This is a genomic window from Streptomyces sp. 3MP-14, assembly GCF_006334905.2.
Lineage (GTDB): Bacteria > Actinomycetota > Actinomycetes > Streptomycetales > Streptomycetaceae > Streptomyces > Streptomyces triticirhizae.
On sequence record NZ_VDLZ02000019.1, the window covers coordinates 57,672 to 113,894 of the forward strand.

Sequence of the window (56,223 nt, forward strand, 5' to 3'; positions counted from 1 at the left end):
CAGCGGGTCGCGGCGATCAAGGGATCGGCCGTGATGGCGCGGCTGTTGGCGCGGGTGGCGCGCGGCGTCACCGAGGACGCCGAGGCGCCCAGGACGCTGCGGGTGGTGGCCTTCGGCCGCCGGGTCGAGCTGGACGCGGACGAGTTGGCGCGGGTGCGCCGCCAGGTGGCCGGCGGCTCGGCGCCCGTCAACCTGCTGCGCCCGCGCGCCCGCCGGCTGCTGCTGGAGGCGCTGTGGCACCGTTCGGGCGCCGCCGCCCGTTACCAGGACCCGGAGTTGGCGGCCGAGGCGCGGGACGCGTTCTTCGAGGACATCGGCGAGGAGGACGTCTTCCAGGAGTTCCTGGCCGCCTTCTGGCCCGAGCGCACCCCGCTCCAGGCGCTGTTGGCCATGGCCGACGAGCAGCGCCTGGCCCGTTGGGCGCGCCGGCTGCTGCGGCCGCGCGAGGTGCGGCAGTTGGCCCGTTCGCTGCGCCGCGTCACGCCGGACGGCCGTGGGCTGTCCGCCCACGACGTGGCGCTCCTCGACGAGTTGCGCGCGCTGCTGGGCACCCCGCCGAGACCGGCGCCGGCCCGGCGCGGCAGCGGCGGCCTGGACGAGCTGGACGCGCTGGGCGGCGTCGCCGAGTTGACGACCTACGCGGAACGGCTGGAGCGCCGCGCGGACCGGGGCGAGCGCTCGCAGCGGGACGAGGAGCGGTTCGACTACACCCATGTGATCGTGGACGAGGCCCAGGACCTGACGCCGATGCAGTGGCGGATGGTGGGGCGCCGTGGCCGGCAGGCGAGTTGGACGGTGGTGGGCGACCCGGCGCAGAGTTCCTGGACGGCGCCCGATGAGGCGGCGGCCGAGCAGCGGGCGGCGCTCGGCGGCCGGTCGCGCCGCCGGTTCGAGCTGACCGTGAACTACCGCAATCCGGCCGAGATCGCGCGGGTCGCCGACGGGGTGCTGGCCCGGGCGATGCCGGGGGCCAGGCCGCCGAGGGCGGTGCGTTCCACCGGGGTGCTGCCCCGGTACGCGGTGGCGGCCGGCGCCGACGAGCTGCCGGACGCGGTGCGCGCGGAGGCGGAACGCCTGCTGGGCGAGGTGACCGGGACCGTCGGCGTGGTGGTGGCGATGGGCCTGCGGGCCACCGCGCGGTCCTGGCTGGCCGGCGCGGACGACCGGCTGGTGGTGCTGGGCAGCCTGGAGGCGAAGGGGCTGGAGTACGACGCGACGCTGGTCGTCGCGCCCGCCGGGATCGTCGCGGAGTCGCCGGCGGGGGCCCGGGTGCTCTATGTCGCGCTGACCCGTTCCACGCAGCGGCTGACGGTGCTCTCGGGGCCCGAGGACCGGCCGGACGCGGCGGGCGTGCCGGAGGCGCTGCGGCCCGCCGGGCCGGCCGGCGAGCCTGCGCCCGGCGCCGCCCCCGGCCCCGCCGCACGGCGCTGACCTGCGCACTGAGCCCGGTTGACCCCCGGGCTCAGTGCGGTAGCCTGGAGATGGCGTCGGCCCGTTCCATGCCCCCGGGCCCAACCATTGTCGCTACGAGCGACCACTTGCCGCGAGGCGAGCTGGCGGGTCGGCGCCCTTTCTTCTCCCCTCTGCCTCTCCCCGAGCCCCTGCGCTCCGCGCCCGCGCGCGTTCCGCTCTGGCGGCTGGTTTCCGATCCGGCTTCCGCGCCCCGCACCCCGCTGTTACCGTCAGGGCGGTCGGCGGTCCCGGCTTCCAGCGTGACGGGGGCCTCTCGTAAGGTGACAGCGGTCCGCCGGCGGCGGTTCTTCGCACGCCGCGCGCGGGCGGAGGGGCTTTGAGGAAGCGAAGGAAGTTCGGCCATGGCAACGGCGCCCAGTGTCTCGTACTCGATGACCATCAGGCTGGAGGTGCCGGCCAGCGGCACGGCCGTCAGCGAGCTGACCACGGTGGTGGAGTCCTCGGGTGGCTCGGTGACCGGCCTCGACGTCACGGCGTCGGGGCACGAGAAGCTGCGCATCGACGTGACGATCGCGGCCAGTTCCACGGCGCACGCGGACGAGATCGTCCAGAAGCTGCGCGGGATCGACGGGGTGGCGCTCGGCAAGGTCTCGGACCGGACCTTCCTGATGCACCTCGGCGGCAAGATCGAGATGACGTCGAAGCACCCGATCCGCAACCGCGATGATCTGTCCATGATTTACACGCCGGGCGTGGCCCGGGTGTGCACCCAGATCGCCGCGCACCCCGAGGACGCGCGGCGGTTGACCATCAAGCGCAACAGCGTGGCCGTGGTCACCGACGGCTCCGCCGTGCTCGGGCTGGGCAACATCGGCCCGCACGCGGCGCTTCCGGTGATGGAGGGCAAGGCCGCGCTGTTCAAGCGGTTCGCCGGCATCGACGCCTGGCCGCTGTGCCTGGACACCCAGGACCCGGACGCCATCGTGGAGATCGTCAAGGCGATCGCCCCCGGCTTCGCCGGGATCAACCTGGAGGACATCTCCGCGCCCCGCTGCTTCGAGATCGAGGCCAGGCTGCGCGAGGCGCTGGACATCCCGGTCTTCCACGACGACCAACACGGCACGGCCATCGTGGTGCTCGCCGCGTTGCACAACGCGCTGCGCGTCGTTGACAAGGAACTGGGCACGGTGCGGGTGGTGATGTCCGGGGCCGGCGCGGCCGGGACGGCCATCCTCAAGCTGCTGTTGGCGGCCGGCGTCAAGCACGCGGTGGTCACCGACATCCACGGCGTGGTGCACGCCGGCCGGCCGGATCTCGTGGACGCGGACGGCGACTCCCCGCTGCGCTGGATCGCCGACAACACCAACCCCGAGGGCGTCACCGGCACTCTGGGCGAGGCGATCGTCGGCGCCGACGTGTTCATCGGCGTCTCCGCGCCCGACGTGCTGACCGGCTCGGACGTGGCGGCGATGGCCGATGGTGCGATTGTCTTCGCCCTGGCGAACCCGGACCCCGAGGTGGACCCGGCGCTGGCCAGGAAGACGGCGGCCGTGGTGGCCACCGGGCGCTCGGACTTCCCCAACCAGATCAACAACGTGCTGGTTTTTCCGGGGGTGTTCCGTGGCCTGCTGGACGCCCAGTCGCGTTCGGTCAGCACGGAGATGATGCTGGCCGCCGCGCGGGCGCTGGCGGACGTGGTGGGCGGCGACGAGTTGAACGCCAACTACATCGTGCCGAGCGTGTTCAACGAGCGGGTCTCGGGCGCCGTGGCCGAGGCGGTGCGCGAGGCCGCGCGCCGCGCCTGAACCGTTCAACGGGGCTCGACGGGGCCGGGCGGTGTCAACTCGCCGCCCCGGCACGGTGAATCGGGGGCACGGCGGAGTGTCGCGCGTCACCCGCGCACAACGGCGCGGCGGGCCAAGGGCGCTGGCGCGGGCCGGGAACACCGGCCCGTTCACCCCGGGTCCGTCGGGGCCGCCGGCGCGCGGGGCGGCGAGTCGGTTGCCACCGCGCTCCGGCTGCCCCTTAGGGTGACCGGGAGGCACGGCCTCGGGCACGTCGCAACCTGCGGGACCTGGGCGCTCTTCGGGCGTCCGACCGGGGGCCTCGGATTGGCCTTCCCGCCACTGGTGAGGGCAGGATGCGTACCCGGGTGCCAGGGAGGACCCCTGGTCCTGGCAGTGTCAGTGGGTCCTGGCAGCATCGGCTTCGATCTCACGCCTCATTGGCAAGATGAACTTGGGAGTACGAAATATGAACCGCAGTGAGCTGGTGGCCGCTCTGTCCGAGCGCGCCGAGGTGACTCGGAAGGACGCCGACGCCGTGCTGGCGGCCCTTGCCGAGACCGTGGGGGAGGTCGTGGCCAAGGGCGACGAGAAGGTCACCATCCCGGGTTTCCTGACCTTCGAGCGCACCCACCGTGCCGCCCGCACCGCCCGCAACCCGCAGACCGGTGAGCCCATCCAGATCCCGGCCGGGTACAGCGTCAAGGTCTCCGCCGGCACCAAGCTGAAGGAAGCCGCCAAGGGCAAGTGACCCTCGGCTGAGGACGACTGAAGGGGTGGCCCCTCCAAGGGGGCCACCCCTTACACGTGTTCGTTCACCCGTCGCTCACGCGTGCCCATCCGGGCCCGTCAGCGCTCCTCGACCGATCAGGGACGCTCGACCTTGGCGCCCAACTCCTCAAGCTTGTTGAGGAAGTTCTCATAGCCCCGGTTGATCAGCCCGATGCCGTGCACCCGCGAGGTGCCCTGCGCCGCCAACGCGGCGATCAGATACGAGAATCCGCCCCGCAGGTCGGGGATCACCAGGTCGCCGCCCTGGAGCGTGGTCGGGCCCGAGACCACCGCCGAGTGCAGGAAGTTCCGCTGCCCGAACCGGCAGGGCGTGCCGCCCAGGCACTCCCGGTACAGCTGGATGTGCGCGCCCATCTGGTTGAGCGCGCTGGTGAAGCCGAGCCGCGACTCGTAGACCGTCTCGTGCACGATCGACAGCCCCGACGCCTGGGTGAGCGCCACCACCAGCGGCTGCTGCCAGTCCGTCTGGAAGCCCGGGTGCACGTCCGTCTCCAGCGCGATGGCGTTCAGCGGGCCGCCCGGGTGCCAGAACCTGATGCCGCTCTCGTCCACCTCGAACGCGCCGCCGACCTTGCGGTAGACGTTGAGGAACGTCAGCATCTCCCGCTGGCTGGCGCCCCTGACGTAGACGCTGCCCTTGGTGGCCAGGGCCGCGCTGGCCCAGGAGGCCGCCTCAAGCCGGTCCGGCAGCGCCCGGTGGGTGTAGCCGCCGAGCTGGTCGACGCCGGTGATCCGGATGGTGCGGTCGGTGTCCAGCGAGATGATCGCGCCCATCTTCTGGAGCACGCAGATCAGGTCCTCGATCTCCGGCTCCACGGCCGCGTTGGTCAGCTCCGTGACGCCCTCGGCCAGCACGGCGGTCAGCAGCACCTGCTCGGTGGAGCCGACCGAGGGGTAGGGCAGCCGGATCCGGCAACCGCGCAGCCGCTGCGGGGCCTCCAGGTACTGCCCGTCGGCGCGCTTCTCGATGGTGGCGCCGAACTGTCGCAGCACGTCGAAATGGAAGTCGACCGGCCGGCCGCCGATGTCGCAGCCGCCGAGGCCCGGGATGAACGCGTGCCCCAGCCGGTGCAGCAGCGGGCCGCAGAAGAGGATCGGGATGCGGGAGGAGCCGGCGTGGGCGTCGATGTCGGCGACGTTGGCGCTCTCCACGTGCGAGGGGTCGAGGACCAGCTCGCCCGGCTCGTCGCCGCTGCGCACGGTCACCCCGTGCAGCTGGAGCAGCCCGCGCACCACCCGCACGTCGCGGATCTCCGGAACGTTCCGCAGCCGGCTCGGCGCGCTGCCGAGCAGGGCCGCCACCATCGCCTTGGGGACCAGGTTCTTCGCCCCTCGAACGCGGATCTCGCCCTCGATCGGGGTGCCGCCGTGGACAAGGAGTACGTCGTCGCTCATGGAACTCGCGATCTGTTCGAAAGGAGGTGCGTGGGACCACTCGGAATGGTAGTGCGCCGACCCCGCCCCGTCCCTGCGGCCCGGCCGGGGCCACCCCTCCCCCGGCACACCCGGATGGGGAATCATGGGCGCATGTCCGAGGCCCCCTCGCTCACCGGGCGGCTGCTGGTGGCCACCCCAGCCCTGTCCGACCCGAACTTCGACCGCTCCGTGGTGCTCCTGCTGGACCACGACGGGGACGGCGCGCTGGGCGTGGTGCTCAACCGGCCCACGCCGGTCGACGTGTCCGAGGTGCTGGAGCCCTGGGCGCAGCTCGCGGGGGAGCCGGGCGTGGTCTTCCAGGGCGGCCCGGTCGCGCTGGACGCGGCGCTGGCGCTGGCCGTGGTGCCCGGGGTCGGTCCGCTGGGCTGGCGCCGGGTGCACGGCTCGATCGGCCTGGTCGACCTGGAGGCGCCGCCCGAGGTGCTGGCCGCCGAGCTGGGCAGCCTGCGGATCTTCGCCGGCTACGCCGGCTGGGGCCCCGGGCAGCTGGAGCGGGAGCTGGAGGAGGGCGCCTGGTATGTCGTGGACTCCGAGCCGGGCGACGTCTCCGTGCCCGAGCCGGAGCGGCTGTGGCGGGCGGTACTGCGCCGCCAGCGGGGCACTCTGGCGCTGCTCGCCACATACCCGGACGACCCCTCGCTCAACTAGGCTAGGTACTCATGAGCACTGTTGAGGAGCCCGAGCGCGGAGCGGGCACCGGCACGATCGTCGAGCCCACCCCGCAGACCACGCACGGTGACGGCGATCACGAGCGGTTCGCGCACTATGTCCAGAAGGACAAGATCATGGCCAGCGCGCTCGACGGCACCCCCGTCGTGGCGCTCTGCGGCAAGGTCTGGGTGCCGGGCCGCGACCCCAAGAAGTACCCGGTCTGTCCCACCTGCAAGGAGATCTACGAGTCCATGGGCTCGTTCGGTGGCGGCAAGGACGGCAAGGGCGGCGACAAGTAGCCGCGCCCGCCCCCTGCTCCCCGACGCCGGCCGTCGGGCCCGGCCCACGCGGCCGGCGCCGGCGGCGTGCGAGCCGTGGCCCGGGGTGCGCGGGCCGTGGCCGGGCGGCGTGCGAACGGTGGCCTGCCGCGCGCGAACGGTGGCCGATCCGCGTTCGAGCGGTGCCCTGATCGTGTGCGTGCCCTGATCGTGTGAGCGCGCCCCCAACGCCCGGCGCCGCGCGGGCCGTTGTTCCCTGAGGTGACCGGGCTTACGCCTCTGCGGCGGCGAAAAATGTGCCAGAGTTGCCACGTCCGGGCCCGGAGCACGTACCGTACGGCTGGGCAGCCGGGACAACCGGAAAGGGGCAGCTGGATTGAGCACGCACGCGCCGGTACCACGGGCGGCCCAGCTCGTCGCGCTACCGGCCACGTTGGACGAGGCCGTGGCGGCGCTGGCCGAGGCGCCGGCCGCCGTTCCCGTCGCCGGTGGCACCGATCTGATGGCGAGCGTCAACGCCGGGATGCTGCGGCCGGCGGCCCTGGTCGGGCTCGGCCGGCTCGCCGAGCTGCGCGGCTGGTCGTACCAGGACGGTCACGCGCTGTTGGGCGCCTGTCTGACCCACTCCCGGATGAGCCGCCCCGACTTCTCCGCGCTGATCCCCGCGCTGGCCGCCGCCGCCCGTTCCGCCGGGCCGCCCCAGGTCCGCAACGCCGGCACGCTCGGCGGCAACATCATCTCCGCCGCGCCCTCCGGCGACACCCTGCCGGTGCTGGCCGCGCTGGAGGCCACGCTGCTGGTGGCCGCGCCCGACGGCGAGGGCCGCCAGATCCCGATCAGCCACCTGCTGGCCGGCCGGGACCGGCTCAACCCCGGCGAACTCCTCGCCCACGTGCGGGTCCCGCTGCTGCACGCCCCCCAGACGTTCCTCAAGGCCACCTCGCGCACCGGCCCCTCGCGGGCGCTGGCCTCCGTCGCCGTGGTGCTCGACCCGCTGCGCCGCGAGGTGCGGTGCGCCGTCGGCGCGGTGGCGCCGATGCCGCTGCGCCCGCTGGACGCGGAGCGCTGGGTCGCCTCGCTGGTGGACTGGGACGGCCAACGGGGCCTGGCCCCCGAGGCGTTGGCCGCTTTCGGCGACTACGTCGGCATGGCCTGCATCCCCGACCCGAGACCCTCGGGGGACGGCGGCGAACCCGCTCAACTCCCGCCCGCCGTGCTGCATCTGAGGCGTACCGTGGCCGCACTGGCCCGCCGTGGACTCGGAAGGGCTCTCCGATGAGCAACGAGCACCAGCCGGACCCGAACGCCCCCGGGCCGCAGCCCAACTGGGGCAACGAGTACGACGCCGAGGCCACCGGCTTCCTCGAACTGCCGGGCGGCCTGCCGGAGCGGGGCGGCAGCGAGCCGCTGGCCGCGCCGGGGCAGGGCTACCAGCCGCCGGTGATCGAGCCGAGCGCCCCGGTGGCGACCCCGGGACCGAGCGTCGACCCGGGCGCGACGGGGCAGTGGACGATGCCGTTCGCCGCGCTCGGCGAGCAGCCGGCGGAACCTTTCCCGGGGGGGTCCTTCCCGGCCGAGCCTTACCCTGCGGAGCCCTTCCCGGCCGAGCCGTTCGGGGAAGGACCGCGCGCGGCCGCCGCCGGACCTGCGGCCCTCGGGCAGGGCGCCGCCGCCGCGCTGGCCGGCTCCTTCGAGGGCCGCGCCGAACGCCGCCCGCTGGGCGAAGGCCCCGAGGAGCCGGCGAGCCACCAGGCCGAGCCCGACGCCTGGCCGGCCGACGCCGGCCGCGCCGACGAGCCGCCCGCGCCCTCGCCCTGGCCGGCGGGGACCGGCGGCGAGCCGCACCCGGCGGAGCCGGCCGAGGCCGCCGAGCCGGCGCCGGCCGAGCCCGACACGGGCGAGGCCGCCAGCAGCAGCCAACACCCCCGCGTCTCCTACGTGTTGCGGGTCAACGGCACCGAGCGCGAGGTGGCCGACGCCTGGATCGGCGAGTCCCTGCTCTATGTGCTGCGCGAGCGGCTCGGCCTGGCCGGCGCCAAGGACGGCTGCTCGCAGGGCGAGTGCGGCGCCTGCTCGGTGCAGGTCGACGGCCGGCTGGTCGCCGCCTGCCTGGTGCCGGCCGCCACCGCCGCCGGCAGCGAGATCCGCACCGTCGAGGGGCTCGGCGCCGACGGCCAACCCTCGGACGTGCAGCGGGCGTTGGCCGGCTGCGACGTACAGTGCGGGTTCTGCCTGCCGGGCATGGCGATGACCGTGCACGACCTGCTGGAGGGCAACCACGCGCCCACCGAGCTGGAGACCCGCCGCGCGCTGTGCGGCAACCTCTGCCGCTGCGGCGGCTACCGGGGCGTGCTCAACGCCGTCGGCCAGGTGGTCGCCGAACGCGCCGAGCGCGCCGCCCGGGCCGCCGAGGCCGCCGCCGGCGCCGAGCGCCCGACGGCCGGACGCGTGGCCGCCGAGGCCGGCCCGACGCCGCCCGAACCGGCCGCCGCCGAGCCGGCGTTGCCCCGCATTCCGCACCAGGCCGGGCCGGCCACGGCCGCCGGCGGGTATCCCCAGGCAGGAGGCATGTGATGGCGGAACCCCACGGCCCGGCCGACGCGGCCACCACCGTCACCCTGCACACCGCCACCGGCGCCAAGCCCGCGCGCGGCACCCGCACCCACCCGCACGGCCTGGGCGCCTCGGTCCCTTCGGCCGACGCCGAGACCAAGGCCAGGGGCACCTACCCGTACACCGCCGACCTGTGGGCCGAGGGCCTGCTGTGGGCGGCGGTGCTGCGTTCGCCGCACCCGCACGCCCGCATCCGTTCCATCGACACCGCCGACGCCGAGGCCATGCCGGGGGTGCGCGCGGTCGTGACGCACGAGGACGTCACGGGCGACGGGCTGCTGGGCCGGCAGGTCACCGACCGGCCGGCGTTCGCCTCCGAGGTGGTGCGCTACCACGGCGAGCCGGTGGCGGCCGTCGCCGCCGACCACCCCGAGACCGCGCGGCTGGCGGCGGCGGCGATCGCCGTCGAGTACGAGCCGCTGGAGGCGGTCACCAACCCGCAGCGCGCCTTCGAGGCCGACCCGCCGGCGCACCCCGACGGCAACGTCGTCCGGCACATCCCGCTGCGGCACGGCGACCCCAACGTCACCGGCGAGGTGGTGGTCGAGGGCTTCTACCGGATCGGGCGGCAGGACTCCGCGCCCATCGGCGCCGAGTCGGGCCTGGCGGTGCCCCGGCCGGACGGGGGCGTCGAGATCTATGTCGCGGCCACCGACCCGCACACCGACCGCGACCGGCTGGCCGGCTGCCTGGGGCTGACCACCGAGCAGGTCAAGATCTATGTGACGGGCGTGCCGGGCTCGTTGGGCGACCGGGAGGACCAGACGTTCCAGCTGGCGCTGGCGCTGCTGGCGATCCGCACCGGCTGCCCGGTGAAGCTGGCGGCGACCCGTGAGGAGTCGTTCCTGGGCCACGCCCACCGGCACCCGACCCTGCTGCGGTACTGGCACCACGCCGACCGCGAGGGGAAGTTGGTCAAGGTCGAGGCGCAGCTGGTGATGGACGCCGGCGCCTACGCCGACGACTCCGGCGACGCGCTCGCGGCGGCCGTGGCGTTCGCCGCCGGGCCCTATGTGGTGCCCAACGCGGTGATCGACGGCTGGGCGGTGCGCACCAACAACCCGCCGGCCGGCTTCCTGCGCGGCGAGGGCGCGTTGCAGGTGTGCGCGGCCCACGAGGGGCAGATGGACCGGCTGGCCGCCCAACTCGGCATGGACCCGGCGGAGTTGCGGGCCCGCAACGTGCTGGCGACCGGCGACACCCTGCCCACGGGGCAGACGGTGACCTGCCCGGCGCCGGTCGCCGAGCTGCTGGCCGCCGTGCGCGAGGCGCCGCTGCCCTCGCTGCCCAAGGACGGCCCGATCGAGGACTGGCTGCTGCCCGGCGGCCCGGACGGCGCCGGCGACCCGGCGGCGGTGCGGCGCGGCGTGGGCTATGCGCTGGGCATGGTGCACATGCTGGGCGCCGAGGGCACCGACGAGGTGTCCACGGCCACCGTCCGCGTCGAGGGCAGCCAGGCGACGGTGCTGTGCGCGGCCGTCGAGACCGGCCAGGGCTTCGCCACCCTCGCCCGGCAGATCGTGCAGGAGGTGCTGGGCGTCGACGAGGTGGTGGTGGCGCCGGTCGACACCGACCAGCCGCCGGCCGGGCCCGGCGGCCGGGGCCGGCACACCTGGGTCTCCGCCGGCGCGGTGGAGCGGGCCGCGCGCATGGTCCGCACCCAGCTGCTCCAGCCGCTGGCCGCCAACTTCGGCATGTCGGCGGAGCTGTTGAGCATCGAGGACGGCCGGATCACCTCCTACGACGGGGTGTTGTCCACGCCGGTCGCCGAGGCGCTGGAGGGCAAGGAGCTGTGGGCCACCGCGCAGTGCCGCCCGCACCCGACCGAGCCGCTGGACGCGGCGGGGCAGGGCGACGCGTTCGTCGGGCTCTCGTTCGCCGCCGTGCGCGCGGTGGTCGACGTGGATGTCGAACTCGGCGCGGTGCGGGTGGTGGAGATGGCCGTCGCGCAGGACGTGGGGCGGGTGCTCAACCCGCGCCAGCTGCGCACCAGGATCGAGGCCGGCGTCGCCCAGGGCGTGGGCGCCGCGCTCACCGAACACCTGCGGGTGGTGCGGGGTGAGGTGCGGCACGCGGACCTCTCGGCGTACCAGCTGCCGACGGCGCTCGACGTGCCGGAGGTGAAGGTGGTGGCGCTGCTGGAGGAGCGGGACGTGGTCGCGCCCTTCGGCGCCAAGACGGCGAGCGCGCCGCCGCTGGTCGCCTCGCCGGCCGCGGTGGCCTCGGCGGTGCGGGCGGCGACCGGTCAGCCGGTCAACCGGCTGCCGATCAAGCCCCAGTTCGCGGTGGGCGCCAACGGCTGAGCCCACGCCGTGCGTTATGTGTCCGGCGGATGAACGGCCCTCGGCCTAGGCCGCCGGGACCAGCACGTCTGGGTCCTTTATCCATAGGCAAAGGGCGGATTCGGTCCTTACCTTGGACGCATGAGACCCACCGAGGCCGCCGAGCGCGACACCGACCCGGAAGAACCCGGTCCCATCCGATCATCCGGAGGCACGGGCGGCCCCGCCCGCACCTCCGACGCCGGCCGCCACGACCCGCCCGCCGAACCGGCGGGCGGCGTGCTGTCCGCCCCCTACCGCGCCCTGACGCTGGGCTGTGTGGCGACCGTGCTGCTGATCGCCTTCGAGGCGATGGCGGTGGGCACGGCGATGCCGGCCGCCGCCGAGGCGCTGAACGGGGTCTCGCTCTACGCGTTCGCGTTCTCGGCGTTCTTCACCACCAGCCTGCTGGGCATGTCGGTCGCCGGGCAGTGGTGCGACCGGTCGGGGCCGCTGGCGCCGGTGCTGGCCGGGATAGCGACCTTCGCGCTGGGGCTGCTGTTCTCCGGGACCGCCCAGTCGATGTGGGTCTTCGTGGTCGGCCGGGCGTTCCAGGGCGTGGGCGGCGGGCTGGTGATCGTGGCGCTCTACGTCACGGTCCGGCTGGCCTTCCCCGAGCGGCTGCGGCCGGCCGCGCTGGCCGCGTTCTCGGCGTCCTGGGTGGTGCCCTCGATGGTGGGCCCGGTGATCGCCGGCACCATCACCGAACAGCTGGGCTGGCGTTGGGTGTTCCTCGGGATCACGGTGCTGGTGGTGCTGCCGCTGCTGGTGCTGGTCCCGGCGCTGCGGCGGTCGGCCTCGGGGCCGCCGGAGGGCGCGTCGCGGACGCTGGACCGCCGCCGGCTGCGGCTCGCCGTCGCCGTGGCGCTGGGAGCGGGGCTGCTCCAGTACGGCGGGCAGGAGCTGCGCTGGGTCTCGCTGCTGCCGGTGGCCGTCGGGCTGGCGCTGCTGGCGCCTTCGGCGGCGCGGCTGCTGCCGGCCGGAACGTTCCGGCTCAGGCGCGGGCTGCCGTCGGTGATCGCGCTGCGCGGGGTGATCTCCGCCGCCTACCTGTCGACGCAGACGTTCCTGCCGCTGCTGCTGGTCACCCAGCGGGATCTCTCCTACACCCAGGCCGGGTTGTCGCTGGCCGCGTCCGGCGCGACCTGGGCGGTCGGCTCCTGGGCGCAGTCCCGGCCGTGGGCCGAGCCGCACCGCCTCAAGCTGGTCCGGCTGGGAACGCTGCTGATCACGCTAGGCGTCGGCACCACGCCGCTGGTGCTGCTCGACGCGGTGCCGGTGTGGCTGCCGGTGGTGACGCTGGGCGTGGGCGCGTTCGGGATGGGGTTCGTGGTGTCGACGGTCGGCGTGCTGGTGCTGCGCTTCTCCACCCCGAAGGAGGCGGGCGGCAACGTCGCTTCGCTGCAACTGTGCGACAGCCTCGCCAACGTGGTGATGCTGACCACCGTCGGCTCCCTCTTCGCCGCGCTCGGCGGCGACGCGTCGGCCGCCGCCGGCCACGCGGCGGAGACCACCGCCGCCTCGGCGGTGGGCCCGGGCGCGTTCGTCGCGGTCTACGCGGCGACGCTGACCGCCGCGTTGCTGAGCATCGCGGTCGGCGGCCGCCTCGGCCCTGCCCGGGGAAGCCCTGCCGGGGGAAGCCCCGCCGGGCGGGCTCGGGGAGACGGCGGGGGCTGATGTCGTCGAACGGGTGCCGGTACGTGGCGTTGCCAACGCGCACGCGGAGTTGCCGACCGCATCACCCGCGCCCGTGGGGGGTTTGGGGGCGCGAGTAACTGTCGTGGGCGGGTGCTCGACGACGCACCTGGTCACGCCTCATGGTTGTCGTCTGCGGTGAGTCCCAGATCACCCGCGCCGTTCCCCGCGCCCCTTGGGGGGTTGGGGGCCGTGAGCAACTGCCGCGAGTAGCGGTCGTGGGCCTGCACGCTCCGGATCACCCGCGCCCCGTGGGGGGTTTGGGGGCGCGGGGAGCTGCGCGAGTAACTGTCGTGGGTCGGTGCTCGACGACGCACCTGGTCACGCTTCATGGTTGTCGTCTGCGGTGAGTCCCGGATCACCCGCGCCGTTCCCCGCGCCCCTTGGGGGGTGGGGGGCGTGAGCAACTGTCGCGAGTAGCGGTCGTGGGCTTGCACGCTCCGGATCACCTGCGCCCGTGGGGGGTTTGGGGGCGCGGGGAACTGCGCGAGTAACTGTCGTGGGCGGGTGCTCGACGACGCACGCGGGCCCCCCGCGAGGCCCCCCGGGGGCGCCCCCGGGGCGCCTCCCGGGGCCGAGCCCCCGCCTCGCCAGCGCAGCGCCCCGGGGAGCGGATAGGCTCGGTGGGTCCGACCGCGAACGCCTCGAACCCCGCCCCGGAGACCGTGAGTACCACGCAACCGTCCGCCTCGCCGGCCGCCGCCCACTCCTCCCATCTCTCCCCGGCCTTCCCCGGGCGCGCGCCCTGGGGCACGGCCAGCAAGCTCCGCGCCTGGCAGCAGGGCGCGATGGACGAGTATCTGCGCACCCAGCCGCGGGACTTCCTCGCCGTGGCGACGCCGGGCGCCGGCAAGACGACCTTCGCGCTGACGCTCGCCTCCTGGCTGCTGCACCACCACGTCGTCCAGCAGGTCACGGTCGTCGCGCCGACCGAGCACCTGAAGACGCAGTGGGCGGAGGCCGCCGCCCGGATAGGCATCAGGCTCGACCCGGAGTACAGCGCCGGCCCGCTCGGCCGTTCGTTCCACGGGATCGCCGTCACCTACGCCGGCGTCGGCGTGCGCCCGATGCTGCACCGCAACCGCTGCGAGCAGCGGAAGACGCTGGTGATCCTCGACGAGATCCACCACGCCGGCGACTCCCGTTCCTGGGGCGAGGCGTGCCTGGAGGCGTTCGAACCGGCGACGCGGCGGCTGGCGTTGACGGGCACGCCGTTCCGTTCGGACACCAACCCGATCCCGTTCGTCGCCTACGCCGAGGGTGTCGACGGGGTGCGTCGCTCGGTCGCCGACTACACGTACGGCTATGGCAACGCGCTGGCCGACGGCGTGGTGCGGCCGGTGATCTTCCTCTCCTACAGCGGCAACATGCGCTGGCGGACCAAGGCCGGCGACGAGGTGGCGGCGCGGCTCGGCGAGCCGATGACGAGGGACGCGATCTCGCAGGCGTGGCGCACCGCGCTGGACCCGAGGGGCGAGTGGATGCCGGCGGTGCTGCGCGCCGCCGACCAGCGGCTGCGGGAGGTGCGTCGGTCCATCCACGACGCGGGCGGTCTGGTCATCGCCAGCGACCAGGAGTCCGCCCGCGCCTACGCCAAGCTGCTGCGCGAGATCACCGGCGAGTCGGCGACGCTGGTGCTCTCCGACGACGCGGGCGCCTCGGGCCGGATCGAGGAGTTCCGGGCGTCGGACGACCGGTGGATGGTCGCGGTGCGGATGGTGTCCGAGGGCGTGGACGTGCCCCGGCTGGCGGTCGGCGTCTACGCGACGACGATCTCGACGCCGCTGTTCTTCGCCCAGGCCGTGGGGCGTTTCGTGCGGTCGCGGCGGCGCGGCGAGACGGCCTCGGTCTTCCTGCCGACGATTCCCCAGCTGTTGGGCTTCGCGCACGAGCTGGAGCTGGAGCGCGACCATGTGCTGGACAAGCCGAAGGGCAAGGAGGACGAGGACCCGTTCGCCGAGGAGGCGGCGCTGCTGGCCGAGGCCGAGCGGGAACGGGACGAGCCGGGCGACGAGGAGCAACTCCCGTTCGAGGCGCTGGAGTCGGACGCGGTCTTCGACCGGGTGATGTACGACGGCGCCGAGTTCGGGATGCAGGCGCACCCGGGCAGCGAGGAGGAACAGGACTATCTGGGCATTCCGGGGCTGTTGGAGCCGGACCAGGTGCAGATGTTGCTCCAGAAGCGCCAGGCGCGGCAGATCGCGCACAGCCGCCGGAAGCCGGACGCCGAGGCCGACCTGATCGAGCTGCCGGCCGAGCGGCGCCCTGTGGTCACCCACAAGGAGCTGATGGAGCTGCGGCGCGAGCTGAACTCGCTGGTGGGCGCCTACTCCCACCAGTCGGGGAAGCCACACGGGGTGATCCACACCGAGCTGCGCCGGGCCTGCGGCGGTCCGGTCACGGCCGAGGCGACGGCCGGGCAGTTGGAGCAGCGGATGCGCAAGGTGCGGGAGTGGGCCACCCGGATGCGGTGAGCCCGGCGGGGCGGGACGGGTTCGCGGGGGCCCGTGTGACCTTGGACGCACGCCCGGAGAACGCCCGACTCGCGGGTCAGGAAGGTGAGTTATGGCGTTTTTTCGGGCGGAACGGCCGGCCGCCGCTCGGATTCTGGACAGCCTCTTCCGCTGAGCGGTAACTCTGGATACATTTCCGGACACGCGTACACCCCGGGTGGCAGAGCCGCCTCCGGGACGTGCTGCCGGCTTGTGCTACTTGGCAACCGCGACCGTTGGCCCACGCGCGTGCCGCGGCCGGGTCGGGCGACGCGGGCTCGGGGGCGGCGGGCTCACCTGAGAAGGGGGCGTCGTGACCACGGAGACCTCTCAGACGCTCGATCGAGGACTGCGAGTCCTCAAACTCCTGGCAGAAACCGATCACGGATTGACCGTGACCGAACTGTCCCGTCGACTCGGCGTCAACCGGACGGTCGTCTACCGGTTGATAGCCACCCTGGAACAACACGCCCTGGTGCGCCGCGACGCCGGCGGCCGGGCCAGGGTCGGGATCGGCGTGCTCGGCCTGGGCCGCCAGGTGCACCCCCTGGTGCGGGACGCGGCGCTGCCGGCGCTGCGCTCGCTCGCCGAGGAGCTGGGCGCCACCGCCCATCTGACCGTCGTTGACGGCACGGACGCGCTGGCCATCGCCGTGGTCGAGCCGACGTGGACGGACTACCACGTCGCCTACCGCACGGGTTTCCGGCATCCGCTGGAGCGCGGGGCGGCCGGCCGGGCGATCCTCACCCGCCGCTGCAAGGACATCGACAACGAGGACGGATTCGTCGCCACCCACGGGGAGTTGGAGGCCGGAGCCAGCGGGGCGGCGGCGCCGCTGCCGGCGGAGTGCGGGGTTGAGGGCAGCGTCGGCGTGGTGATGCTGAGCGAGACCGTGCCGCCCGAGGTCGGCCCCCGGGTGATCAAGGCGGCCAGGGAGGTCGCGGACGCGCTGCGCTGAGCGGACGCGGCGCGTCGAGCGGACGCGCCGCGCTGAGCCGCCGCGTTGTGCTGAGCGGACGCCGCGCGCCGGCGCTCGCACGTTCCGCGGGCTCTCCGCCGTCACCGCCGGCCGTGCGGCCGGAGGCTCGGGCCGGAACGCGGCGTCCGCTGCGTTAGATTCGCTGCCATGCCCGCAGCGCCGGCCGCATCGAAGGCCACCCCCGACTCAGCCGACCCCGCACCGTCCGAGCGCCGCAGGCGCCGGGTGCTCGCGGGCTGCGGCGTGGCGTTCGCCGCGCTGCTCGCGGTGGCCGCGCTGGCGCCGCTGCCGTTCGCGGTGACCGAGCCGGGGATGACGGCCGACGTGCTGGGCGAGCACGACGGCTCCCCGGTGATCCGGATCGAGGGCGCCGAAACCCTGCCCAGCGCGGGCGAGTTGCGGATGACCACCATCAACGCGACCTCGCCCGACGCCACCGTGCGGCTGGCCGACGTGATCGGCGGCTACTTCGCCGACGACCGCGCGGTGCTGCCACGGGAGTCCGTCTACCCGGTGGGCGACTCGCCGGAGGAGATCAGGGACCACAACGAGGAGCAGATGCGCTCCTCCCAGGACGCGGCCGTGACGGCGGCGTTGGGCTATCTCGGCCGCTCGGACGAGGGCGTCGAGGTGGAGCTGAACCTCTCCGACGTCGGCGGCCCCAGCGCCGGGCTGCTCTTCTCGCTGGGCGTGGTCGCGCTGTTGGACGGCGACGGCTCGGGCGGCGACCTCACCGGCGGCGAGGTGATCGCCGGCACCGGCACCATCGACGCCGAGGGGCGGGTGGGTGCGGTCGGCGGCGTTCCGTTGAAGACCCACGCGGCCAGGGACGACGGCGCGACCGTGTTCCTGGTGCCGCGCGACGAGTGCTCGGCGGCCGAGGGCAACGCGCCCGACGGGCTGCGGCTGGTCCCCGTCGAGACCCTGGAGGGCGCGGTGGACAGCCTGCGCGCGCTGGCCTCGGGCGACGACGGCGCGGTCCCCGCCTGCTGAGCGGCGAGCCCCGAACGCCAGGACCGGAGACGGAAACCGCCCCCGCGAGTGCAGGTCGCGGGGGCGGTTGTGGGGGGTGGTGTAGTTACAGATTCCCCCGCCGCGCCTGTTCACGCTCGATTGCCTCGAAGAGAGCTTTGAAGTTCCCTTTTCCGAATCCCATCGACCCGTGCCGTTCGATCAACTCGAAGAAGACCGTCGGCCGATCCTGTACCGGCTTGGTGAAGATCTGCAACAGGTAGCCGTCCTCGTCCCGGTCGGCCAGCACCCGGTGTTCGCGCAGCGTCTCCACCGGCACCCGCGTCTCGCCCACCCAGGAGCCGAGTTCGTCGTAGTAGGAGTCGGGAACGCCCAGGAACTCCACGCCCGCCGCGCGCATCGCGGCGACCGTGGCGACGATGTCGTTGGTGGCCAGCGCGATGTGCTGGACGCCGGGCCCGCCGTAGAACTCCAGGTACTCGTCGATCTGTGACTTCTTCCGGCCCGGCGCGGGCTCGTTGATCGGGAACTTCACCTTCCGCGAGCCGTCGGCGACCACCTTGGACATCAGCGCCGAGTACTCGGTCGCGATGTCGTCGCCGACGAACTCCTTCATGTTGGTGAAGCCCATCACCCGCTGGTAGAACTCCACCCACTCGTTCATCCGACCCAGTTCGACATTGCCCACGCAGTGGTCGACCGCCTGGAAGAAGCGCCGCTCGGGGCGGGCGACCAGCGGTCCTGCCGGGACGTAGCCGGGCAGGTAGGGGCCCTTGTAGTCGCCGCGTTCCACCAGGGTGTGGCGGGTCTCGCCATAGGTGGCGACGGCGGCGAGCACCACCGTGCCGTTCTCGTCGGAGAACTCCTCCGGTTCCGCCAGCGGCCGGGCGCCCTGGGCGGTCGCGTGCGCGAACGCGGCCCTGGCGTCCGGCACCTCGATCGCCAGGTCGACCACGCCGTCGCCGTGCTCGGCGACATGCCGGGCCAGCCGGTGGCCCTCCGCGCTCTCCGGCCTGATCACCGAGGTCAGCACGAAGCGGGCGCCGCCCGACTCCAGGACGTAGGAGGCGAGTTCGGGGCTGCCGTGCTCGGGGCCCCGGTAGGCGACGAGGGTCATCCCGAACGCCGTGGAGTAGTAGTGCGCCGCCTGTTTGGCGTTGCCCACCGCGAAGACCACCGCGTCCATGCCCCGCACGGGGAACGGGTCGTGCTCGCGGGCCTCGTTGCTTGTGTGCGCAGTCATGCTCGAAGGGTGCGCCCGTCCTGCACTCTGTGCAATAGTTGGCGCTTTCTCTGGGCATGTTGTGCAGTGTGTCCCGGGGTTCGGGGGACGTTCCGTACAGGATGCCCAGGGCCGGTGGGCCCGTGGTGCGGGAGGGGCGTGAGGGATGGCGATCGACGCGTTGGACGCCCGGCTGATCGAGCTGTTGGCGCGCGAGCCGCGCATCGGCGTGCTGGAGGCCAGCCGCCGGCTCGGGGTCGCGCGCGGCACCGCGCAGGCGCGCCTGGAGAAGCTGCGCGCCCGGGGCGTGATCAGGGGCTTCGGCCCGGAGATCGACCCGGCGGCCATCGGCTTCCCGGTCACCGCCTTCGTCACCCTGGAGATCACCCAGGGCGTGGGCGAACGGGTCCGCCGCCACCTCAGCCGGGTCCCCGAGGTGCTGGAACTCCACACCATCACCGGCCAGGGCGACCTGCTGTGCCGGCTGGTGGCCCGCTCCAACGAGGACCTCCAGCGGGTGATCGACCAGGTCGTGGGCTTTCCCGGCATCGTGCGTTCCTCGACCGTGATCGCGCTCTCCCACCCGGTGCCGCTGCGGATGATCCCGCTGGTGCGGCACGCGGCGGCGGGCTCAGCCGGCGGCGTCGGCGGGGTCGTCGCCGCCCCGCTCGGGGAGGTCGACGGCGGGGTCGGCGAGCGCGCCGACGTCGGGCAGCCCGCCGAGGTCGCCGAGGTCGGCGAGGTCGGCGAGGTCGCCCAGCGGAACGAGGTCGCGCCGGCCGGGGAGGAGGTCGCCGGCGGCGCGCCGGCCCGGGTCGGGGAGCCCGAGCAGGTCGGTGAGGTCGGCCAGGTCGCCGAGGTCGGCCAGCCGCGCCGGGTCCGCCGGCCTCGACGGTAGCTCCGAGCTGCCCTCGGGCTCGGCGGCCCGTTCGTGCCGCGCCTCGGGCTCGGACCGCTCGGCGAACCCGGCGAACCCGGGGTGCTCGGCGAACGGGGCCGCCAGCAGGGCCGCCAACTCCGCGTCCAGATCGCCCTCCCGCCCCTCCCGTCCCGGCGGCACCACCCGCATGGTGCGTTCCAGCCAGGCCGCGACGGTGTGCGCGGGAATCCTCAGCAGCGCGTCGCCGTCGGGCGAGCGCAACGACAGACAGATCCGGGTCCCCCACGGCTGGTACTCCTCGGGCGCTTCGGGCCACACCCGCACGTCCCCCTGCCCCGCCGGCCGGAAGACGCCCTCGACCAGCAACTCCCTGGCGAAGGTCCAGTGCACGGGCGAGTCCGAGCCGATGTGGAAGGTGATGTGCACGGCGAAGGGGTCGTCCGAGCGGTAGGTGAGCCGGGCGGGGACGGGGATGCTGCGGTCGGCGGAGAGCACCAACTGGATGTCCAGCTCCCGCTCGATGATGGTCTGCATGGTCAAGACCCCCTTGATCTCGGGTTGTTCCCAGGTCCGTTCCTTCGGGCCGCCGAGGGCGCCGCGCGGCGGCCGGTTGGCGCCGCTGTGGGGAGGAGAGGGGGAGGTGCGGCGACTCTTACGCGGGTTCGCCGGACTTTTTCTCCACGGTTCCCGCGCCGGGGAGGCGGCGGGGGCGTCAACGGGCCACCGGGCGACGGGAGTCGGGCGCTGGCGCGGGCACTTGAGGTGCCTCGGTTCCCCGGTCGCCACGGCTGTTGGTTAGGGTCCGTGGTACGACAGACTGATGGGGGATACCGCCGTTCGCGCGGCGACGTAGCATCGTATCCCGCAGCGACCATCAGCACGATGCACGGACGAGGAGATTCGGCCCGCCTATGAGCCTCCCACCCGCAGGAAACGCCAGCGGCGGCCCGGGGCCCAACTGGTATCCCGACCCGTCCATTCCGGGCTACATCCGGTACTGGGACGGCCAGACCTGGGTCGCCGGCAGCAGCCGGCCCGAGCCCAGGGAAGGCGAGCCCCTGCCCGCGCCGCCGACGGCGGGCGCCTCCTCGGTCCCGCCGGCGCAGGGCGACCAGAACGCCAGGGGAGCGCTGCCCGTCCGGCAGAACCGCGCCGAGATCGCCGCCAGTCGCGACCAGCACGTGGGCGGGGGCCGGCCGGACGAGGACGTGAGCACCTCACCGGTGGCCGCCGCCGGGCGCGTTGACCCCAGGGGCCAGTTCGTGCGGACCCCGTCCGAGGGCTCGGAGCCGCCGCCGGCCGTGCCCCAGCAGTCGGGCGGCCGGCCGAAGGACAAGCCGGAGAGCCGCAACGAGCAGACCTTCGGCCTGCGCCAGGCGGACCTTCCCCAGCAGCGGCCCCCGGCGGCGGGCTCGAACGCCCCGGCCGCGAATGCTCCGGCCGGTGGTCCGGCCGCTGGTCCTCCGGGACTTGGCCTGCCGGGGACGCCGAGCGCCGCCAACGCGGCGACGGCGCCGTCCGGTTCGCCGCAGCCGCAGCCGCAGCCGCAGCCGCCGGCGTCCGCCGCGCCGCAGCAGCCGCCGGCCGCGAATCCTCCGGCCGGTGGTCCGGCCGGTGGTCCTCCGGGACTTGGCCTGCCGGGGACGCCGAGCCCCGCCAACGCGGCCGCCCCGCCCGCCGGTTCGGGCGCGCCCGGGCAGCAGCAGCAGGCCGGGCAACCCCCGCAGCAGGGCTACGGCTTCCCGCCGCCCGGCGCCGGCCAGCCCGCCCCGGGCCAGCCCAGCCCCGCCCAGGGCGTTCCGCAGCCGCACCAGATCTTCCCGCCCCAGGCCGGCCAGCCGGGCCAGCCGGGTCAGCCGGCCCCTGGCCAGCAGGGCGGCGGCTACGGTTTCCCGCCTCCCGGCGGTCAGCCGGGTCAGCCGGCCCCCGGCCAGCCCGGTGGCTACGGTTTCCCACCCCAGGCCGGCCAGCCGGGTCAGCCGGGTCAGCCGGCCCCTGGCCAGCAGGGCGGCGGCTACGGTTTCCCGCCTCCCGGCGGCCAGCCCGGTCCGCCGGCCCCCGGCCAGCAGCCCGGTGGCTACGGCTACCCGCCGCAGGCCGGGGGGCCCGGCGGTCAGCCGGCCCCCGGGCAACCCCAGCAGCCGCACGCGCAGTCGGCGTACCTCCAGTCCCACGAGGGCGCGCCGCTGACGATGATGGCGCGGTTCACCGACCCGGAGCAGATGTACCCCGCGTCGCCCGGCAAGCGGCTCTTCGCCCGGATCATCGACTCCATCCTCCCGCTCGGCGGCGCCGCCGCCCTCGCCGTCCCGCTGCTGAGCGAGGCCAGCGACCACATCAGCGACCGGATCGACGCCATCGAGCGGGCCGGCGTCAACGAGACGGTGTGGCTGATCGACGGCACCACCGGCGGCTATCTCGCCATGGTGCTCGGGGTGTTCCTCGGCGTCGGCCTGCTCTTCGAGGTGCTGCCCGTCGCGCTGTGGGGCACCACCCTGGGCAAGGCGATGCTCGGTCTCAAGGTCCTGGACATGGAGCGGCAGGAGCCGCCCTCGTTCGGCCGGGCGATCAACCGATGGCTGGTCTACAACCTGTTGTCGCTGGTGCTGGTCGGGATCGTCAACATGATCCTGGCCGTCCGGGACCAACCCTGGCGACAGGGCTGGCACGACAAGGCGGCGCACACCTTCGTCGCGGGCAAGGGCGGTCCACCGGCGGCCGCCGCTGACCCGGTCGGCCCAGCGCAGTAGCCCCGACGCCCGCCCGTTACCCCCATACGCCGCCGCCCGGATGCGGTGCCGCCGGGGCCGGGGTGGACTCGCTGCCATGAGCAGCGAGCAGCCCCAGCCAGGCCCCGGCGGTGAGCCGGAGCGGAATCGGCCCTTCGACCCGGCCCAGTCCAGCGAGTCCGGGCTGCCGCCCGCGCCGCCACCCCCCGCCAGCGGCGACACCACGGGGGTGCCGGGCGGCGGCCGTTACCCCGAGTCCCCCTACGGCGGCCCGCAGGGCGCGGCCGACCCGTTGGCCGGGATGCCGCCGCTGCCCTCCAGGTGGCGCCGGCTGGTGGCGCGGATCATCGACACGCTGATCGTCGGCATCCCGGTGACGCTGATCCTCTGGCCGTTCGCCGGCACCTACGACTTCGACGACGGCGGCGGCAACGGCGGCTCCTACGGCCGGCAGGCCGTGGTGCTGCTGGTCTACTTCGTCTACGAGGCGCTGATGCTCTCCGCCCGGGGCCAGACGCTCGGCAAGATGGCCATGAAGATCCGGGTCGCGATGCTGGCCGACGGCTCCGTGCCGCGCGGCAGCGCGGGCTGGCTGCGCGCCGGCGTCTACTCGCTGCCGCAGCTGCTGCCCTGCGTGGGCTTCGTCTTCTGGCTGGTCAACGTGCTCTTCTGCACCTGGGACCAGCCCTACCGGCAGTGTCTGCACGACAAGGCGGCGAGGACCGTGGTGGTCTCCACCGCCTGATGTCGCATCCGGTCGCGCACCTGGCGCGCGAACGTGGCGTTCGTTCAGACCCGGACGCGGTCGCGCGCGGCGGCGCGGGCCGGTGCCGGGGCGGGGCGCGGTGGCGTCGCCGGCTCGGGCTCGGGCGCGACGGCCCGGCGCCTGGACCCGACGAGCAGCGCCACCACGGTGCCGGCGACGAGCGCGCCGGCGGCGATCAACAGCGAAGCGACCCCGGGGTTCTCGGGGGCTAACGCCAGCAGCAGGAGGGTGAGGGAGACGACGGTGACCGAACCGTAGACAGTCTGCACGGGGGTCGGGTGCGGCATGGCGGTTTCCGTCCTCGGATGGAGTGCTGTAGCCGTCGGGAGAGGCAGGGGGGTGACCTCTCTCGAACGACTCTACGAGCCTCGATGCCCGTCCGGCGAGTTGAGTAAGCCTCCGGCTCATGCCAGCGGGAAGCACAGGGGGGCGCACCGGGTCATCGCCCGGGAACAACGGGCCGCGAAGGGGAGCGCTCCCGGGAACGGAGGGCGGCGCCGGACGGGCCGTCACGGATCAACCGGATCAACCGGACCGACGGCGGGCGCACCAGGGAGGCCCGAGCGACGCACGACAGGCCGTCGAAAAACGCTAGTTGGCCACGGAGTTCGAATCAAGGGCTGTCTTTTTCTGTCTTACTCATGTCAAATGCGTCCCGTTAGCACACTGCGACAACACACTGCGGGCGCAGGGGAGGACTGGCGAACAGGTGAAGCTAGGAAAGAGATCCACGAGATCCACGACCGCCGCCGTGGCGACGGCCATCGCCGCGCTCGGTGCGGCGGCACTGGTGCCCGTCGGGACCGCGCAGGCCCAGCAGCCGCCGGCCGACGAGGGCGCCGGGCCCCAGGACCAGCGATTCAGCGCCGCCGAACCGGAGTTGGAGAACCCGCTGGCCGAGAAGCGCGAGGCGCAGCGGCAGCAGGCGTTCCAGCGGTTGATCGCGGGCGAGTCCAGCCCGCGCACGCTGGGCGGCTCCGAGGTGGTGGAGCTGAGCGAGGGCGAGTTCGTCGAGGTGGCCACCACCGGCACCGACAAGATCTTCACCGTGCTGGTGGAGTTCGGCGACGAGGTCGACCCCGAGTACGGCGGCACGCCCGGGCCCCGCGTCAACGAGATAGCGGAGCCCGACCGGGAGAACGACAACTCCACCATCTGGCAGGAGGACTTCGACCGGCAGTACTACGAGGACATCTACTACTCGGAGGACCCCGAAGTACCGTCCGTCAAGCAGTACTTCGAGCGCCAGTCCTCGGGGCAGTACACCGTGGACGGCCTGGTGACCGACTGGGTCAGGGTCGACTACAACGAGGCCAGGTACGGCACCAACGCCTGTGGCGACAACGTCTGCCCCGAGGTCTGGGACGTCGTCACCGACGGCGTCAACGCCTGGTACGAGGACCAGCTCGCGGCCGGGGCCAGCCCGGAGGAGGTCGCCGCGACGCTCGCCGAGTACGACGTACAGGACCGCTACGACTACGACGGCGACGGCGACTTCAACGAGCCGGACGGCTATCTGGACCACTTCCAGATCGTGCACGCCGGCGAGGACGAGTCGGCCGGCGGCGGCGCGCAGGGCGAGGACGCCATCTGGGCGCACCGCTGGTACGCGTTCGCCGACCAGATCGGCACCACAGGGCCCGAGCACAACCCGGCCGGCGGCACCCAGGTCGCCGACACCGGCCTGTGGGTCGGCGACTACACCATCCAGCCGGAGAACGGCGGAGTCGGCGTCTTCGCCCACGAGTTCGCCCACGACCTCGGGCTGCCCGACCTCTACGACACGGCCGGCGGCGAGAACGGCACCGCCTTCTGGTCCGCCATGTCCTCCGGCTCCTGGCTGAGCCTGGGCGAGGGCGCCATCGGCACCCTGCCCAACGACATGGGCTCCTGGGAGAAGCTGCAACTCGGCTGGCTGGACTACGAGGTGGCGCAGGCCGCGAGTACCTCGCTGCACCTGGTCGGCCCCTCCAGCGAGGTCTACCCGCAGCGCGGCAACACCCAGGCCGTGATCGTCGAGCTGCCGGAGAAGACCGTCACCCACGAGATCGCCGAGCCCGCCGAGGGCGAGGCACAGTGGTGGAGCGGCTCGGGCGACGACCTGAGCAACACGCTCACCCGCACGGTGGACCTCACCGGCGCGTCAACCGCCTCGCTGGACCTGACCGGTTGGTGGAACATCGAGGAGGGCTACGACAACCTCTATGTCGAGGCCTCCACCGGCGGCGCGTGGACCCCGCTGGAGGGCACCGCCGACGGCGAGCCGCTGCCGCAGGACAGCGCGGGTCGTTCCGTGGTGACCGGCGTCTCGGACGGCCACCAGGCCCTGTCGTTCCCGCTGGACGCCTACGCGGGCGCCAGCGTGGACCTCAGGTTCCGCTACCAGACCGACGGCGGGCTGGCGGAGATCGGCTTCACCGCCGACGAGATCACCGTGACCGCCGACGGCGAGGTCGTGTTCAGCGACAACGCCGAGGAGGGCGAGGGCGACTGGGAGGCCGACGGCTTCTCCGTGGTCGGCGCCTCGGTCACCGACGACTATCCGCAGTACTACATCGTGGAGAACCGCCAGTACGTCGGCTACGACGAGACGTTGGAGAGCGGCCCGTACAACTTCAGCTGGCTCACCGACCGTCCGGACTGGGTGGAGCACTACTCCTACGAGAACGGCATGTTGGTGTGGCTGTGGGACACCTCGCAGAGCGACAACAACACCAGCCAGCACCCGGGCGAGGGCCTGATCCTGCCGGTGGACGCGCACCCGACGTCCGAGACCTGGTCGGACGGGACGACGATCCGCAACCGCATCCAGTCGCGGGACGCCACCTTCGGCCGGTCGGACACGGCCGAGTTGACGCTCCATCTGGACGGCGAGCCGACCACGCTGCCGAGCCAGGACGCGGCCCGCGCCTTCGACGACCGGAGGGGCGAGTACTGGGACGAGGCGAACCCGGGCAACAGCGTGATCGTTCCGGACACCAACACCCGGATCTCGGTCCTCGTCGAGCCCAGGAGAGGCACCCAGCCGCTCGTCGTCCTGGTCTCCAAGAGCGGCCGCTGAGCGGAGACGGACGGTGCTGTCGCGTTCACGTTCCGTCGACATCTGACGGACGCTGATGTGACGAACTAGAAAACCGCAGGTCAGAGCATGTATCGGCCGCCGCCCCTCGACGGGCGGCGGCCGATCGCGTAAGGATGTCGTAAGTCCATCCTCGAAGGAGAACGAACCGGGAAAGGTGTCTGATGGCCAACGGAGGGTTTGTGCGGCTGCCCGATGGCAGCGTCGTCGTCGCGCTCACCGTGCCCAGGCCCGACGCGTCGGGCCGGACGGTGCGGGTGCTGGTCCACGCCGTGAACCGCCCCAGGGCGCTCACCCGGCTGCGGAACCTGGGCCTGCGCGCCGTCTATCTGCGGGGCAACGCGGCCCCGCCCACCCCGGACGAGATCTCCGCCGTGCTGCACCACCCGGAGGGCGTCGTCTGGCGCTCCGCGCCCTGCGGCCTCACCGAGAGCTGGCACCCGATGACGCATCTGTTCCGCTCGGCCACCCGGCTGGCCAGCTGACCCGGCCCGCCCGGGGAGCCCCGCCGGTCAGGCCCTGACGACCGGGGTGCCCGTCAGCTCCACGCCGGCCTCGCCCAGCTCCGCCAGCGCCGCGTCCACGGAGGGCCGCGCCACCCCGGCGGTCAGGCTCAGCAGCACCCGGGTGCGGAAGCCGGCCCGCTCCGCGTCCAGCGCGGTGGCCCGCACGCAGTGGTCGGTGGCGATGCCCACCACGTCCACCTCGGTGACCTCCCGGGCGCGCAGCCAGTCCGCCAGCCCGGTGCCCGACTCGTCGTGGCCCTCGAAGCCGCTGTAGGCGGCCTCGTAGGCGCCCTTGTCGAAGCAGGCCTCGACGGCGCCGGAAGCGACGGCGGGAGCGAAGTTCGGGTGGAAGCCGACGCCCTCGGTGCCGGCCACGCAGTGGCGCGGCCAGCTGTGCTGGAAGTCGGGATCGGCCGAGAAGTGATCACCGGGGGAGATGTGCCGGTCGCGGGTGGCCACCACATGGCGGTACCCGGCCGTCGAGGCGGCGATCAGGTCGGTGATCGCCGCCGCCACATCGGCGCCGCCGGCGACGGCGAGGCTGCCCCCCTCGCAGAAGTCGTTCTGCACATCGACGACGATCAGCGCGCGGTGCATCGGGACCACCTTCGTGAGGTTCGTGGAGGTTCGTGGGTTCGGTTGCGACGTTCCCCGGCCGTGCCCGCCGGGCGACCGGGGGCACGAGCCTACTGGGCGGAACGCTCAGGCGAGGGGCGTCAGATAGCGGGTCGGCAGCACCGGCTCGCCCCGGGAGAGCTGGCGGGCCGACAGCGGCAGCGCCGCGCGGGCGCTGACGTGGCGTTCCCTGGCCGCGCCGAGCGGCTCGGCGCCGACCGGCTCGCCGTTCCGCACCAGCTCGACGCCCAGCCGGCGGTCGGCCAGCTCGTCGGGGATCTCGCCGGTGCCGATCACCTCGGCCTCGGCGACCCCGCGCTCGTCCACCGGCCGGGCCGCCCACTTCACGCCGGCCACCGAGAGCTTGCCGCCCAGCGACTTCTTGGCGACCGGCCGCAGCGGCGCCTCCGGATCGTCGCCTTCGGCGCGGGCCACCAGCTTGTAGACCATCGAGCAGGTCGGGTGGCCCGAGCCGGTGACCAGCTCGGTGCCGACCCCGTAGGCGTCCACCGGCGCGGCGGCCAGCGAGGCGATGGCGTACTCGTCGAGGTCGCTGGTCACCACGATCCGGGTGCCGGTCGCGCCCAGCTCGTCGAGCTGTCGCCGCACCTCGTGCGCCACCACCAGCAGGTCGCCCGAGTCGATCCGCACCGCGCCCAGCTCGGGCCCGGCGATCTCGACGGCGGCGCGCACCGCCTCGGCCACGTCGTAGGTGTCGACGAGCAGCGTGGTGGAGCGGCCGAGCGAGGCGACCTGGGCGGTGAACGCGTCCCGCTCGGTGTCGTGGAGCAGCGTGAACGCGTGCGCGCTGGTGCCCACGGTGGGGATGCCGTAGCGGAAGCCGGCGGCCAGGTCGGAGGTGGCCGAGAAGCCTCCGACATAGGCGGCCCTGGCGGCGGCCACCGCGCCCAGCTCGTGGGTGCGCCGGGCGCCCATCTCCATCAGCGGCCGGTCGCCGGCGGCCACCGCCATCCGGGATGCGGCGGCGGCCACGGCCGAGTCGTGGTTGAGGATCGACAGCACGACCGTCTCCAGCAGCACGCACTCGGCGAAGCTGCCCTCGACCGTGAGGATCGGCGAGCCGGGGAAGTACACCTCGCCCTCCGGATAGCCGCGCACGGAGCCGGTGAAGCGGTAGGTGGCGAGCCAGTCGAGCGTCGGCCCGTCGACCACCTCCTGGCGGTCGAGGAAGTCGAGCATCTCGGGCTCGAAGCGGAAGCTGGCCACCGCGTCCAGCACCCGCCCGGTGCCGGCCACCACCCCGTAGCGGCGGCCCTCGGGCAGCCGGCGGGTGAAGACCTCGAACACCGAACGCCGGTGCGCGGTGCCCGCCCGGAGCGCGGCCTGCAACATGGTCAGCTCGTACTGGTCGGTGAAGAGCGCGGTCGAGGGCACCTTCACCGGCAGCGTGGTCGGCCAGTGGTCCATGACGTCCATGGCGCGAGTGTACCCCCGATCTCGTCAATCTGACGATATCTCTTCGCCCGGCGCCCGTCGGGTCGCTGTCCTGGGCGTTTGGGTTCGGCAGGCGGGGTGATGGCAGCATGGAGGGGTGACTGCCATGCCCGTGGAGATCGAGCGCACCGAGGAGCAGTCGGCGTCCGAGCAGGCGCCGGCACCGGACGTCCCATGGGTCACCGTGGTGCACAACGACCCGGTGAATCTGATGAGTTACGTGACCTATGTCTTCCAGACGTATTTCGGCTATTCGAAGGACAAGGCCAAGAAGCTGATGCTTGACGTCCACCACAAGGGGCGGGCCGTGGTCTCCCAGGGCAGCCGCGAGGAAATGGAGCGGGACGTGCAGGCGATGCACGGCTACGGGCTCTGGGCGACGCTCCAGCGGGACCGCTGATGCCTGGCTACTTCGAGCGGCTGCCCGGCGGCGAGGGCGGCGCCTCGGTCACCCTGGATGACGGCGAGATCTCCGTTCTTCGCAGCCTGACCGTTCAGCTTCTTGAGCTGATCGGTCCCGATCAGGGCGAACCCGAGAATGCCGATCCGTTGAACGCGCTCTTTGCCGAGGGCCCCAGCGAGCCGCCCTCCGACCCCGCGCTGGCGCGGCTGTTTCCCGACGCCTACGGAGACCCGGAGTCCCCGCCCGATCCGGCGGCGCGCACCCGTTCGGCCGAGTTCCGTCGATTCACCGAGAGCGATCTTCGTACCCAGAAGCGGGACCGGCTGCTGGCCATGGTGCGCGCCCTGGACGAGGCGCGGAGCGCGCGGCCCGAGGCGGGCGGCGAGGCCGTGCTGACGCTGGACCGGGCGGCCTCGGACCGCTGGCTCGGCGGGCTCAACGACCTCCGGCTGGTGATCGGCGCGCGGCTCGGAATCGAGGACGAGTCCACCACCGAAAAGCTGTTCGACCTTCCGGACGAGGACCCCAGAAAACCCATGGTGATCGCCTTTCTCTGGCTGGGGAGCCTTCAGGAGACCCTGGTGGAGACTCTTCTGCCGTGAGTTCCATTCGCGGATAACCTGACGGTGTTTTTATTTCGCGCACCGTCAGGGGTATCGCATGGCAGGCCAGCACTCCTGGACCGATGAGATCGATCAAACGGTCAACAATCTCTTCGAACCGGTCAGTCGGGCGCTGACCCAGGTGGTCTTCTATGAAATCGAACTCTTTGGCGGACCCTTTCCGCTGATCGTGGGCTGGCTCGCGGTCGCCGGGCTGGTCTTCACGGTGCTCTTCGGTTTTGTGCAGATCCGTCACCTGCCGCTGGCCCTGAAGTTGGTGCGCGGCCGCTACGAGCAGCCGGACGCCCCCGGCGAGGTCACCCACTTCCAGGCGCTGACCTCGGCCGTCTCCGGCACGGTCGGGCTCGGCAACATCGCGGGCGTGGCCATCGCCGTCTCCATCGGCGGCCCGGGCGCCACGGTGTGGATGATGCTCTGCGGCTTCCTCGGCATGGCCAGCAAGTTCGTCGAGTGCACCCTCGGCGTCCGCTACCGCGAGATCGACCAGCACGGCCGGGTCTCCGGCGGCCCGATGCACTACCTCCGCAAGGGCCTGGCCGAACGCGGGCTGCCCCGCCTTGGCGGCACGCTCTCGCTGCTCGCGGCCGTCACGATCCTGTTCTTCGCGTTCTTCGGCGGGAACCTCTTCCAGGTCAACCAGAGCCTGGAGCAGCTGGTCGCCGTCACCGAGGACCACACCTCGTTCTTCGCCGGCTCCGGTGGCGCGCTGCTCTTCGGCACCGTGGTCGCGCTGCTCGCCGGGCTGGTGCTGGTCGGCGGCATCCGCGCGATCGGCCGGGTGACCAGCCGGCTCGTGCCGGCCATGTCGATCCTCTACTGCGCGGCCTGCCTGGTGGTGATCGGCTGCAACGCCACGGCGGTCCCCGACGCCGTGGCCACCATCTGCCGCGAGTCCGTCAGCCCCGAGGGCGTCGCCGGCGGGGTGGTGGGCGCGCTGATCGTCGGCTTCCAGCGGGCGGCGTTCTCCAACGAGGCGGGCGTCGGCTCGGCGCCCATCGCGCACTCGGCCGTCAAGACCAAGCGGCCGGCGACCGAGGGCCTGGTCGCGCTGATCGAGCCGTTCCTCGACACCGTGGTGATCTGCACCATGACCGCGCTGACCATCGTGGTGGCCGGCGGGCCGCTCTACCAGGAGGCCAGGGAGCGGGTCGCCTCCGGCGAGGCCGTCGAGGGCAACAGCGTCGGCATCTCCATCACCTCGGACGCCTTCGAGACGGCGCTGCCCGGCTTCCCGTACGTGCTGACGCTGGCGGTCTTCCTCTTCGCGTTCGCCACGATCATCACCTGGGGCTACTACGGTCTCAAGGCGTGGACGCACCTGTTCGGCCCCGGCCGGCTGGCCGACGGCAGCTACAAGGCGCTGTTCTGCCTGCTCACCGTCGGCGGCGCGCTGCTCTCGCTGGGCACCCTGGTCGACCTGGCGGACGCGTTCCTCTTCCTGGCGGCGGTCTGCAACATCATCGGGCTCTATCTGCTGGCGCCCGTGGTCCGCGCCGAGCTGCGCAAGGTGCTCACCTATGTGCGGCGGCGGGACGCCGGGGACAGCGAGGAGCAGATCGAGGCGGACGAGCGGGCCGCCGAACAGGCCGAGTCGGCCGAGGACATCACGCTGGCCAAGTAGCCCCGGGCCCGGTCCGGCTCCCGGTCGGCCGGGCGGCGCGGCGGCGTCCTAGGCTGGCCCCATGTTGACCATCACGGCGGCCCTGCGCGACCAGATCATCGCCCACGCCCGGGCGGACCACCCCGACGAGGCCTGCGGCGTCATCGCTGGCCCGGTCGGCTCCGACCGCCCGGAGCGCTTCGTCCCGATGCTCAACGCGGCCCGCTCGCCCACGTTCTACGAGTTCGACTCGATGGACCTGCTGCGGCTCTACCGGGAGATGGACGACCGCGACGAGGAGGCCGTCGTCGTCTACCACTCGCACACCGCGACCGAGGCGTACCCGTCCCGCACCGACGTCTCCCTCGCCCAGGAGCCCAACGCGCACTACGTGCTGGTCTCCACCGCCGAGAGCGGCGACGGCGAGGGCCCGGTCCCGTTCCGGTCGTTCCGCATCGTGGACGGCGAGATCACCGAGGAGGAGGTCCGGGTGGTCGAGTCCTACCGGGGCTGACCCGCCGACGCCCGGCACCGAGGCACAACGGCGCTGGTCAGCGGCCTCCTTACGCGGTTCTGAGACGTCCACGTTCGTATGCTGAACGGTCTCGATCGCCCATCCGGGAATCGATACGATGACGCCATGGTTCTCCCGGACGTGAGCGACTCCCGACCGCAGGCCGAGTGTCCCGTGGTTCGTTGACCGGCCGGTCCGGTCGCCCACCGCCGAAGCAAGTTCCGCGTCCGTCTGTCCCTCTCTGGAGTCCTTCATGGCCATCGAGGTCCGCATCCCGACCATCCTCCGCACCTACACCGACGGCCAGAAGGCCGTGACCGGCAACGGGAAGACGATCGAGGAGCTGTTCACCGACCTGGAGGCCAACCACCCGGGCATCCGCGAGCGGCTGGTGGACGGCGAGCAGCTGCGCCGCTTCGTCAACGTCTACCTCAACGACGAGGACGTCCGCTTCCTCGACGGCATCGCCACCCCGCTCAACGACGGCGACAGCGTCACCATCCTGCCGGCGGTCGCCGGGGGCATGGGCTGATGCGCTTCGACAGCGCGCTGGCCTCCGTCGGGAACACCCCGCTGGTGCGGCTGCCCCGGCTCTCGCCCAGCGAGGAGGTGCGGATCTGGGCCAAGTTGGAGGACCGGAACCCGACCGGTTCGATCAAGGACCGTCCCGCGCTGTACATGATCGAGCAGGCCGAGAAGGACGGCCGGCTCACCCCCGGCTGCACCATCCTGGAGCCGACCTCGGGGAACACCGGCATCTCGCTGGCCATGGCGGCCCGGCTCAAGGGATACCGGATCGTCTGCGTGATGCCGGAGAACACCTCGGCCGAGCGGCGTCAGCTGCTGTCGATGTGGGGCGCCGAGATCATCTCCTCGCCGGCCGCCGGCGGCTCCAACACGGCGGTGCGGGTCGCCAAGGAGTTGGCCGACCAGCACCCGGACTGGGTGATGCTCTACCAGTACGGGAACCCGGACAACGCGGGCGCCCACTACGCCACCACCGGGCCCGAGATCCTCGCCGACCTGCCCTCGGTCACCCACTTCGTCGCCGGCCTCGGCACCACGGGAACGCTGATGGGCGTCGGCCGGTACCTGCGCGAGCAGCGCCCCGACATCGAGGTCGTCGCCGCCGAGCCGCGCTACGACGACCTGGTCTACGGCCTGCGGAACCTGGACGAGGGCTTCGTTCCGGAGCTGTACGACGACTCCGTGCTGACCACCAGGTACTCCGTCGGCTCCGAGGACGCGGTGCGCCGGGTGCGGCAGCTGCTGGACGAGGAGGGCATCTTCGCCGGCGTCTCCACCGGCGCCGTGCTGCACGCCGCGCTGGGCGTGGGCCGGAAGGCGGTCGCCGCGGGGAGGCCGGCGGACATCGTCTTCGTGGTCGCCGACGGCGGCTGGAAGTACCTGTCCACCGGGATCTACGAGGCGGCCTCCACCGAGGAGGCCGTCGAACGCCTCCAGGGCCAGCTCTGGGCCTGAGGCTCCCCTCGCGGGGTGACGCCCCCGCCCGGAGTTGACGCTGCGGAGTGGATCGGACACGTATGGTCATTTGTGTGACCGTGCGCAGCTACACCCTCTCCGCCCCTCCCCCCACCGGCGAGCAGAGCGTCTGGCGGCTGATGACCGCCAGGGGCTCGCTCGCCCGACGGCTGGACTGGCCGCTGACGCTCTCGGCCGTGGCCCTCACCACCCTCGGCACCCTGCTGGTCTACTCGGCGACCCGCAACCGCACCGACCTCAACAACGGCGAGCCCGAGTTCTTCCTGATGCGGCAGCTGCTCAACGTCGCCATCGCGCTCGGGCTGTGCGCCCTGGTCGTCTGGTACGGCTATCTGCGGCTGCGGGCCGCCGTGCCGATGCTGTACCTGCTGTGCGTGGTGCTGTCGCTGCTGGTGCTGACCCCGCTGGGCTCCACCGTCAACGGCTCCCGCAGCTGGCTCCAACTCCCCGGCGGCTTCGCGTTCCAGCCCTCCGAGCTGGCGAAGATCGGGGTGATCCTCGCGATGGCGCTGCTGCTGGCGGCGCCCGGGGACAACGAGCGCAGGGACGGGCCCGACAGCCGCACCGTGCTCCAGGCGCTGCTGGTGGTCGCGGTCCCGGCGGCGCTGGTGATGCTGATGCCGGACGTCGGGCAGACCATGGTGCTCGCGGTGATCGCGCTGGGCGTGCTGGCCGCCTCGGGAACGGGCCGCGCGTGGATTCTCGGGCTGGTGACGCTGGGCGTGGCCGGCGCGGTCGCGGTGTGGCAGGTGGGGCTGCTCGACGAGTACCAGATCAACCGGTTCGCCGCGTTCGCCAACCCGGCGCTCGACCCGGCCGGCGTGGGATACAACACCAACCAGGCGCGGATCGCCATCGGCTCCGGCGGCCTCTTCGGGCAGGGCCTCTTCCACGGTAGCCAGACGCTGGGGCAGTTCGTGCCGGAACAGCACACCGACTTCGTGTTCACGGTGGCCGGCGAGGAACTCGGCTTTCTCGGTGCCGGACTGATCATCGCGCTGTTGGGCGTGGTGCTCTGGCGCGGCTGCCGGATCGCCAGGGAGGCGCCCGATCCCTATGGAACGATCGTCGCGGTCGGCATTGTCTCCTGGGTCGCGTTCCAGACCTTCCAGAACATGGGGATGGCGCTGGGGATCATGCCGGTGACCGGGCTTCCGTTGCCGTTCCTGTCGTATGGCGGTTCCTCGATGTTCGCCATCTGGATCGGTGTCGGACTGCTGCTCGCAATTCGCGTTCGTTCGCGTACCAGAATGTGAGCGAACGCTTCGAGCTGGTGTTTTGTGACACCGGCCGCACTGGTCACAGAAGTTGGTGATTCCGCCCACACCCGGGCCCGCGCGATGCCCGGCGGGCCGGTTGGCGACTTAGAGTCGTTCGAACCCCACAACGGAGGTTCCCCGGTTTATGAAGCTCACCGTCGTCGGCTGCTCGGGGTCGTTCCCGTCCACGGACTCGGCCTGCTCCAGCTACCTCGTCGAGGCCGAGGGCTACCGGCTGCTCCTCGACCTGGGCAACGGCGCCCTCGGCGAGCTACAGAAGTACTGCGGGCTGTATGACATCGACGCCATCGCGCTCAGTCACCTCCACCCCGACCACTGCATCGACATGACCGGCTACTTCGTGGCCCGTTACTACCGGCACGAGGGCGGGCGGCCGGCGCGGGTCCCGGTGTACGGGCCGACCGGCACGGAGCGGCGGCTGATCACCGCCTACGACGACGTGCCGGAGGAGTCCTCGATGCGGGAGGTCTTCGACTTCCACACCCTCGGCGGGATGGGCGCGTTCCGCCTCGGGCCGCTGACCGTGCGCACCGCGCGGGTCAACCACCCGGTGGAGACCTACGGCTTCCGGATCGAGCACGCCGGCCGCTCGCTGTGCTACTCGGGGGACACCGGCACCTGCGGGGAGCTGACCCAACTCGCCTCCGGCGTCGACCTGTTCCTGTGCGAGGCGTCGTTCACCCAGGGCAAGGAGGACGCCCCCGACGTGCACCTCAACGGGCGCGAGGCCGGCGGCTGCGCGCAGCGGGCCGGCGCCGAGCGGCTGGTGCTCACCCACATCCCGCCGTGGACCGACGCCCAGGTGAACCTCGGCGACGCCAAGGCCACCTTCGACGGACCGGTCGAACTGGCGCGCCCCGGCGCCGTCTACGAGATCTGACGGTCCGTCCACCGCGCCGTGAACGGGCCGCCGCCGGCGGCCGGAATCCGGGGATCGGCGCAGGCCGGACGCCGGATAGGCTCGCTTCCATGTCTCGCATCGACGGCCGGACGGCCGACCAGCTCCGCCCCGTGACCATCGAACGCGGCTGGAGCAAGCACGCGGAGGGCTCGGTACTGGTCTCCTTCGGCGACACCAGAGTGCTGTGCACGGCCAGCGTCACCGAGGGGGTGCCCCGCTGGCGGCGGGGCAGCGGGGAGGGCTGGGTCACCGCCGAGTACGCGATGCTGCCGCGCGCCACCAACACCAGGGGCGACCGCGAGTCGGTGCGCGGCAAGATCGGCGGCCGCACCCACGAGATCTCCCGGCTCATCGGCCGTTCGCTGCGCGCCGTGGTCGACTTCCGCGCGCTGGGCGAGAACACGGTGGTGCTGGACTGCGACGTCCTCCAGGCCGACGGCGGCACCAGGACGGCGGCGATCACCGGCGCCTATGTGGCGCTGGCCGACGCGGTGGCCTGGGGCCGGGGCAGGAAGTTGATCAAGGGCAGGAACGAGCCGCTGACCGGCCAGGTCGCCGCCGTCAGCGTCGGCATCGTGGACGGGACCCCGCTGCTCGACCTCGCCTACACCGAGGACGTGCGGGCCGGGACCGACATGAACGTGGTCTGCACCGACTCCGGCGCGTTCGTCGAGGTGCAGGGCACCGCGGAGGGCGCGCCGTTCCAACGGGCCGAGCTGGACGCGCTGTTGGACCTGGCGGCGGGCGGCTGCGCGCGGTTGGCCGAGGCGCAGCGGGCGGCGCTGGCCGAGTCCGCCTGACGGCCCCGACAATGGGGGAGGGCAGGGCGGAACGGCCGTCCGGCGGAGGGGAGTTTGACGTGAGGACCATCCGGATGGGCCTGTCCGGCGGCGCGGTCGCGGTCGCGGCGGCGTTCGGCACCCTGGGCTGTGACCTGCAACGCGCCGTGGACTGCACGCGGTTGGCGCTGGAGGTGTCCAACAGCGTGGACGCCCTCGGGCGGGCGCTCGACTCGGAGGACCCGACGGGCTTCCTGGACGCGGCGGACGCCGCCGAGAACGACCTGAACGAGCTGTCGGCCGACGTCTCCGACACGGACGTTCGGGACGCGGCCGACTCGGTGGGCGAGGCGATCGACAACGTCCGCGCCGGGGTCGCCGACGGCGACGTCCCGGACCTGTCGCCGCTCAACGCGGCGGTGGACGAACTGACGTCGGCCTGCACGGCGTAGGCCTTGCCGGCCGGGACCGGGGCCACGGGCCCGGGGGGCCCGTGGCCGGGGTGGTCGGTTCGGCGAGGGCCCGGCCGGTGATCTTGCCGTTGCGGCGAGCGGTGGCCCTCGCGGGGTGATTGGTGTGGCGGGGGTCTCAGCCGGTGGTCTTGCCGTTGCCGGAACTGGTTACCTGGGTGGGGCAGTTGGTGAGGTTCGGTCGGTGGCGCCGTCGTTGCCGTGCCCGGACGCCCGGGCGAGGTGGTTGGTACGGCGGGGGCCCCGGCCGGCGGCCCCCGCCGCTGCCGCAACTGGTTGCCCGGCCGGGGTGGCTGGTTCGGCCGGGGGCCCGGCTGGACCGAGATCCGGGGTGGGGCACCGGGCCTGGCGGCCCGGGTTGCCCCGGTTGCCCGGAGTGCCCGGCCCGGGCGTGGTCCGCTCCGCGCGGGTCAGGTTCGTTCCGGGTCGAACTCCAGCACCTGGGTGAGGCGGATGTTGTTGCCCGACGGGTCACGGAACGAGGTGTCGATCCCGTACGGCTGCGCCGTCGGCGGGTCGTTGAACTCGACGCCTCGGGCGGACAGTTCGTCGTACGCGGCCTCGCAGTCGTCGGTCTCCAGGAACAGCGTGCCGCCCGCGCCCTTGGCCACCAGCTCCGACAGCCGCGCACTGTTCGCCGCGTCCAGCATCGGCTGCCCGGGCACCGGCATCAGCACCAACGCCGGGCCCTCCCCGCCGGGCGGGCCGACGCACAGCCAACGGAAGGCCCACTCCTCCATCGTCACGTCGGACCGCACCTCCCAGCCGAGCTTCTTCGTGTAGAAGTCGAGCGCCGCGTCCTGGTCATGCACCCAGAACTGTGCGTTGGCGATCCTGATACTCGTCATGGCCGCTCCTGGTTCGATTGCCTGGGTCCGAGGCTAGGCGGCCTCTGACCTGGCGTCTTCTCGAAACGTGCGGTTCTGCGGCCGGCCGTAGGCCATCGCCACACAGCGGGGGATGCGCAGGTGCCGGGCGGCGGGCGGGTGGGCCGCCCGGTACGCCTGCGGGGTGGTTCCGTACATCCGGCGGAAGCTCGTCGTGAACGACCCGATGCTCCGCACCCCGACCGCCGCGCCGATGGCGGCCACCGTCCAGTCGGTCGCCCGCAGCAGCGCCGCGGCCCGCTCCAGGCGGCGGGTCAGCAGGTACTGGTGCGGCGACTCCCCGAACGCGGCCTTGAAGCAGCGGCTGAAGTGGGCCGGGGAGAGCGCGGCGGCGGCTGCCATGTCGGCCACGGTGAGTGTCTCTGAGTAGCGCGCGTCCGCGAGATCCCTGGCGCGCAGCAGATGGCGAGCGATCGGAACATGAGCCACGCGTCTCATTGTGCGCCCGGTCCACCGCCGCCGAACGCCCGTGTCGGCGGCCGGGTGGGGCCCGTTCAGCGCGGTGGAGCCGAGCAACGGCGTCACGCCGGACTTCGCCCGAGCCCACCTGGCCGGGGCTTCCCGGCCCGGGCCATCCGGTCGGGGCGCGCAGCGCCCCGCCGGCCTTGGCCCCGCCTGGCGCCGCGCGCCATCCCCGAGCCCGCCCGGCCAGGGCACCGTTCGTTGGGTCGAACGTTCCCCGATTTCTCGAACGCGACCCTTGACGGCGTAGAAAGCGCGTTCCTAGCGTGTGGCGGTGCCGGCCGTCGTCCCAGGCGGGCCGGCGTGAGCACGCTGGCAAAGGAGCTGGTGGCGTGGTTCCGCGCGTCCCGAAGTCCCCCCACTTCCGTAGCCACTTCAACGAGCCGGTCTCCCGCAGGTCCCTGCTGCGGGCCGGCGCAGGACTCGGGGCCGCCGCCGTGCTCCCGCCGGCGCTGGCCGGCTGTGCCGGCGGCCGGGCCGCCGAGCCGCGCACCTCGGGCGAGGTGGAGCTGGCGTTCTGGACCCACGACGAGGCGTACGCCGACTTCTTCGAGATCTCCGCCGACATCGCCGAGCGGGAGACCGACTTCCGCTACCGGCTGCGGCTGAGCCGCGCCGGCGCCGACGACCTGGTGACCAAGACCATCGCGCAGGCCATCGCCGGCCGGGGCACCCCGGACGTCATCGGCCTGGAGATCGGCACGTTCCCCCGGCTGCGGCGCGGGGTGCTCGCCGAGGAGCTGCTGACCGACCTCACCGACCACATCGGGGACGCCGCCGACGACCTGTTGCCCTCGCGCACCGCCCCGTTCAGCCAGGACGGCCACCTCTACGCGCTCGACTCGGACGCCCCGCTGGTCGTCTACTACTACCGCGCCTCCGAGTTCGAGCGGCTGGGCATCCCGGCCGACCTGGAGACCTGGGAGGAACTGGCCGAGGCGGGCGCGTTGGCGCACCGCCGGCACGGGGTCTCGCTGGGCGCGGTGCCGGTGGGCAGCGAGGCGGGCTCCAACACGCAGGGCTTCGAGATGCTGCTGTTGCAGCGCGGCGGCCGGTTCTTCGAGGAGGACGGCTCGCTGGGCATCGAGACGCCGGAGGCGGAGGAGGTGCTGGGCTTCATCGCCGAGGGGCTGCGCACCGGCTTCCTCAGCAGCGTCGCCGGGCTGATGGCCCCGCCGATGCAGGCGGCGTTGGAGAGCGGCGCGGTGCTCGGCCAGTGGATGGCGACCTGGTACCGGATCTACGGCCTGGAGCCCAACGTCCCGGAGCAGGCCGGTCAGTGGCGCATCCGGCCGCTGCCAGCGTTCGCCGGCGGCGGGGTGCGCACCTCGTTCGCCGGCGGCACCGGCTTCGCCGCGATCCGCGGCAAGGAGAACACCCTGGCCGGCGTCGAGCTGGTGAAGGCCGCCTACCTCACCCCGTCCGAGCAGGTGCGCCGGTTCCGCGACCTGGGCTATCTGCCCACCCGCCGCTCCGTCTACGAGGACCCCGAACTGCTCGCCATCACCGACGCGTTCTGCGGCGACCAGCCCACGTTCGAGGTCTACCGCGAGCTGATCGACGAGGCGCCGGCGATCTATCTGAGCCCCGACAAGTCCACCCTGGACACGGTCCTCAGCGGCTATCTGCTCCAGGCGTATCGCGGGGAGATCTCGCCCCGCGACGCGCTGGCCAGGGCCGCCGACGACTTCCGGGGCCAGACCCGCAACTCCCGCGACTGAGGAGGCCCGTTGACCGTCCCCACCACGGCATCCCCGCCCCGGGCCCCGAACCCGGAACGGCCACCCCGGGCCGGCGGCGCCGAGCGGCGGAGGATGTGGGCGCCCTACGCCTTCATCGCGCCGTTCTACGTGCTCTATCTGCTCTTCATGATCGTGCCGATCCTGGTGGCCTGCTATCTGAGCCTCACCGAGTGGGTGGGCCTGGGCACCCCGGAGTTCGTCGGGCTGCGGAACTTCGCCGACCTGGCGCGCGACACCAGCTTCCACACCGCGTTGGGCAACTCCCTGCTCTACGTGCTGGTCAGCCTGTTCGTGGTGGTGCCCTGCGCGCTGCTGCTCGCCCAGGCGCTGCACACCAGGGGGCTGCGCGCCAGGGACCTGTTCCGGGTCACGTTCTTCGTGCCGATGGTGCTGTCGCCGATCGTGATCGCGCTGGTCTACAGCCTGCTGCTGGACACCCAGTACGGCCTGGCCAACTCGCTGCTGAAGGCGCTCTTCGGCAGCGGCGGCGTGGACTGGATCGGCGACCCGGACTGGGCGAGGTTCACCGTCTCGCTGGTGCTGCTGTGGCGCTGGGTCGGCTATCTCACGATCTTCTTCCTGGCCGCGCTCCAGGCGGTGCCCCGCGACCTGTACGAGGCGGCCGAGCTGGACGGCGCCGGCGCGATCCGCAGCTTCTTCACCGTGACGCTGCCGTCGATCCAGCCGGTGACGGCGTTCGTCGTGGTCACCTCGTTCATCGGCGCGGCCCAACTCTTCGACGAGCCCTATCTGATCACCAACGGCGGCCCGGGCGAGGCCACGCTGAGCGTCGCCATGTTCGTCTACCGGGCCGCGTTCCAACGCCAGCAGTTCGGCTACGCGGCGGCGGCCGGGCTGGTGCTCTTCGTCGTCGTCTTCGCCGTGAGCCAACTGCTCAACCGGCTGCTGGCCATCGGGAGGGCCGCATGAGCACCCGTGCCGTCGTCCCAGGGAAGCGGCAGCGGCGTGAGCGGACCCGCCGCCGGGGCATGAGCCGTTCCGGGAAGGTCGCGCTCTACACCACGCTGACCGCGCTGCTGCTGGTCTTCGTCGCGCCGCTGGTGTGGGCGGTCAGCTCCTCGTTCAAGCCGAGGGGCGACATCTTCGAGTACCCGCCGAGTCTGATCCCGAGCCCCGGAACGCTGGAGAGCTACCGCACCCTGCTGGACACCCAGCCGTTCTGGAACTGGTTCGCCATCAGCGTGGTCACCGCGCTGCTGGCCACCACCGTCGCGGTCTTCGTGTGCGCGCTGGCCGGCTACGGCTTCGCCAAGTTCCGCTTCGCCGGGAAGCGGCTGCTGTTCGGCGTGATGTTCAGCTCGCTGTCGGTGCCGTTCGCGGTGATCCTGGTGCCGCTGTTCATCCTGGTCGTCAAGTCCGGCCTGTCCAACCCGTGGTTCGCGCTGATCGTGCCGTGGGTGGCGCCGGCCTTCGGGATCTTCATGATGCAGCAGTACATCGTCCAGTCCATCCCTGACGAGATCATCGAGGCCGCCAGGATCGACGGCAGCGGCGAGTTCGGCACGTTCTGGCGGGTGGTGCTGCCGCTGCTGCGGCCCTCGCTGGGCGCGCTGGCCGTCTGGCAGTTCCTCCAGTCCTACAACTCGTTCATGTGGCCGCTGGTGATGCTCTCCGACGTCAACCAGTACACGGTCCCGCTCGGCCTCAACATCCTCTTCCGCGCCGAGAACCGCTCCTACGACCTGGTGATGGCCGGGGCCGTGCTGGCCTCGGTGCCCACCATCCTGGTCTTCCTGCTGCTGCGCCGGCAGCTGCTGGAGGGGCTCTCCACCGGCGCGGTCAAGGGCTGACCGCGCGGACCGGGGACTCACCTCGCGGTCCTGAACGCCCGCTCGCCACCGCACCGTTCGAAAGGCGAACATGACGCAGCTCCCCGGCCGGGTCCTCTTCGGCGCGGCCTACTACCACGAGTACCAGCCGACGCCACGCCTGGCGACCGACCTCGACCTGATGCGCGAGGCCGGGTTCAGCGTGATCCGGGTCGGCGAGTCCGTCTGGTCCACCTGGGAACCCGAAAACGGCGTCTTCGAACTCGACTGGCTGCGCCCGGTGTTGGACGGCGCCCACGAGCGCGGCATCGCCGTGGTGCTGGGCACCCCGACCTACGCGGTGCCGCCCTGGCTCCAGCGCGCCCACCCCGAGATCAACGCCGAACGCCGCACCGGGCAGCCCATGGGCTGGGGCATCCGGCAGGAGATCGACCACACCCACCCCGCGTTCCTCTTCCACGCCGAGCGGATCATCCGCCGGATCGTCGGCCACTACGCCGCGCACCCGGCGGTCATCGGCTACCAGGTGGACAACGAGCCGGGCAACGAACTCCTCCACAACCGGGGCGTCTTCCAGCGCTTCGTGGACCAGCTGCGCCACACCTACGGCACCGTCGACGAACTCAACCGGGCCTGGGGGCTGACCTACTGGTCCCACCGGCTGTCCACCTGGGCCGACCTGTGGACGCCCGACGCCAACGGGCAGCCGCAGTACGACCTGGCCTGGCGCCGCTTCCAGGGCGAGCTGACGACCGCCTTCATCGGCTGGCAGGCCGAGGTGGTGCGGGAGTTGGCCAGGCCCGACCAGTTCGTGACCACCTGCCTCGCCTACGCCAGGCCCGCCGTCCACGACCAGCGGCTCACCGAACGCCTCGACATCACCGCCGGCAACCCGTACTACGCGATGCGCGACGCGCTGGCCCTGCCCGACACCCGCACCGCGCGGCAGGGTTGGACCACCAGCGGGGTGTGGGCGCTCTACCGCTCCGCCGACCGGATGTACGCGTCGCGGCGGGAGCCGTTCCTGGTCACCGAGACCAACGCGCAGGCCATCGGCCCCTCCTGGACCAACGAGCCGGCCTGGGACGGCCAGTGGCGGCAGGCCGCCTGGGCGCTGGTGTCCAGGGGCGCGCGGATGATCGAGTACTGGCACTGGCACACGCTGCACTACGGGACCGAGACCTACTGGGGCGGCGTCCTCCCGCACAGCCTGGAGCCGGGCCGGGTCTACCGCGAACTGGCCCGGATCGGCGCCGAGTTCGAACGGGTGGGGGAGCTGGTCGCCGGGCTGACGCCGGACGCCGAGGTGGCGATGGTCTACTCGACGGACGCGCGGTGGGCGCTGGAGGACCACCCGATGCTGCCGCTGCCGGACGGCTCGGGCGGGGACCGGGAGTCGTACCACGCGGTGTTCGACGCGCTCTACCGGGGCGCGTTCGACGCCGGCCTGGGCGTCGCCATCCAGCACGCCGAGCGGCTGGCCGAGGAGGACCCGGTCGAACTGGCCGCCCGCCACCCGCTGTTGGTGGCCGCCGGGCTGCTGGTCGCCGACGACGCGCTGCTGCGGCGGCTGGAGCGGTATGCGGCGGCCGGCGGGCACCTGGTGCTGGGGGTGCGCACCGGCTACGGCGACGAGGAGGCGCGCGCCCGGCTGGAGCGCAAGCCGGCGCACCTCGACGGCGCGGCCGGCGCCTGGTACGACGAGATCGCCACCCTGGACGGGCCGCTGCCGGTGCGCGCGGCGCCCGGCTCCGGGCTCGACCTGCCGGCGGACGCCACGGCCACCCGCTGGGTGGACGGGCTGCTGCCCACCGACGCCGAGGTGCTGGCGCGCTACGCGCACCCGCACTTCGGCCGGTTCGCCGCCGTGACCACGCGCGCCCACGGGGCCGGCCGGATCACCACGCTGGGCACGGTGCCGGACCCGGCGCTGGCGGCCGCCGTGCTGCGCTGGTGCGCGGGCCTGCCGGGCGGGTCGGGTGGCGACGCGGGCTGGCGGCCGGCCGCGCCGAGCCAGACCGTCACCGGGGCCACGGCGGCGGACGGCACCCGGCTGCGCTTCGTCCACAACTGGTCCTGGGAGCCTACGGAGTTCACCGTGCCGGTCGGGGTGCGGGAGGTGACGGGCGAGGGCGCCGAGCTGGCGGCGGGCGAGCGGCTGGCGCTCGGGCCCTGGGACGTGCGGGTGCTGGCGGAGCGGATGGGGTGAGAGGGGGTGAGCGGGTGCGGTGAGCGGGTGGGGTGAGCGGCGGGGCCGTCGAGGGGCCGATAATCGCCCCCATGCACCGACTCGTTCTCGCCACCCGCAACGCCCACAAGGTCACCGAGCTGCGCGCCATCCTCGGCCGGGCCGGGATCTCCCTCGAACTCCTCGGCGCCGACGCGTTTCCCGAGGTGCCGGACGTCAGGGAGACCGGGGTGACCTTCGCGGAGAACGCCCTGCTCAAGGCGCACGCGCTGGCCCGGGCCACCGGGCTGCCCGCCGTCGCCGACGACTCGGGCCTCTGCGTGGATGTGCTGGGCGGCGCGCCCGGCATCTTCTCCGCGCGCTGGGCCGGGAAGCACGGCGACGACCAGGCCAACCTCGACCTGCTGCTGGCCCAGCTCTCCGACGTTCCGGACGAGCACCGGGGCGCGCACTTCGCGTGCGCCGCCGCGCTGGCGCTGCCCGACGGGACGGAACGGGTCACCGAGGGCCGGCTGCACGGCACCCTGCGCCGGGCGCCGGCCGGGGACGGCGGCTTCGGCTATGACCCGATCCTCCAGCCGACCGAATCCGACCGCACCTGCGCGGAGTTGACGCCGGACGAAAAGAACGCGATCAGTCACCGGGGCCTGGCCTTCCGGGCGCTGGCCCCGCTGGTCGGCGAGCTGGTCCCGGGGGCGCGCGGCGACTGACCGCGCGCCGGCGCGCGGTCCCGTTGAGCCGGCGGCGCCCGTTCAGCTGGCGGCGCCCGTTGAGCCGGCGGCGCGCGGTCAGCTGGCGGCGCCCGTGAGATAGGCCGAGACCACCACGTTGGCCGAGTAGCCGCCGCCCTCGGGGTCGAAGGCGCCGCCGCAGGTCAGCAGCCGCAACTCGGCCGCGCCCGGCTCCCGTTGACCGTAGACCGCGTCGGGGTCGAAGGCGTCGCGCTCCACCGTCTCCACCGTCTCGACGGTGAACAGCGCCACCTGCCCGTCGGCCCGCGCCACCCGCACCCCGTCGCCCGGCTCCAGCTCCGCCAGCTCCTGGAAGACGGCCGGCGCGCGCTCGGTGTCCCGGTGGCCCACCAGCACGGCGGCGCCCTCGGCGCCGGGCGCGGCGCCGCCCTCGTACCAGCCGACCAGCTCGGGCGCGTCCAGCGGCGGCGGCTCCACCCCGCCGTCCTCGTCGAGGCCGCGCGGCACCACCTCGGCGACCACCCCGACCGCGTCGATCGTCACCGACTCCGGCGCCGCCGAACCGGCCAACGGGGCGCGCGGCGGCGGCAGTTCGTTCCGCCCGTCCGGTCCGTCCGAGCCGGTGCCGCCGTCCTCGCCGCTCGCCTCGGCCCGGCCGGCCGCCGCGCCGAAGGCCAGCGGCGGCACCCCGGGGCCGCCGGTCACCTCACGCGCCCACAGCCACAGCCCGCTGAGCAGCAGGGACCAGGCCAGGACCGCGGCCATGGCGCCGAGCCCGGCGGCGCTCCGGTCGCGGCGCGGCGCCCGCCGGGCGTCGCTCACCTGTCGGTCCTGGAGCGCGACCGCAGGCGGCGCACCGCCCAGGTCGCGCCGCCGCCGGCCAGCAGCGCCAGCCCGGCCGGGACGGCGTCGCCCCAACTCACCGGCGGCTGGGCGGGGGTGGACGCCAGGCTCGCGGTGCCCCCGCCGCCGGCCCGGACGGGCGCGGTGGGCGAGGACGTGCCGTGTTCCCGGCCGCCGCCCTCGTGGCGGCAGCGGTCGTCGGTGCCGTGACCCTGGCCGCCACCGCCCCCGCGCTGGTGCTCGGGCTTGTCGGGCCACTCGGGCTTCTCGGGCCCGTCGGTGTGACCCGGCCGTTCGTGGCCGGGGCGTTCGTGGCCCGGCCGTTCGTGTTCCGGCTTCTCGTGGCCTGGGCCGCAGCGTTCGCCGCGCTGCCCGGCCGCCTCGTGGCCGTCGCCGCGCTCGCGGCCACGGTCGCCGCCGTGCTCGCCGAACGGGCGGGGCGCGTCGGGGGCGAGCGTGCTGTCCTCCCCGTCCGATGCGGGGGAGCCCGCCGCCGGGTCGCTGCCGCCGCCGGCGCCGTCCGCGAGGGCGCCGGCTTCGCCGCCGCCGACCGTCACCAACCCGAAGAGCGCGCCCTCGGGATGGCCGCAGGTGACCTGGATCGGGTGGTCGCCGGGCGCGGCCGTCGACTCGATCCTCGCCTCGCCGACCAGCCCGCCGCCCGGCGAACCAGGCGTCAGCCGCACCGTGGTGGAGAAGGCGAGCGACACGGCCTCGCCGGAGTCCGCGCCGGCGCAGCCGGGGACCAGCAGGCCGACGTCCTCCCCGGGCAACGGCGCCACCGGGGTGACCAGGACGGCGTCGCCCTCGGTCGGCTGTCCGTCCGCCGCGCCGGCCGGGGCGGTGGAGACCGTGGCCGTCACGGTCGCCGCCGCGCACAGAGTGAGCGTCAGAGAGCGGGTGATGCCCATGTCCAACCTCCCGGGTGGTTACCCGTCGAAGGTCTCCCGGGGCGTCGCCCGCCGCATCCGCAGCCGGCCGCGCTTGGGCCGGTCGGGGGAGAAGCCGCCGGCCCGGGCGGCGGGGCGGGGATCGCGACCGTTCTCCCGCCCTCCGGCAGCACCGTGCACCGGCGTCCCCGTGCTCGGAACATATGGTTCCCGTGAGCATAACTATGCGCTGTTGATGAACCTGACACCGTATGAACGTCGCTTCGCACCCGTCCGGAGTGTGAACGCGACGCGATTCTGGGCGGGTTGACGCGGTTGGGTCCCCTGAGGGAGAGGGGTCGACCGTTCCCACCGTGTTGTTCTTATGCGGTGCGACGCATGGTTCCCGGGCCCACCTCGTCGGCCGCCGACGGCCGCCCCGGCGCCGGGTAGCCTGGGGGCGGCTGTCAGCTGGAATGGCGAGGGGAACAAGATGCCGGAGCGTGGACCCATCAAGGCGTGGTTGACCGACATGGACGGCGTGTTGGTCCGTGAGGGCGTTCCGCTTCCCGGGGCGGCGGAGTTCATCGAGGCGCTCAAGTCCTCGGGGAAGCCGTTCCTCGTCCTGACCAACAACTCGATCTACACCCCGCGCGACCTCCAGGCGCGCCTGGCCCGGATGGGGCTCCAGGTGCCGGAGGCCAGCATCTGGACCTCCGCGCTGGCCACCGCCAAGTACGTGGACGACCAGCGGCCCGGCGGCTCGGCCTATGTGATCGGCGAGGCGGGGCTGACCACCGCGCTGCACCAGATCGGCTATGTGTTGACCGACTCCAACCCCGACTTCGTGATCCTGGGCGAGACCCGGCAGTACTCGTTCGAGGCGATGACCAAGGCCGTCCGGCTGGTCGAGGCCGGCGCCCGCTTCATCTGCACCAACCCGGACGAGACCGGCCCCTCCCCCGAGGGCCCGCTGCCGGCGACCGGCGCGGTCGCCGCGCTGATCACCAAGGCGACGGGGAAGAGCCCGTACTTCATCGGCAAGCCCAACCCGCTGATGATGCGCCACGGGCTCAACACCATCGGCGCCCACTCGGAGAACGCCGCCATGATCGGCGACCGGATGGACACCGACGTGCTGGCCGGTCTTGAGGCGGGGCTTGAGACCTTCCTGGTGCTCTCCGGGCTCACCAAGAAGGAGGAGGTCGACAACTTCCCCTATCTGCCCACCCATGTCGCCGACTCGATCGCGGACCTGGTGGAACTGGTCTGAGAACGGTCAGCCTCAGGGCTGGGCCGGGTCCAGCTCCAGGTCCTTGATGAGCTTGGCCACGTGCCCGGTCGCCCGCACGTTGTACAGCGCGCGGGCCACCCGGCCCTCCTCGTCGACGACGACCGTGGACCTGATCACCCCGGTGACGGTCTTCCCGTAGAGCTTCTTCTCCCCGAACGCCCCGTACGCGGCGAGCGTTTCCTTGCTCTCGTCGCTGACCAGGGTGACGCCCAGGCTCTCCTTGTCGCGGAACTTCGCGAGCTTCTCCGGCTTGTCGGGGGACACCCCGATGACGTCGTACCCGGCGCCGGCCAGCAGCTGGAGGTTGTCCGTGAAGTCGCACGCCTGCTTGGTGCAGCCGGGGGTGAGCGCGGCCGGGTAGAAGTACACGATGACCTTGCGGCCCGCGTGGTCGGCTAGCGAGACCGGCTTCCCGTCGGCGTCGGGCAGGGTGAACGCGGGGGCCGGGTCCCCGGGTTGCAGGCGCGTGCTCATCGCGGTGCTCCTTGCGCTTGGTTGCTCGTCTGGTGACTCGTCGTGGTGGGACGGTTCACGAGGAGGGTGCGCCACCCAGCCTAATCGGGGGATCTGACAGGCATCCCCCCGGTGGAGCTGACACACTGTGCCTAGCCCTGTGAAGACGGGCGCGACCCCCACAACCGATGACCGTGTGGACGATGGAGGCATCGACGTGCCGGAAGCAGCCAGGAGCGCCGCCGAGATCGAGGAGCGGATCGCCCGCCGGCGGGAGAGCCTCGCGGTGACGCTCGACGAGATCGCGGTCCGGGTGCACCCCAGGACCATCGTCGGGGACGTCAAGGCCAGGGCCGCCGGGGCCGTCGACCGCACCACGGGCAAGGCCGCCGTCGCCGTCACCCGCACCGTGGACGGCGTGCGCGCCCAACTGGTGTCGGCCGAGGGCGGCCCCCGGCTGGACCGGGTCATCCCGGTCGCGGCGCTGGCCGTGGCCGTGACCGGCCTGCTGGTGCTGTCCTCACGACGCCGACGCCGGTAGTCACACCGCCCCGGCCCTGAGATACGGTCGTCCCGTGAGTTCCCATCCCACCCACGACAAGCTGCCCATCCGAATGCTGCACGACCGGGTGTTGGTCAGGGCGGAGAACGCCGAGGGCGAGCGCCGGTCCACCGGCGGCATCGTCATTCCGGCCACCGCCCAGGTCGGCCGCCGGCTCAGCTGGGCCGAGGTGGTCGCCGTCGGGCAGAACGTCCGCACCGTCGAACCGAGTGACCGGGTGCTCTACGACCCGGAGGACCGCGCCGAGGTCGAGGTGCGCGGCGTGATGTACATCCTGATGCGCGAGCGCGACCTGCACGCGGTGGCCGCCGAGCGGCTCCAGGGCTCCGACGACTCGACCGGCCTGTACCTGTAGTTCCTCCCGGGCCCGGCTTCCGTTCCGCCGGGCCCGGCCCCTGTCCGAACGGCTCGGCCGCCAAGTCCCGCGCGGCGCACCGGCGTTCCCGTTCCGCTCCCTTGAACACCCGGCCGAGCAGCCCGGCCGGGCCGGTCAGCCGCCGCCTGGGGTGGCGGCCTGCTCGGCCTCGGCGGCCGGCGCCGCCGCCGCGTTCTCCTCCTCCGGCACCGCCGCCGGTTCGGGCCCGGGCGCCGGCGCGGCCCGGCCGGGCTGCTCGGCCGGCGCCTCGCCGCCGGGCGACGGCGGGTTGTCGTCGGGGGTCGTGGCCCCGCCGGCGCCGCCGTCCGGCGACTGCGGCGTCCCGGGATCGGCCGGCTCGCCCGTGCCGCCCGGCTCGGTCGAGCCGCCGGGCGCGCTCGGCCCGTCCGGCTCGCCGGACTCCTCCGGGCTTCCGGTGTCCGTCGGTCCTTCGCTCTCCTCGGACTCCGGGTCGGCCCCGTCCTCGCCCTCCTCCGAGCCCTCCTCCGATTCCTCGGACTCGTCCTCCCCCTCCAGGTCGCCGTCGTCGTGCTCGCGGCGCTCCGGCTCGCGCAGGTCGAAGTCGGTGACCGGCTGCCCCTCCAGCGCCTCCTGGGTGTACTGGCCCCAGATCCGCGCGGGGAAGCCGCCGCCGCTGATCCGTTCCTGGCCGGCCGCCCCGTACAGCTCGCGCTGCACCCCGGTCTCCGGGTCCTGCCCGAAGATCGCGACCACGGTGGACAGTTCGGGCGTGAACCCGGCGAACCAGGCCGCGCGGTCGGCCTCCGCCGTGCCGGTCTTGCCGGCCGCCGGGCGGCCGGCGCTGGCCGCCGCCGTGCCGGTGCCGCCGCGCACCACCGCCTCCAGCATGGCCGTGGTGCCGTCGGCCGCCTCCCGGGAGATGGCCTGGCGCCGCTCGGGCTCGGGCAGTTCGATGGGCTCGCCGTCCTTGGTCACCTCGGAGACCAGCAGCACGGTGCGGTGCTCGCCGTGCCGGGCCAGGGTGGCGTAGGCGCCGGCCAGGTCCAGGGTGCTGGGCGTCGCGGTGCCCAGCGAGATCGACGCGTCGGCCTCGGTCAACCCGGGCGTCGTCTCGGGCAGGCCCAGGGCCACCGCCGTGTCCCGCACCAGCTCGGGGCCGACGTCCACGCCCATCTGCGCGAAGACCGCGTTGATGGACTTGTCCATCCCCTCGCTGACCTTGACGGTGCCATAGCTGCGGTTGGACTCGTTCTCCGGCGACCAGCCGGTGCCCCGGCCGTCCCGGCCGACCACCTCGCGGCCGCTCTTGCCGTCGTACTCGGTGGACGGGCCGATCAACTCCCCATCGTGGGTGCGGGAGTCGTTCTCCAACGCCGCCGCGTAGACGAACGGCTTGAACGTCGACGCGGCCTGGTAGTCGCGCCGGGTCGCGTTGTTCACATACTGGTCGATATAGTCCCGGCCGCCGTACATCGCGACGACATGGCCGGTCTCGGTGTCGACGGAGGTCGCCCCGGCGCGCACCCAGGTGTCCTGCTCGCGCTCCTCGGTGAGCGCGGTCTCCAGCTGGGCGTTGACCGCGTCGGTCAGCGCGCGCTGCCGGGCGGGCTCGATGGTGGTGGTGATCCGGTAGCCGCCCTCGGCGAGTTCGCGCTCGTCCGCGATGCCGCGCTCGGCGAGGTGCTGCTTGACGGCCTCCACCAGATAGCCGCGCTCGCCGCCCAGGCCGGCCGAGACGTTCTCCTCGTTGGGCTCGGGGAAGCGCAGCTGGGCGCGCCTGGCCGCGTCCAGCCAGCCCTCGGAGACCATCCCGTCCAGGACGTACTCCCAGCGGGCCACCGCGCGGTCCTGGTTCTGCGGGTTGGCGCGGACGTCGTAGGCGTTGGGGGAGTTGAGCAACGCGGCCAGGTAGGCGCCCTCGGCCTCGGTCAGCTCCTTCGCCGGCTTGCCGTAGTAGGCGTGGGCGGCGGCCTGGATGCCGTAGGCGTTGCGGCCGAAGTAGCTGGTGTTGAGGTAGCCCTCCAGGATTTCGTCCTTGGACACCTCGCGATCGAGTTTGACCGCGATAAACAGCTCCTTGACCTTGCGGGTGACCGTCTGCCGCTGGTCCAGGTAGTAGTTCTTCACATACTGCTGGGTGATCGTGGAGCCCGACTGGCGGCCGCCGCCCCGCAGCATGTTCCAACCGGCGCGCATCATCGCGGAGACGTCGACCGGGGGCGCGTGGTAGAAGTCGCGGTCCTCGGCAGCCAGCACGGCGTGCCGCACATGCGGGGGCACCTCGTCGAGCGGAACGTTCTCCCGGTCGATCTCGCCGACCCGGGCCAACTGGCTGCCGTCGGCGTAGAGATACACGTTGCTCTGCGCCGCCGCGGCCGACTTGGGCTCGGGGATGTCGACCAGCAGATAGCCCGCGACCAGGGAGCCGAGCAGGGCGACCAGTGCCACGGCGGTGGCCACCAGCGTCATCCGCCAGGTCGGCACCAGCCGGCGCCAGCCGGTGCGCGGCGGGCGTGCCGGGTGCGCCGGGCGCGACGCCCAGCCGGGCCAACGGCTCGGGCGCGGCGCGCGGCCGGCCGGCTCGGCGGTGGGCTCCTGAGGTGGTTCGTCGTCGCTACTGCTGGGCGGGCTTGCGTCGCTCATGGGCCCTCACGACTCGTCGCGGTGCGTCGGCGGTACGTTTATCTACCTTCTGGTGAACACTGTCGCACCGTGCGTAACGAATCCCCGGTGTCGCCCACACCGCCGGCGCGTCCGCTGTCCCCCGGACGGGGGTGCGACCTCACCCGTTAGCCCCGCGAGCGCGCGCCCCCGCGACCGTCCCTGTCACGGAATGATCGTGATCTTGCCTACATGCCTGCCGTCCCGGAACGTTTTCTGGGCGGCGTGGATGTCAGCCAGGGGGAAGCCGGCCGCGATGCGCGGCCGCACGTTCCCGGTGCGGGCCAGCTCGGCCAGCGCCGCGAAGTGGGCACGCGTGTGCATGGAGGAGCCGATGAGGCGGAGGTTGTGCAGGTAGAGGCGCCGCAGGTCGAAGGTGACGACCGGGCCGGCGACGGCGCCGGCGATGACCCAACGCCCGTTCTCCCGCAGCGCGGGCAGCAGCCGCGCCAACCACGGTCCTCCCGCCACGTCCGCGACGGCGTCCAGGCCGCCGGGCGCCGCCGCGTCCAACCGGCGTTCCAGATCGGCCGGGTCCGCCTCCCTGGGCAACGTCGTCGAGGCGCCGGCCTCCTCCAGTGCGGCGGCCTTGGACTCGCTGGTCAGCGCCACGACCCGCGCGCCCCTGGCCGCGGCGAGCTGCACCAGGGCCAGGCCCACCCCGCCGGAAGCGCCGGTGACCAGCACCGTCTCACCCCGGCGGATCTCCGCCCGCTCCAACATCCCCATCGCCGTGCCGTAGGCGACCGGAAGTGCGGCCAGCTCCTGATCGGAGAGCGGGGAGGCACCCATGTCGTGCAGGCGGTCGGCGTCCACCACGACGTACTCGGCGAAGCCGCCGTCCCGCTCGCTGCCCAGCAGGCCGACGGGCGGGGCGTCCTCGCCGTCGTCGGCGTAGAAGGCCGCATCGACCAGCACCCGGCGGCCCACCCACTCCGTCGGCACGCCCGCGCCGACCTCGCTGACGTTGCCCGCGATGTCGCCCCCCTGGACCAGCGGGAACTCCAGCGGACCGCGCCACCCCGCCTTCGCCTCCGGACGCCCGGGCAGCCCGTACGCGCCCTCGCGCGTCCACACGTCCGTGTTGTTGACCGCCGCCGCGGCCACCCGGACCAGAACCTGCCCGGGGCCGGGCTCGGGCAGCGGCCAGTCATCCCGCAGCTCCAGCGCCTCCATGCCCCCGTGACGGCGGAGGACGGCGGCCTTCATCACGCGTTTCACCACGGCTTGATCACCCTTCCCAGCGACTGACCAGGGCGGTTACCCACATCCTCCCCGCCGACGCCCCCGTGCGCATGTTCCGCTCAGCTGGGGCGGTCCCGGCCTGGCGCCGGGGCGGGCCGGGCCGGGCTCGGCCGCCGGGTCAGAGGGCCTGGGCCTCCGCCGTGTGGTCGACCAGCTCGGCGAGGTCCACGGCCTCGGCCATGGCGCGGAAGCCGTGGTCGTTCGGGTGCAGCCCGTCGCTGGAGTCGAAGCCGGGCAGCAGCCGGTGCGGCGCCGCCGGGTCGCGCAGCGCCCGGTCGAAGTCGACCACGGCGTCGAATATGCCCGCCGTCCTGATCTGGTGGTTCACCTGCTGACGTATCTGCTCCAGCTCCGGCGTCCAGCCCGGATGCCCGCCGAACGGCGCGAGCGTCCCGCCCAGCACCCGCAGGCCCTCCGCCCTGGCCTCCTCGGCCAGCCGGTTCAGCCCGTGCACGATCACCCGGGCGTCCGTCGCCCTGGGCTGGAGCAGGATGTCGTTGATGCCCAGCTGCACCACCAGGGAACGGGCGCCGGGCTGGGGCAGCACGTCGGTGCGCAGCCGGGCGAGCCCGCTGGCGCCGTTGAACAGGCGGTCGGGCGCGCCGTCCCGCAGCAGTCGGTTGCCGCTGATGCCCTGGTTGAGCACCGCGAGGTGCGGCGCCTCCGCGTCCCCGCGCAGCCGCGCGGCCAGGAAGTCCGTCCAGCGGTGGTTGGCGCCCGGCGTCGAGGTGATCCCGTCCGTCAGGGAGTCGCCCAGCACCACCACGGCGCCGTCGGCCTGGGAGGTGAAGACCTGGACGCCGGTGAGATAGCGCCAGACGTCGGAGGCGTGGGCGAAGCCGGAGCCCGACAGCCGGCTGGTCTGGTCGCCGCGCGCCAGGTAGGTGGGCTGCTGGGCCATCCGGTGGTACGTCACGGGGCCCGAGGACTCCGGGGTGTAGACGGAGACCAACAGGTCGGCCGCGTGCGGGAGTTCGAGCGGGGCGGCGTCGGACAGCACCGAGCCGCCGGCCGGCACGGTGACCGAGGCGCCGTCCCCGAACGTGACCCGGTGCATCGTGCCCTCGTGTGCGGCGGCACCGCCCAGCGCCGAGGAGAGCGCGACCGTGACCCGGGTGAAGGTGACCGGGCGGCTGCCGTAGCGGTTCGACAGCTCGATCCGCACCCCGTTGCCCCCGACGGAGGTGCGCACCACGTTCCTGATCGTCTGGTCGGGGAGGCCGTCCCTGGTGCCGGGCTCGGCGCCGGACGGCGCGGCCGACCAGGTGGCGACCCACTCGCCCTGGGCAGCCGGCACCACCTCGGGCGCCGCAGGCGCCGGCGCGGCGATGTCCACCCGCTCCCCCCGCCCCGTGCCGATGGCAAGGGCGACCCCGAGCAATATCACAAGCAAAGCGGCGAGCAGGCCGAAGGCCCCTCGCTTACTGACCACTCCCACGCGTCGATGATCCCACGAGCCACCCAGGTGGGCGCACCGGCCATCCACAGGTTGCCGATCATCACACCGGCCTGTGGATGGCGGATGCGGTGGAAACGACGGAACGGGGGATGATGCGGGAACGGCGTGCGGGGTGTGCGTCGTTGCCAACGGCGAACGCGGAGGGAGCGGATGGCGATGCGGACCGAGGGCGCCGAGCGCGCCGTGGGTGGGGGCGCGGAGCGCTCCGTTGGCGCGGGGCGGGCCGGCGTGCTCACCGCCGCTGACGAGCTGAAGCGGCGCGGGCTGCGCCGCATGAAGGGGGTCGCCACCGGGCTGCTGGTGCTGGTCGCGGTCGTCTACGCGCTGGCCACCTGGGCGGAGCACAGCGGCGCCGGCCCCTGGGCCGGCTATGTGGCGGCGGCGGCCGAGGCGGGGATGGTGGGCGCGCTGGCGGACTGGTTCGCGGTGACCGCGCTCTTCCGCAGACCGCTGGGCCTGCCCATCCCGCACACCGCGATCATCCCGACGAAGAAGGACCAACTGGGCCAGTCCCTCGGCGAGTTCGTCGGGGAGAACTTCCTCTCCGAGGAGGTCGTCCGGGACAAGCTGCGCTCGGTCGAGCTGGCCCAGCGGGTCGGCGACTGGCTGGCCGTGCCGGCCAACGCGGACCGGGTCACCGCCGAGTTGGCCACGGCGGTGCGCGGCGGGCTGCGGGTGCTGCGGGACGCGGACGTCCAGGCGGTGCTGGGCGAGTCGATCACCCGCAGGGCCGGCGCCCAGGAGGTCGCGCCCACGCTCGGTCGGCTACTGGAGAAGACCATCGCCGACGACGGCCACCGCCGGCTCGTCGACCTGGTGTTGGAGGCCGCGCACACCTGGCTGACCGCGCACCGGGAGTCGGTGCTTGACGCGGTGGCCGGCGGCTCGCCCGGCTGGACGCCCCGGTTCGTCGACCGCAAGGTCGGCGAGCGGGTCTACCGCGAGCTGCTGCGCTTCGTCACCGAGGCCAGACAGCAGCCCGACCACCCGGCCCGGGCCACGGTTGACCGTTTCCTGGCCGACTTCGCGCAGCAGTTGCAGCACGACCGGGAGACCAGGGAGCGCGTCGAGCGGCTCAAGAACGACCTGCTGAACCGGCCGGCCGTGCAGGACCTCATCGCCTCGGCGTGGAGCGCGCTGCGCGCGATGATCGTCGACGCGGCGGAGGACGAGCGCAGCGCGCTGCGGCTGCGGGCGCGGTCCTTCGTGCTCACCACGGGCGGGCGGCTGTCCTCGGACGAGCGGCTGCGGGCCAAGCTGGACGGCTGGGTCGCGGACGCCACCATCTATGTGGTCAACGGCTACCGCGCCGAGATCACCTCGCTGATCACGGACACGGTGGCCGCCTGGGACGCGCCGACGACCTCCCGCAAGATCGAGCTGCACATCGGCCGCGACCTCCAGTTCATCCGCCTCAACGGCACGGTGATCGGCGCGCTGGCCGGGCTGTTGATCCACGCGGCCACGCGGGCGTTGGGCGGATGACGCCCCGCCGCCCCCGCCGCCGCGCGGCGGCCCGGGCCGTGCCGGGCCGGTGCCGGGTCGCGCCCGTTCTCGGGGCGCCTCTCGGGGTGCCTGCCCCGGTGGCTTCTGCGGCATCTCGCGGAACGGCCTTGCCGCGGGCGGCTGTCGTAGAATCGCCGGCACGAGCGGCCGTGATGGAACTGGCAGTCATGCTGGGTTTAGGTCCCAGTGCGCTTCACGCGCGTGAGGGTTCGAATCCCTCCGGCCGCACCGTTGGCCTCGCGCCGCCGTCGACACGGTCGGGCCCCCGGCGCCCGTCGACGGATCGGGTGCCGGGGGCCCAAGGCGGCGCCTCAGTCGAGGAGTTCGGCCTCCAGGGTGATGGGGGCGCCGGCCAGCGCCTTGCTCACCGGGCAGTTCTCCTTGGCGGTGTTGGCGGCTTCCTGGAAGCCCTCGGCCGTCAGGCCCGGCACCTTCGCCTGGACCTTCAGCACGATGCCGGTGATGCCGGTCCCCGGCTGGA

49 protein-coding genes, 1 tRNA gene and 2 pseudogenes (2 of these 52 running past the window's edge) are annotated in these 56,223 nt (G+C 73.2%); 37 read left to right on the plus strand and 15 right to left on the minus strand.

All coding sequences use genetic code 11. The annotated features are described in order from the left end of the window. From FH609_RS26825 to FH609_RS26835, 3 genes are all read left to right on the plus strand, one after another. Window positions 1-1,431, plus strand: partial view of a HelD family protein gene (locus FH609_RS26825; protein WP_139673173.1) — the 3' portion only. The gene continues 936 nt to the left of window position 1, outside the view; only the last 1,431 of its 2,367 coding nucleotides appear in the window; its start codon lies off the left edge, out of view; it ends in the stop codon at window positions 1,429-1,431. Between the two features lie 383 nt (window positions 1,432-1,814). Further along, the gene (locus tag FH609_RS26830) at window positions 1,815-3,218 is read left to right on the plus strand and encodes an NAD-dependent malic enzyme (protein WP_139673170.1); all 1,404 of its coding nucleotides are present in this window, start codon (window positions 1,815-1,817) and stop codon (window positions 3,216-3,218) included. Window positions 3,219-3,666: 448 nt separating this feature from the next. Further along, complete coding sequence (locus FH609_RS26835; protein WP_062203791.1) at window positions 3,667-3,948, plus strand: HU family DNA-binding protein; 282 nt, start codon at window positions 3,667-3,669, stop codon at window positions 3,946-3,948. A gap of 116 nt (window positions 3,949-4,064) precedes the next feature. Here FH609_RS26835 and murA read toward each other — a convergent pair whose 3' ends face one another. Beyond that, window positions 4,065-5,384 carry a UDP-N-acetylglucosamine 1-carboxyvinyltransferase gene (murA, locus tag FH609_RS26840; RefSeq protein ID WP_139673166.1) on the minus strand — a complete coding sequence of 440 codons (1,320 nt, stop codon included), beginning with the start codon at window positions 5,382-5,384 and terminating at the stop codon, window positions 4,065-4,067. A 132-nt stretch (window positions 5,385-5,516) separates the two neighbouring features. Between murA and FH609_RS26845 the strand changes: the two genes are divergently transcribed. The 9 genes from FH609_RS26845 to FH609_RS26885 all read left to right on the plus strand — a co-directional run bounded on the left by FH609_RS26845 (window position 5,517) and on the right by FH609_RS26885 (window position 17,448). Further along, window positions 5,517-6,074, plus strand: coding sequence for a YqgE/AlgH family protein (locus FH609_RS26845; protein ID WP_139673164.1), 558 nt, complete (start codon window positions 5,517-5,519; stop codon window positions 6,072-6,074). Between the two features lie 11 nt (window positions 6,075-6,085). Beyond that, window positions 6,086-6,376, plus strand: a complete 291-nt coding sequence (locus tag FH609_RS26850) for a DUF3039 domain-containing protein (RefSeq protein ID WP_122184173.1) — start codon at window positions 6,086-6,088, stop codon at window positions 6,374-6,376. Between the two features lie 355 nt (window positions 6,377-6,731). Beyond that, on the plus strand, window positions 6,732-7,634 hold the full coding sequence (locus FH609_RS26855) for an FAD binding domain-containing protein (protein WP_122400074.1): 903 nt from the start codon (window positions 6,732-6,734) through the stop codon (window positions 7,632-7,634). Further along, complete coding sequence (locus tag FH609_RS32505; protein WP_139673162.1) at window positions 7,631-8,929, plus strand: (2Fe-2S)-binding protein; 1,299 nt, start codon at window positions 7,631-7,633, stop codon at window positions 8,927-8,929. Before FH609_RS26855 ends, FH609_RS32505 begins: the two co-directional genes overlap by 4 nt. Then, window positions 8,929-11,271 (plus strand): xanthine dehydrogenase family protein molybdopterin-binding subunit, encoded by a 2,343-nt coding sequence (locus FH609_RS26865; protein ID WP_139673159.1) that lies wholly within the window; start codon window positions 8,929-8,931, stop codon window positions 11,269-11,271. The genes FH609_RS32505 and FH609_RS26865 overlap by 1 nt, the downstream gene beginning before the upstream one ends. 120 nt (window positions 11,272-11,391) lie before the next feature. Beyond that, window positions 11,392-12,966 (plus strand): MFS transporter, encoded by a 1,575-nt coding sequence (locus FH609_RS26870; protein WP_139673156.1) that lies wholly within the window; start codon window positions 11,392-11,394, stop codon window positions 12,964-12,966. Window positions 12,967-13,649: 683 nt separating this feature from the next. Further along, window positions 13,650-15,458 carry a DEAD/DEAH box helicase gene (locus FH609_RS26875; RefSeq protein ID WP_139673153.1) on the plus strand — a complete coding sequence of 603 codons (1,809 nt, stop codon included), beginning with the start codon at window positions 13,650-13,652 and terminating at the stop codon, window positions 15,456-15,458. A gap of 331 nt (window positions 15,459-15,789) precedes the next feature. After that, the gene (locus FH609_RS26880; protein ID WP_139673149.1) at window positions 15,790-16,434 is read left to right on the plus strand and encodes an IclR family transcriptional regulator; all 645 of its coding nucleotides are present in this window, start codon (window positions 15,790-15,792) and stop codon (window positions 16,432-16,434) included. A gap of 168 nt (window positions 16,435-16,602) precedes the next feature. Beyond that, on the plus strand, window positions 16,603-17,448 hold the full coding sequence (locus FH609_RS26885; RefSeq protein ID WP_226961976.1) for a hypothetical protein: 846 nt from the start codon (window positions 16,603-16,605) through the stop codon (window positions 17,446-17,448). Window positions 17,449-17,533: 85 nt separating this feature from the next. Here the strand turns inward: FH609_RS26885 and hppD are convergent, their stop codons facing one another. Then, on the minus strand, window positions 17,534-18,670 hold the full coding sequence (hppD, locus tag FH609_RS26890; protein ID WP_139673146.1) for a 4-hydroxyphenylpyruvate dioxygenase: 1,137 nt from the start codon (window positions 18,668-18,670) through the stop codon (window positions 17,534-17,536). Between the two features lie 145 nt (window positions 18,671-18,815). Here hppD and FH609_RS26895 point away from each other — a divergent pair. Further along, a pseudogene (locus FH609_RS26895) lies at window positions 18,816-19,283 on the plus strand (Lrp/AsnC family transcriptional regulator); the annotation flags it as partial. A 363-nt stretch (window positions 19,284-19,646) separates the two neighbouring features. On the opposite strand, the pseudogene FH609_RS26905 reads toward FH609_RS26895, so the two are convergent. Then, window positions 19,647-20,063: pseudogene (locus tag FH609_RS26905) on the minus strand (SsgA family sporulation/cell division regulator); the annotation flags it as partial. A 377-nt stretch (window positions 20,064-20,440) separates the two neighbouring features. Between FH609_RS26905 and FH609_RS31270 the strand changes: the two are divergent. Beyond that, a complete protein-coding gene (locus tag FH609_RS31270; protein WP_193318075.1) occupies window positions 20,441-22,279 on the plus strand; it encodes an RDD family protein in 1,839 nt (612 codons plus the stop codon). A gap of 76 nt (window positions 22,280-22,355) precedes the next feature. Then, on the plus strand, window positions 22,356-23,003 hold the full coding sequence (locus FH609_RS26925; protein WP_139673134.1) for an RDD family protein: 648 nt from the start codon (window positions 22,356-22,358) through the stop codon (window positions 23,001-23,003). A 44-nt stretch (window positions 23,004-23,047) separates the two neighbouring features. On the opposite strand, the gene FH609_RS26930 is transcribed toward FH609_RS26925, so the two are convergent. Then, window positions 23,048-23,311: a hypothetical protein gene (locus FH609_RS26930; protein ID WP_139673131.1), complete on the minus strand. Its 264-nt coding sequence runs from the start codon at window positions 23,309-23,311 to the stop codon at window positions 23,048-23,050. 422 nt (window positions 23,312-23,733) lie between these two features. Here FH609_RS26930 and FH609_RS26935 point away from each other — a divergent pair, with 422 nt between their 5' ends. Beyond that, complete coding sequence (locus FH609_RS26935; RefSeq protein WP_139673128.1) at window positions 23,734-26,085, plus strand: immune inhibitor A domain-containing protein; 2,352 nt, start codon at window positions 23,734-23,736, stop codon at window positions 26,083-26,085. Window positions 26,086-26,267: 182 nt separating this feature from the next. Continuing rightward, window positions 26,268-26,588, plus strand: a complete 321-nt coding sequence (locus FH609_RS26940; RefSeq protein ID WP_139673125.1) for a hypothetical protein — start codon at window positions 26,268-26,270, stop codon at window positions 26,586-26,588. Between the two features lie 27 nt (window positions 26,589-26,615). On the opposite strand, the gene FH609_RS26945 is transcribed toward FH609_RS26940, so the two are convergent. Next, window positions 26,616-27,206, minus strand: coding sequence for an isochorismatase family protein (locus tag FH609_RS26945; RefSeq protein ID WP_139673122.1), 591 nt, complete (start codon window positions 27,204-27,206; stop codon window positions 26,616-26,618). A gap of 105 nt (window positions 27,207-27,311) precedes the next feature. Continuing rightward, window positions 27,312-28,652, minus strand: a complete 1,341-nt coding sequence (locus FH609_RS26950; protein WP_139673319.1) for a nicotinate phosphoribosyltransferase — start codon at window positions 28,650-28,652, stop codon at window positions 27,312-27,314. 133 nt (window positions 28,653-28,785) lie between these two features. On the opposite strand from FH609_RS26950, the gene clpS reads away from it, so the two are divergent. The 10 genes from clpS to FH609_RS27000 all read left to right on the plus strand — a co-directional run bounded on the left by clpS (window position 28,786) and on the right by FH609_RS27000 (window position 36,734). Then, window positions 28,786-29,079, plus strand: a complete 294-nt coding sequence (gene clpS / locus FH609_RS26955; RefSeq protein ID WP_139673316.1) for an ATP-dependent Clp protease adapter ClpS — start codon at window positions 28,786-28,788, stop codon at window positions 29,077-29,079. Further along, window positions 29,079-29,684 (plus strand): DUF2017 domain-containing protein, encoded by a 606-nt coding sequence (locus FH609_RS26960; RefSeq protein WP_139673119.1) that lies wholly within the window; start codon window positions 29,079-29,081, stop codon window positions 29,682-29,684. Before clpS ends, FH609_RS26960 begins: the two co-directional genes overlap by 1 nt. A 58-nt stretch (window positions 29,685-29,742) precedes the next feature. Next, window positions 29,743-31,326: an alanine/glycine:cation symporter family protein gene (locus FH609_RS26965; protein WP_139673115.1), complete on the plus strand. Its 1,584-nt coding sequence runs from the start codon at window positions 29,743-29,745 to the stop codon at window positions 31,324-31,326. Between the two features lie 61 nt (window positions 31,327-31,387). Continuing rightward, complete coding sequence (locus FH609_RS26970) at window positions 31,388-31,819, plus strand: Mov34/MPN/PAD-1 family protein (protein ID WP_139673111.1); 432 nt, start codon at window positions 31,388-31,390, stop codon at window positions 31,817-31,819. Between the two features lie 253 nt (window positions 31,820-32,072). Then, window positions 32,073-32,351, plus strand: a complete 279-nt coding sequence (locus tag FH609_RS26975) for a MoaD/ThiS family protein (RefSeq protein ID WP_122185054.1) — start codon at window positions 32,073-32,075, stop codon at window positions 32,349-32,351. Beyond that, window positions 32,351-33,301, plus strand: coding sequence for a PLP-dependent cysteine synthase family protein (locus FH609_RS26980; protein ID WP_139673108.1), 951 nt, complete (start codon window positions 32,351-32,353; stop codon window positions 33,299-33,301). The genes FH609_RS26975 and FH609_RS26980 overlap by 1 nt, the downstream gene beginning before the upstream one ends. Window positions 33,302-33,363: 62 nt before the next feature. Next, window positions 33,364-34,578 carry a rod shape-determining protein RodA gene (gene rodA, locus FH609_RS26985; RefSeq protein WP_139673105.1) on the plus strand — a complete coding sequence of 405 codons (1,215 nt, stop codon included), beginning with the start codon at window positions 33,364-33,366 and terminating at the stop codon, window positions 34,576-34,578. Between the two features lie 148 nt (window positions 34,579-34,726). Further along, window positions 34,727-35,482 carry an MBL fold metallo-hydrolase gene (locus FH609_RS26990; protein WP_139673102.1) on the plus strand — a complete coding sequence of 252 codons (756 nt, stop codon included), beginning with the start codon at window positions 34,727-34,729 and terminating at the stop codon, window positions 35,480-35,482. An 89-nt stretch (window positions 35,483-35,571) separates the two neighbouring features. After that, the gene (gene rph / locus FH609_RS26995; RefSeq protein WP_139673099.1) at window positions 35,572-36,303 is read left to right on the plus strand and encodes a ribonuclease PH; all 732 of its coding nucleotides are present in this window, start codon (window positions 35,572-35,574) and stop codon (window positions 36,301-36,303) included. 59 nt (window positions 36,304-36,362) lie between these two features. Next, window positions 36,363-36,734 carry a hypothetical protein gene (locus FH609_RS27000; protein WP_139673097.1) on the plus strand — a complete coding sequence of 124 codons (372 nt, stop codon included), beginning with the start codon at window positions 36,363-36,365 and terminating at the stop codon, window positions 36,732-36,734. Window positions 36,735-37,162: 428 nt separating this feature from the next. Here the strand turns inward: FH609_RS27000 and FH609_RS27005 are convergent, their stop codons facing one another. Then, window positions 37,163-37,600, minus strand: a complete 438-nt coding sequence (locus FH609_RS27005) for a VOC family protein (RefSeq protein ID WP_139673094.1) — start codon at window positions 37,598-37,600, stop codon at window positions 37,163-37,165. A gap of 33 nt (window positions 37,601-37,633) precedes the next feature. Then, a complete protein-coding gene (locus FH609_RS27010; protein ID WP_139673091.1) occupies window positions 37,634-38,077 on the minus strand; it encodes a helix-turn-helix transcriptional regulator in 444 nt (147 codons plus the stop codon). A 356-nt stretch (window positions 38,078-38,433) separates the two neighbouring features. Between FH609_RS27010 and FH609_RS27015 the strand changes: the two genes are divergently transcribed. From FH609_RS27015 to rdgB, 5 genes are all read left to right on the plus strand, one after another. Then, complete coding sequence (locus FH609_RS27015) at window positions 38,434-39,822, plus strand: ABC transporter substrate-binding protein (RefSeq protein ID WP_226961977.1); 1,389 nt, start codon at window positions 38,434-38,436, stop codon at window positions 39,820-39,822. Window positions 39,823-39,831: 9 nt separating this feature from the next. Continuing rightward, window positions 39,832-40,773, plus strand: a complete 942-nt coding sequence (locus FH609_RS27020) for a carbohydrate ABC transporter permease (protein ID WP_226961978.1) — start codon at window positions 39,832-39,834, stop codon at window positions 40,771-40,773. Next, entirely contained in the window at window positions 40,770-41,654 is an 885-nt protein-coding gene (locus tag FH609_RS27025) for a carbohydrate ABC transporter permease (RefSeq protein WP_226961979.1), read from the plus strand. The genes FH609_RS27020 and FH609_RS27025 overlap by 4 nt, the downstream gene beginning before the upstream one ends. Before the next feature lie 70 nt (window positions 41,655-41,724). Beyond that, on the plus strand, window positions 41,725-43,842 hold the full coding sequence (locus FH609_RS27030) for a beta-galactosidase (RefSeq protein ID WP_139673088.1): 2,118 nt from the start codon (window positions 41,725-41,727) through the stop codon (window positions 43,840-43,842). Window positions 43,843-43,913: 71 nt separating this feature from the next. Beyond that, window positions 43,914-44,531 (plus strand): RdgB/HAM1 family non-canonical purine NTP pyrophosphatase, encoded by a 618-nt coding sequence (rdgB, locus tag FH609_RS27035; protein WP_139673085.1) that lies wholly within the window; start codon window positions 43,914-43,916, stop codon window positions 44,529-44,531. Between the two features lie 78 nt (window positions 44,532-44,609). On the opposite strand, the gene FH609_RS27040 is transcribed toward rdgB, so the two are convergent. After that, window positions 44,610-45,335 carry a class F sortase gene (locus FH609_RS27040; protein WP_226961980.1) on the minus strand — a complete coding sequence of 242 codons (726 nt, stop codon included), beginning with the start codon at window positions 45,333-45,335 and terminating at the stop codon, window positions 44,610-44,612. Beyond that, window positions 45,332-46,267: a hypothetical protein gene (locus FH609_RS27045; protein WP_139673081.1), complete on the minus strand. Its 936-nt coding sequence runs from the start codon at window positions 46,265-46,267 to the stop codon at window positions 45,332-45,334. Before FH609_RS27045 ends, FH609_RS27040 begins: the two co-directional genes overlap by 4 nt. A 451-nt stretch (window positions 46,268-46,718) precedes the next feature. On the opposite strand from FH609_RS27045, the gene FH609_RS27050 reads away from it, so the two are divergent. Then, entirely contained in the window at window positions 46,719-47,498 is a 780-nt protein-coding gene (locus tag FH609_RS27050) for an HAD-IIA family hydrolase (RefSeq protein ID WP_139673078.1), read from the plus strand. Between the two features lie 12 nt (window positions 47,499-47,510). Here the strand turns inward: FH609_RS27050 and bcp are convergent, their stop codons facing one another. Continuing rightward, window positions 47,511-47,993, minus strand: coding sequence for a thioredoxin-dependent thiol peroxidase (bcp, locus tag FH609_RS27055; protein ID WP_139673074.1), 483 nt, complete (start codon window positions 47,991-47,993; stop codon window positions 47,511-47,513). Window positions 47,994-48,168: 175 nt separating this feature from the next. Here bcp and FH609_RS27060 point away from each other — a divergent pair, with 175 nt between their 5' ends. Together FH609_RS27060 and FH609_RS27065 are read left to right on the plus strand one after the other, a co-directional pair. Then, complete coding sequence (locus FH609_RS27060; protein ID WP_226961981.1) at window positions 48,169-48,513, plus strand: DUF3618 domain-containing protein; 345 nt, start codon at window positions 48,169-48,171, stop codon at window positions 48,511-48,513. Window positions 48,514-48,586: 73 nt separating this feature from the next. Further along, on the plus strand, window positions 48,587-48,889 hold the full coding sequence (locus tag FH609_RS27065; protein ID WP_122185064.1) for a GroES family chaperonin: 303 nt from the start codon (window positions 48,587-48,589) through the stop codon (window positions 48,887-48,889). 135 nt (window positions 48,890-49,024) lie between these two features. Here FH609_RS27065 and FH609_RS27070 read toward each other — a convergent pair whose 3' ends face one another. From FH609_RS27070 to FH609_RS27080, 3 genes are all read right to left on the minus strand, one after another. Continuing rightward, the gene (locus tag FH609_RS27070) at window positions 49,025-51,514 is read right to left on the minus strand and encodes a transglycosylase domain-containing protein (RefSeq protein WP_405379123.1); all 2,490 of its coding nucleotides are present in this window, start codon (window positions 51,512-51,514) and stop codon (window positions 49,025-49,027) included. Window positions 51,515-51,697: 183 nt separating this feature from the next. Beyond that, window positions 51,698-52,741 (minus strand): zinc-binding dehydrogenase, encoded by a 1,044-nt coding sequence (locus tag FH609_RS27075; RefSeq protein ID WP_139673293.1) that lies wholly within the window; start codon window positions 52,739-52,741, stop codon window positions 51,698-51,700. Window positions 52,742-52,895: 154 nt separating this feature from the next. Further along, window positions 52,896-54,215 (minus strand): SGNH/GDSL hydrolase family protein, encoded by a 1,320-nt coding sequence (locus FH609_RS27080; RefSeq protein WP_226961982.1) that lies wholly within the window; start codon window positions 54,213-54,215, stop codon window positions 52,896-52,898. 171 nt (window positions 54,216-54,386) lie between these two features. On the opposite strand from FH609_RS27080, the gene FH609_RS27085 reads away from it, so the two are divergent. Both FH609_RS27085 and FH609_RS27090 read left to right on the plus strand, forming a co-directional pair. After that, window positions 54,387-55,721 carry a DUF445 domain-containing protein gene (locus FH609_RS27085; protein WP_139673071.1) on the plus strand — a complete coding sequence of 445 codons (1,335 nt, stop codon included), beginning with the start codon at window positions 54,387-54,389 and terminating at the stop codon, window positions 55,719-55,721. A gap of 164 nt (window positions 55,722-55,885) precedes the next feature. After that, window positions 55,886-55,970 (plus strand) — tRNA-Leu (locus tag FH609_RS27090). A gap of 83 nt (window positions 55,971-56,053) precedes the next feature. Here FH609_RS27090 and FH609_RS27095 read toward each other — a convergent pair. Beyond that, on the minus strand, window positions 56,054-56,223 hold the 3' end of the coding sequence (locus tag FH609_RS27095) for an OsmC family peroxiredoxin (RefSeq protein ID WP_139673068.1). The gene runs 259 nt beyond the window's last position; 170 of the gene's 429 nt are visible here — the last part of the coding sequence; its start codon lies beyond the right edge, outside the window — the gene reads right to left on this strand; its stop codon occupies window positions 56,054-56,056.

What these genes read in the sequence shown, in the direction of transcription:
- FH609_RS26830 (WP_139673170.1), top strand. Translation starts at nt 1,815, where the DNA reads ATGGCAACGGCGCCCAGTGTCTCGTACTCGATGACCATCAGGCTGGAG.
- FH609_RS26835 (WP_062203791.1), top strand. Translation starts at nt 3,667, where the DNA reads ATGAACCGCAGTGAGCTGGTGGCCGCTCTGTCCGAGCGCGCCGAGGTG.
- murA (WP_139673166.1), bottom strand. Translation starts at nt 5,384, where the DNA reads ATGAGCGACGACGTACTCCTTGTCCACGGCGGCACCCCGATCGAGGGC.
- FH609_RS26845 (WP_139673164.1), top strand. Translation starts at nt 5,517, where the DNA reads ATGTCCGAGGCCCCCTCGCTCACCGGGCGGCTGCTGGTGGCCACCCCA.
- FH609_RS26850 (WP_122184173.1), top strand. Translation starts at nt 6,086, where the DNA reads ATGAGCACTGTTGAGGAGCCCGAGCGCGGAGCGGGCACCGGCACGATC.
- FH609_RS32505 (WP_139673162.1), top strand. Translation starts at nt 7,631, where the DNA reads ATGAGCAACGAGCACCAGCCGGACCCGAACGCCCCCGGGCCGCAGCCC.
- FH609_RS26865 (WP_139673159.1), top strand. Translation starts at nt 8,929, where the DNA reads ATGGCGGAACCCCACGGCCCGGCCGACGCGGCCACCACCGTCACCCTG.
- FH609_RS26870 (WP_139673156.1), top strand. Translation starts at nt 11,392, where the DNA reads ATGAGACCCACCGAGGCCGCCGAGCGCGACACCGACCCGGAAGAACCC.
- FH609_RS26885 (WP_226961976.1), top strand. Translation starts at nt 16,603, where the DNA reads ATGCCCGCAGCGCCGGCCGCATCGAAGGCCACCCCCGACTCAGCCGAC.
- hppD (WP_139673146.1), bottom strand. Translation starts at nt 18,670, where the DNA reads ATGACTGCGCACACAAGCAACGAGGCCCGCGAGCACGACCCGTTCCCC.
- FH609_RS31270 (WP_193318075.1), top strand. Translation starts at nt 20,441, where the DNA reads ATGAGCCTCCCACCCGCAGGAAACGCCAGCGGCGGCCCGGGGCCCAAC.
- FH609_RS26925 (WP_139673134.1), top strand. Translation starts at nt 22,356, where the DNA reads ATGAGCAGCGAGCAGCCCCAGCCAGGCCCCGGCGGTGAGCCGGAGCGG.
- FH609_RS26930 (WP_139673131.1), bottom strand. Translation starts at nt 23,311, where the DNA reads ATGCCGCACCCGACCCCCGTGCAGACTGTCTACGGTTCGGTCACCGTC.
- FH609_RS26940 (WP_139673125.1), top strand. Translation starts at nt 26,268, where the DNA reads ATGGCCAACGGAGGGTTTGTGCGGCTGCCCGATGGCAGCGTCGTCGTC.
- FH609_RS26945 (WP_139673122.1), bottom strand. Translation starts at nt 27,206, where the DNA reads ATGCACCGCGCGCTGATCGTCGTCGATGTGCAGAACGACTTCTGCGAG.
- FH609_RS26950 (WP_139673319.1), bottom strand. Translation starts at nt 28,652, where the DNA reads ATGGACCACTGGCCGACCACGCTGCCGGTGAAGGTGCCCTCGACCGCG.
- clpS (WP_139673316.1), top strand. Translation starts at nt 28,786, where the DNA reads ATGCCCGTGGAGATCGAGCGCACCGAGGAGCAGTCGGCGTCCGAGCAG.
- FH609_RS26960 (WP_139673119.1), top strand. Translation starts at nt 29,079, where the DNA reads ATGCCTGGCTACTTCGAGCGGCTGCCCGGCGGCGAGGGCGGCGCCTCG.
- FH609_RS26965 (WP_139673115.1), top strand. Translation starts at nt 29,743, where the DNA reads ATGGCAGGCCAGCACTCCTGGACCGATGAGATCGATCAAACGGTCAAC.
- FH609_RS26970 (WP_139673111.1), top strand. Translation starts at nt 31,388, where the DNA reads ATGTTGACCATCACGGCGGCCCTGCGCGACCAGATCATCGCCCACGCC.
- FH609_RS26975 (WP_122185054.1), top strand. Translation starts at nt 32,073, where the DNA reads ATGGCCATCGAGGTCCGCATCCCGACCATCCTCCGCACCTACACCGAC.
- FH609_RS26980 (WP_139673108.1), top strand. Translation starts at nt 32,351, where the DNA reads ATGCGCTTCGACAGCGCGCTGGCCTCCGTCGGGAACACCCCGCTGGTG.
- rodA (WP_139673105.1), top strand. Translation starts at nt 33,364, where the DNA reads ATGGTCATTTGTGTGACCGTGCGCAGCTACACCCTCTCCGCCCCTCCC.
- FH609_RS26990 (WP_139673102.1), top strand. Translation starts at nt 34,727, where the DNA reads ATGAAGCTCACCGTCGTCGGCTGCTCGGGGTCGTTCCCGTCCACGGAC.
- rph (WP_139673099.1), top strand. Translation starts at nt 35,572, where the DNA reads ATGTCTCGCATCGACGGCCGGACGGCCGACCAGCTCCGCCCCGTGACC.
- FH609_RS27005 (WP_139673094.1), bottom strand. Translation starts at nt 37,600, where the DNA reads ATGACGAGTATCAGGATCGCCAACGCACAGTTCTGGGTGCATGACCAG.
- FH609_RS27010 (WP_139673091.1), bottom strand. Translation starts at nt 38,077, where the DNA reads ATGAGACGCGTGGCTCATGTTCCGATCGCTCGCCATCTGCTGCGCGCC.
- FH609_RS27025 (WP_226961979.1), top strand. Translation starts at nt 40,770, where the DNA reads ATGAGCACCCGTGCCGTCGTCCCAGGGAAGCGGCAGCGGCGTGAGCGG.
- FH609_RS27030 (WP_139673088.1), top strand. Translation starts at nt 41,725, where the DNA reads ATGACGCAGCTCCCCGGCCGGGTCCTCTTCGGCGCGGCCTACTACCAC.
- rdgB (WP_139673085.1), top strand. Translation starts at nt 43,914, where the DNA reads ATGCACCGACTCGTTCTCGCCACCCGCAACGCCCACAAGGTCACCGAG.
- FH609_RS27045 (WP_139673081.1), bottom strand. Translation starts at nt 46,267, where the DNA reads ATGGGCATCACCCGCTCTCTGACGCTCACTCTGTGCGCGGCGGCGACC.
- FH609_RS27050 (WP_139673078.1), top strand. Translation starts at nt 46,719, where the DNA reads ATGCCGGAGCGTGGACCCATCAAGGCGTGGTTGACCGACATGGACGGC.
- bcp (WP_139673074.1), bottom strand. Translation starts at nt 47,993, where the DNA reads ATGAGCACGCGCCTGCAACCCGGGGACCCGGCCCCCGCGTTCACCCTG.
- FH609_RS27065 (WP_122185064.1), top strand. Translation starts at nt 48,587, where the DNA reads ATGCTGCACGACCGGGTGTTGGTCAGGGCGGAGAACGCCGAGGGCGAG.
- FH609_RS27070 (WP_405379123.1), bottom strand. Translation starts at nt 51,514, where the DNA reads ATGAGCGACGCAAGCCCGCCCAGCAGTAGCGACGACGAACCACCTCAG.
- FH609_RS27075 (WP_139673293.1), bottom strand. Translation starts at nt 52,741, where the DNA reads ATGAAGGCCGCCGTCCTCCGCCGTCACGGGGGCATGGAGGCGCTGGAG.
- FH609_RS27085 (WP_139673071.1), top strand. Translation starts at nt 54,387, where the DNA reads ATGGCGATGCGGACCGAGGGCGCCGAGCGCGCCGTGGGTGGGGGCGCG.